At 70.0% G+C, this 45,741-nt stretch carries 36 protein-coding genes and 2 pseudogenes; 19 read left to right on the forward strand and 19 right to left on the reverse strand.

The window, feature by feature from the left end; all coding sequences use genetic code 11:
- The 6 genes and pseudogenes from ABT254_RS44875 to ABT254_RS44900 all read left to right on the forward strand — a co-directional run.
- Positions 1–189, forward strand: a pseudogene (locus ABT254_RS44875) (L-rhamnose isomerase); the annotation flags it as partial.
- Positions 190–331: 142 nt separating this feature from the next.
- Positions 332–2,371 (forward strand): bifunctional aldolase/short-chain dehydrogenase, encoded by a 2,040-nt coding sequence (locus ABT254_RS44880; protein WP_351483501.1) that lies wholly within the window; start codon positions 332–334, stop codon positions 2,369–2,371.
- Positions 2,372–2,379: 8 nt separating this feature from the next.
- Positions 2,380–3,816, forward strand: coding sequence for a rhamnulokinase (locus ABT254_RS44885; RefSeq protein ID WP_502972149.1), 1,437 nt, complete (start codon positions 2,380–2,382; stop codon positions 3,814–3,816).
- A 70-nt stretch (positions 3,817–3,886) separates the two neighbouring features.
- On the forward strand, positions 3,887–4,642 hold the full coding sequence (locus tag ABT254_RS44890; protein ID WP_351483502.1) for a (Fe-S)-binding protein: 756 nt from the start codon (positions 3,887–3,889) through the stop codon (positions 4,640–4,642).
- Positions 4,639–6,117, forward strand: a complete 1,479-nt coding sequence (locus ABT254_RS44895; protein ID WP_351483503.1) for a LutB/LldF family L-lactate oxidation iron-sulfur protein — start codon at positions 4,639–4,641, stop codon at positions 6,115–6,117. The genes ABT254_RS44890 and ABT254_RS44895 overlap by 4 nt, the downstream gene beginning before the upstream one ends.
- Positions 6,114–6,782 (forward strand): LutC/YkgG family protein, encoded by a 669-nt coding sequence (locus tag ABT254_RS44900; protein WP_351483504.1) that lies wholly within the window; start codon positions 6,114–6,116, stop codon positions 6,780–6,782. The genes ABT254_RS44895 and ABT254_RS44900 overlap by 4 nt, the downstream gene beginning before the upstream one ends.
- 125 nt (positions 6,783–6,907) lie before the next feature.
- Here ABT254_RS44900 and ABT254_RS44905 read toward each other — a convergent pair whose 3' ends face one another.
- Entirely contained in the window at positions 6,908–7,951 is a 1,044-nt protein-coding gene (locus ABT254_RS44905) for a sigma-70 family RNA polymerase sigma factor (protein WP_351483505.1), read from the reverse strand.
- A gap of 182 nt (positions 7,952–8,133) precedes the next feature.
- Here ABT254_RS44905 and ABT254_RS44910 point away from each other — a divergent pair, with 182 nt between their 5' ends.
- The gene (locus tag ABT254_RS44910) at positions 8,134–8,433 is read left to right on the forward strand and encodes a YciI family protein (RefSeq protein WP_351483506.1); all 300 of its coding nucleotides are present in this window, start codon (positions 8,134–8,136) and stop codon (positions 8,431–8,433) included.
- The gene (locus ABT254_RS44915; protein WP_351483507.1) at positions 8,430–9,923 is read left to right on the forward strand and encodes an MFS transporter; all 1,494 of its coding nucleotides are present in this window, start codon (positions 8,430–8,432) and stop codon (positions 9,921–9,923) included. Before ABT254_RS44910 ends, ABT254_RS44915 begins: the two co-directional genes overlap by 4 nt.
- Before the next feature lie 75 nt (positions 9,924–9,998).
- On the opposite strand, the gene ABT254_RS44920 is transcribed toward ABT254_RS44915, so the two are convergent.
- Positions 9,999–10,595, reverse strand: a complete 597-nt coding sequence (locus ABT254_RS44920) for a hypothetical protein (protein WP_351483508.1) — start codon at positions 10,593–10,595, stop codon at positions 9,999–10,001.
- Between the two features lie 157 nt (positions 10,596–10,752).
- On the opposite strand from ABT254_RS44920, the gene ABT254_RS44925 reads away from it, so the two are divergent.
- Entirely contained in the window at positions 10,753–11,610 is an 858-nt protein-coding gene (locus ABT254_RS44925) for an AAA family ATPase (protein WP_351483535.1), read from the forward strand.
- Positions 11,607–12,962, forward strand: a complete 1,356-nt coding sequence (locus ABT254_RS44930; RefSeq protein ID WP_351483509.1) for a vWA domain-containing protein — start codon at positions 11,607–11,609, stop codon at positions 12,960–12,962. The genes ABT254_RS44925 and ABT254_RS44930 overlap by 4 nt, the downstream gene beginning before the upstream one ends.
- Positions 12,963–12,965: 3 nt before the next feature.
- Here the strand turns inward: ABT254_RS44930 and ABT254_RS44935 are convergent, their stop codons facing one another.
- On the reverse strand, positions 12,966–13,325 hold the full coding sequence (locus tag ABT254_RS44935; RefSeq protein ID WP_351483510.1) for a cupin domain-containing protein: 360 nt from the start codon (positions 13,323–13,325) through the stop codon (positions 12,966–12,968).
- Between the two features lie 170 nt (positions 13,326–13,495).
- Between ABT254_RS44935 and ABT254_RS44940 the strand changes: the two genes are divergently transcribed.
- Positions 13,496–13,891 carry a nuclear transport factor 2 family protein gene (locus ABT254_RS44940; protein WP_099934630.1) on the forward strand — a complete coding sequence of 132 codons (396 nt, stop codon included), beginning with the start codon at positions 13,496–13,498 and terminating at the stop codon, positions 13,889–13,891.
- Here the strand turns inward: ABT254_RS44940 and ABT254_RS44945 are convergent.
- From ABT254_RS44945 to ABT254_RS44955, 3 genes are read right to left on the reverse strand one after another with little or no spacing between them, the layout of a single operon-like run.
- The gene (locus tag ABT254_RS44945; RefSeq protein ID WP_351483511.1) at positions 13,886–14,869 is read right to left on the reverse strand and encodes a threo-3-hydroxy-L-aspartate ammonia-lyase; all 984 of its coding nucleotides are present in this window, start codon (positions 14,867–14,869) and stop codon (positions 13,886–13,888) included. The genes ABT254_RS44940 and ABT254_RS44945 overlap by 6 nt on opposite strands.
- Positions 14,866–15,555, reverse strand: a complete 690-nt coding sequence (locus ABT254_RS44950; RefSeq protein WP_351483512.1) for a helix-turn-helix transcriptional regulator — start codon at positions 15,553–15,555, stop codon at positions 14,866–14,868. The genes ABT254_RS44945 and ABT254_RS44950 overlap by 4 nt, the downstream gene beginning before the upstream one ends.
- Before the next feature lie 5 nt (positions 15,556–15,560).
- The gene (locus ABT254_RS44955; RefSeq protein WP_351483513.1) at positions 15,561–16,928 is read right to left on the reverse strand and encodes a competence protein CoiA family protein; all 1,368 of its coding nucleotides are present in this window, start codon (positions 16,926–16,928) and stop codon (positions 15,561–15,563) included.
- Between the two features lie 210 nt (positions 16,929–17,138).
- Here ABT254_RS44955 and lat point away from each other — a divergent pair, with 210 nt between their 5' ends.
- The 4 genes from lat to ABT254_RS44975 all read left to right on the forward strand — a co-directional run bounded on the left by lat (position 17,139) and on the right by ABT254_RS44975 (position 24,191).
- On the forward strand, positions 17,139–18,479 hold the full coding sequence (gene lat / locus ABT254_RS44960) for an L-lysine 6-transaminase (protein ID WP_351483514.1): 1,341 nt from the start codon (positions 17,139–17,141) through the stop codon (positions 18,477–18,479).
- 47 nt (positions 18,480–18,526) lie between these two features.
- Complete coding sequence (locus ABT254_RS44965) at positions 18,527–20,080, forward strand: aldehyde dehydrogenase family protein (RefSeq protein WP_351483515.1); 1,554 nt, start codon at positions 18,527–18,529, stop codon at positions 20,078–20,080.
- Positions 20,077–22,242, forward strand: coding sequence for a thiamine pyrophosphate-dependent enzyme (locus ABT254_RS44970; RefSeq protein WP_351483516.1), 2,166 nt, complete (start codon positions 20,077–20,079; stop codon positions 22,240–22,242). The genes ABT254_RS44965 and ABT254_RS44970 overlap by 4 nt, the downstream gene beginning before the upstream one ends.
- 287 nt (positions 22,243–22,529) lie before the next feature.
- Positions 22,530–24,191: an alkaline phosphatase family protein gene (locus ABT254_RS44975; RefSeq protein ID WP_351483517.1), complete on the forward strand. Its 1,662-nt coding sequence runs from the start codon at positions 22,530–22,532 to the stop codon at positions 24,189–24,191.
- A 35-nt stretch (positions 24,192–24,226) separates the two neighbouring features.
- On the opposite strand, the gene ABT254_RS44980 is transcribed toward ABT254_RS44975, so the two are convergent.
- Positions 24,227–26,170, reverse strand: a complete 1,944-nt coding sequence (locus ABT254_RS44980; protein WP_351483518.1) for an RICIN domain-containing protein — start codon at positions 26,168–26,170, stop codon at positions 24,227–24,229.
- 491 nt (positions 26,171–26,661) lie between these two features.
- On the opposite strand from ABT254_RS44980, the gene ABT254_RS44985 reads away from it, so the two are divergent.
- Both ABT254_RS44985 and ABT254_RS44990 read left to right on the forward strand, forming a co-directional pair.
- Entirely contained in the window at positions 26,662–29,355 is a 2,694-nt protein-coding gene (locus tag ABT254_RS44985; RefSeq protein WP_351483519.1) for an RICIN domain-containing protein, read from the forward strand.
- A gap of 157 nt (positions 29,356–29,512) precedes the next feature.
- Positions 29,513–30,733 carry a metallophosphoesterase gene (locus ABT254_RS44990; protein ID WP_351483520.1) on the forward strand — a complete coding sequence of 407 codons (1,221 nt, stop codon included), beginning with the start codon at positions 29,513–29,515 and terminating at the stop codon, positions 30,731–30,733.
- A 170-nt stretch (positions 30,734–30,903) separates the two neighbouring features.
- Here the strand turns inward: ABT254_RS44990 and ABT254_RS44995 are convergent, their stop codons facing one another.
- Genes ABT254_RS44995 through ABT254_RS45015 form a run of 5 tightly spaced genes read right to left on the reverse strand, consistent with a single transcriptional unit; the run spans position 30,904 to position 36,923 of the window.
- Positions 30,904–31,248 (reverse strand): DoxX family protein, encoded by a 345-nt coding sequence (locus ABT254_RS44995; RefSeq protein WP_351483521.1) that lies wholly within the window; start codon positions 31,246–31,248, stop codon positions 30,904–30,906.
- Positions 31,245–33,209: an acetoacetate--CoA ligase gene (locus ABT254_RS45000; protein ID WP_351483522.1), complete on the reverse strand. Its 1,965-nt coding sequence runs from the start codon at positions 33,207–33,209 to the stop codon at positions 31,245–31,247. The genes ABT254_RS44995 and ABT254_RS45000 overlap by 4 nt, the downstream gene beginning before the upstream one ends.
- Positions 33,206–34,786, reverse strand: coding sequence for a bifunctional 3-(3-hydroxy-phenyl)propionate/3-hydroxycinnamic acid hydroxylase MhpA (gene mhpA / locus ABT254_RS45005; protein WP_351483523.1), 1,581 nt, complete (start codon positions 34,784–34,786; stop codon positions 33,206–33,208). The genes ABT254_RS45000 and mhpA overlap by 4 nt, the downstream gene beginning before the upstream one ends.
- A gap of 19 nt (positions 34,787–34,805) precedes the next feature.
- Positions 34,806–35,744 (reverse strand): fumarylacetoacetate hydrolase family protein, encoded by a 939-nt coding sequence (locus ABT254_RS45010; RefSeq protein WP_351483524.1) that lies wholly within the window; start codon positions 35,742–35,744, stop codon positions 34,806–34,808.
- 36 nt (positions 35,745–35,780) lie between these two features.
- Positions 35,781–36,923: a VOC family protein gene (locus tag ABT254_RS45015; protein WP_351483525.1), complete on the reverse strand. Its 1,143-nt coding sequence runs from the start codon at positions 36,921–36,923 to the stop codon at positions 35,781–35,783.
- A gap of 135 nt (positions 36,924–37,058) precedes the next feature.
- Between ABT254_RS45015 and ABT254_RS45020 the strand changes: the two genes are divergently transcribed.
- Positions 37,059–37,694 (forward strand): TetR/AcrR family transcriptional regulator, encoded by a 636-nt coding sequence (locus tag ABT254_RS45020; protein ID WP_351483526.1) that lies wholly within the window; start codon positions 37,059–37,061, stop codon positions 37,692–37,694.
- Positions 37,695–37,696: 2 nt separating this feature from the next.
- Here ABT254_RS45020 and ABT254_RS45025 read toward each other — a convergent pair whose 3' ends face one another.
- The gene (locus tag ABT254_RS45025) at positions 37,697–38,467 is read right to left on the reverse strand and encodes an LmeA family phospholipid-binding protein (RefSeq protein ID WP_351483527.1); all 771 of its coding nucleotides are present in this window, start codon (positions 38,465–38,467) and stop codon (positions 37,697–37,699) included.
- Positions 38,468–38,502: 35 nt separating this feature from the next.
- Positions 38,503–39,141, reverse strand: coding sequence for a TetR/AcrR family transcriptional regulator (locus ABT254_RS45030; protein WP_351483528.1), 639 nt, complete (start codon positions 39,139–39,141; stop codon positions 38,503–38,505).
- A gap of 187 nt (positions 39,142–39,328) precedes the next feature.
- On the opposite strand from ABT254_RS45030, the gene ABT254_RS45035 reads away from it, so the two are divergent.
- Positions 39,329–40,942 carry an MFS transporter gene (locus ABT254_RS45035; protein ID WP_351483529.1) on the forward strand — a complete coding sequence of 538 codons (1,614 nt, stop codon included), beginning with the start codon at positions 39,329–39,331 and terminating at the stop codon, positions 40,940–40,942.
- Positions 40,943–41,302: 360 nt separating this feature from the next.
- Here the strand turns inward: ABT254_RS45035 and ABT254_RS45040 are convergent, their stop codons facing one another.
- The 5 genes and pseudogenes from ABT254_RS45040 to ABT254_RS45060 all read right to left on the reverse strand — a co-directional run.
- Positions 41,303–41,929, reverse strand: a complete 627-nt coding sequence (locus ABT254_RS45040; protein WP_351483530.1) for a TetR family transcriptional regulator — start codon at positions 41,927–41,929, stop codon at positions 41,303–41,305.
- A gap of 102 nt (positions 41,930–42,031) precedes the next feature.
- A complete protein-coding gene (locus ABT254_RS45045) occupies positions 42,032–43,120 on the reverse strand; it encodes a catalase family protein (protein ID WP_351483531.1) in 1,089 nt (362 codons plus the stop codon).
- A 27-nt stretch (positions 43,121–43,147) separates the two neighbouring features.
- Complete coding sequence (locus ABT254_RS45050; RefSeq protein ID WP_351483532.1) at positions 43,148–44,488, reverse strand: Dyp-type peroxidase; 1,341 nt, start codon at positions 44,486–44,488, stop codon at positions 43,148–43,150.
- Positions 44,489–44,501: 13 nt separating this feature from the next.
- The gene (locus ABT254_RS45055) at positions 44,502–45,110 is read right to left on the reverse strand and encodes a hypothetical protein (protein WP_351483533.1); all 609 of its coding nucleotides are present in this window, start codon (positions 45,108–45,110) and stop codon (positions 44,502–44,504) included.
- A 244-nt stretch (positions 45,111–45,354) separates the two neighbouring features.
- Positions 45,355–45,519: pseudogene (locus ABT254_RS45060) on the reverse strand (pirin family protein); the annotation flags it as partial.
- Positions 45,520–45,741 lie beyond the last annotated feature (222 nt).

The following is a 45,741-nucleotide window of genomic DNA, read 5'->3' on the forward strand; positions in this document are numbered from 1 at the left end:
GGTGACGTCCTCGAAGCCAACGCCGTGCTGATGGACGCCTACAACACCGACGTCCGGCCGCTGCTCGCCGAGGTCCGCCAGGAGATGGGGCTCGATGCCGACCCGATCGGCGCCTACCGCCGCTCCGGATGGGCCGAGAAAATCGTCGAAGAACGGGTCGGCGGACAACAAGCTGGATGGGGAGCCTGAACGCTGCCACTCGTCCGCCTGAACTTGTTGTTCGCAGGCTGCGGGCCCGGATGCGGCTGGTCGCGCCCGCCCGGCGGAGCCGCACATCGATACAGCCCCGCGCCCCTAACGGGGCACGTAACTTTCGAAGGACTGAATGGACATGGCATCCCACCCCGAAGCCGCCGCTCTGCTGGCCCGGTCCCATCGGCTCGGTGCTGATCCCCGTAATACCAACTACGCCGGCGGCAACACTTCCGCGAAGGGCACCGACACCGACCCTGTCACCGGTGGTGACGTCGAGTTGATGTGGGTCAAGGGATCCGGTGGTGATCTCGGCACGCTCACCGAGGCCGGGCTCGCCGCGTTGCGGCTGGATCGGTTGCGGGCCTTGCGGGGGGTCTATCCGGGTGTCGAGCGTGAGGACGAAATGGTCGCCGCGTTCGACTACTGCCTGCACGGGAAGGGGGGTGCCGCGCCCTCCATCGACACCGCGATGCACGGTCTGGTGGACGCCGCGCACGTCGATCATCTGCACCCCGATTCCGGGATCGCGCTGGCCTGCGCGGCCGACGGAGAGAAGCTGACCGCCGAGTGTTTCGGCGACACGGTGGTGTGGGTGCCGTGGCGGCGGCCCGGGTTTCAGCTGGGGCTGGACATCGCGGCGGTCAAGGAGGCCAACCCGCAGGCCATCGGGTGCATCCTCGGCGGGCACGGGATCACCGCCTGGGGCGAGACCTCTGAGGAGTGCGAGCGGAACTCGCTGCACATCATCCGCACCGCCGAGGCGTTCCTCGCCGAGCGGGGAAAGGACGAGCCGTTCGGGCCGGTGATCGCGGGTTACGAAGCGCTGCCCGAGGCCGAGCGGCGGGAGCGGGCGGCGGCGTTGGCGCCGTATGTGCGGGCCGTTGCCTCTCAGGACAAGCCGCAGGTCGGGCACTTCAACGACTCCGATGTCGTGCTGGAGTTCCTGGAGCGGGCCGAGCATCCGCGGCTCGCCGCGCTCGGGACCTCCTGCCCGGACCACTTCCTGCGGACGAAGGTACGGCCGCTGGTGCTCGACCTGCCGCCGTCCGCTCCCGTGGAGGAGGCGATCGCGCGGCTGAAGGAGCTGCACGCCGAGTACCGCGAGGAATACGCCGCCTACTACCAGCGGCACGCGCTGCCCGGCTCCCCCGCGATGCGCGGCGCCGACCCGGCGATCGTGCTGGTTCCGGGTGTGGGCATGTTCAGCTTCGGCAAGGACAAGCAGACCGCGCGGGTGGCCGGCGAGTTCTATGTCAACGCCATCAACGTGATGCGCGGGGCCGAGGCCGTGTCGTCGTATGCGCCGATCGAGGAGTCGGAGAAGTTCCGCATCGAGTACTGGGCGTTGGAGGAGGCCAAGCTCCAGCGGATGCCGAAGCCCAAGCCGCTGGCGACGCGGGTCGCGCTCGTGACAGGAGCGGGCAGCGGTATCGGCAGGGCCATCGCGGAGCGGCTGGTCGCTGAGGGCGCGTGTGTCGTCGTCGCCGATCTCAACGCGGAGAACGCGGCCGCTGTGGCCGAGGAGTTGGGTGGTTCGGACAAGGCCGTCGCCGTGACGGTGGACGTGACGGACGAGGAGCAGATCGTGGCGGCCTTCAAGGCGGCCGTGCTCGCCTTCGGCGGGGTCGATCTGGTGGTCAACAACGCCGGGATCTCCATCTCGAAGCCGTTGTTGGAGACTTCGGCGCGCGACTGGGACCTGCAGCACGACATCATGGCCCGTGGGTCCTTCCTCGTGTCGCGGGAGGCGGCCCGGGTGATAATCGCGCAGGAGCTGGGCGGCGACATCGTGTACATCGCCTCCAAGAACGCCGTCTTCGCCGGGCCCAACAACATCGCCTACTCGGCCACCAAGGCCGACCAGGCTCATCAAGTACGGCTGTTGGCCGCCGAGTTGGGCGAGCACGGCATCCGCGTCAACGGGGTCAACCCGGACGGTGTGGTGCGCGGTTCCGGGATCTTCGCGGGCGGCTGGGGCGCACAGCGGGCGGCCGTGTACGGGGTGCCGGAGGAGAAGCTGGGCGAGTTCTACGCGCAGCGGACCATCCTCAAGCGTGAGGTCCTGCCGGAGCATGTCGCGAACGCCGTGTTCGCGCTGACCGGCGGGGAGCTGACCCACACCACGGGGCTGCACGTCCCGGTCGACGCCGGCGTCGCGGCCGCCTTCCTGCGGTGAGCGCGCTCGTGAAGTCGTACGCCGCGGTCGACCTCGGCGCGTCCAGCGGGCGTGTCATGGTCGGCCGCGTCGGCCCCGACAGCCTGGAGCTGACCGAGACGCACCGCTTCCCCAACCGGCCCGTACGGGTGCCCGAGGGGTTGCGGTGGGACATCCTCTCCCTGTACGGGGGTGTTCTGGACGGGCTGCGGGCCGCCGGGCAGGTCGATTCCGTCGGCATCGACAGCTGGGCCGTGGACTACGGGCTGCTGGACGCGGACGGGGCGCTGCTCGGCAATCCCGTGCACTACCGGGACTCCCGCACCGAAGGAGTCGCGGAGAAGGTGTGGGCGAGCGTGCCCGCCGAGCAGCTGTATGCGGCGACGGGGTTGCAGTACGCGCCCTTCAACACCCTGTATCAGTTGGTCGCGGCCAAGGAGTCGGCGCAACTCGCCCATGCCGAGCGGCTGTTGCTCATCCCGGACCTGATGTCGTACTGGCTCACCGGCGAGCAGGGCACCGAGCTCACCAACGCCTCGACGACCCAGCTGATCGATCCCCGGACGCGCGAGTGGTCGTCCGAGGTCGCCTCACGCGTGGGGGTCGACCTGGGGTTGTTCGCGCCGCTGCGGCAGCCTGGCGATCCGGCGGGTGTGCTGCGGCCGGAGGTGCTGGAGGAGACCGGGCTGAGGGGTCCGGTGCCGGTGACGGCGGTCGGCTCGCACGACACCGCGTCCGCGGTGGCCGCCGTACCGGCCGACGGCGAACGGTTCGCCTACATCTGCACCGGGACCTGGTCGCTGGCCGGTCTCGAGCTGGGCGCGCCCGTGCTGAGCGAGGAGAGCCGGGCCGCCAACTTCACCAATGAGCTGGGGCTGGACGGCACGGTCCGCTATCTGCGCAACATCATGGGGTTGTGGCTGCTCCAGGAGTGCGTACGGGCCTGGGGCGAACCGGAGCTGGGCGAGCTGCTGCTGGAGGCGGCCAAGGTGCCGGCGCTGCGGTCGGTGGTGGATGCGGGCGATGCGGCGTTCCTGGCGCCGGGGCGGATGCCGGAGCGGATCGCCGAGGCGTGCCGTGTCTCGCGGCAGCCGGTGCCCGGATCCCCCGCGGAGATCACGCGCTGCATCCTCGACTCACTGGCCCTGGCCCACCGCCGGGCGATCGAGGACGCCCAGAGGCTGGCCTCGCATCCGGTCGACGTCGTGCACGTCGTCGGCGGCGGTACCCGCAACGCCCTGCTGTGCCAGCTGACCGCCGACGCGTGCGGGCTGCCCGTGGTGGCGGGTCCGACGGAGGCGGCGGCACTGGGGAACGTGCTGGTCCAGGCCCGGGCGCACGGGCTGGTCGGCGACCTCGCGAGCGGCCGGCGCCTGCTCACCCGCACCCAGCCGCTGACCCGCTACGAGCCGCGCGGCGACACCGCCCGGTGGCGTGAGGCGCAGGCCCGGCTCACCGGAAGGTGACGGGGTCTCCCCCACGTAGCGTCCCCCGGCTACCCTTCACTCATCCGATGATCGATCACAAGGAGCCGCGATGCGTGTCGCCCTGTTCCTGACCTGCGTCAACGACACGCTCTATCCGGAGACCGGGCGCGCCGTGGTGAAAGTGCTGACCAGGCTGGGCGTTGAGGTCGACTTCCCGATGGCCCAGACCTGCTGCGGGCAGGCGCACTACAACACCGGGTACCGGCATGAGGCGGAGCCGCTGGCCCGGCATTTCTCCGATGTCTTCGGGGAGTACGAGGCGATCGTGACGCCGTCCGGGTCGTGCGGGGCCATGGTGCGGGAGCTGTATCCGCGGATGGGTGAGCGGGCGCGGGCCGAGGGGCGCGGTGACACCCTCGCGGCGACATTGGCTCCCGTCGTCCCGAAGACGTACGAGCTCACCGAGTTCCTGGTGGACGTGCTCGGGGTGACCGACGTCGGCGCGCACTACCCGCACCGGGTGACCTACCACCCGACCTGTCACGGACTGCGCGGCCTGGGGCTCGGCGACCGCCCGCGCCGGCTGCTCCAGGCCGTGAAGGGACTGGAGCTGGTCGAGCTGCCGGGTGCCGAGGAGTGCTGCGGCTTCGGCGGCACCTTCGCCCTGAAGAACTCCGACGTCTCGGCGGCGATGGGCACGGACAAGGTGCGCAACGCCGAGTCGACCGGCGCGGAGGTGCTGTGCGCGGCCGACAACTCCTGCCTGATGCACATCGGCGGGACGATGACGCGGCTCAGCAGCGGCATGCGGCCGATGCACATCGCGGAGATCCTGGCGAGCACGGAGGAGGAGCCGGCCGTATGAGCGGGACGTTCGTAGGGATGCCGGCCTTCCCGAAGGCCGCGCACGAGGCGGTGAACAATCCGACGCTGCGCGGCAATCTGCGGCACGCCACCCACACCATCCGCGCCAAGCGGGCCAAGGCCGTCGCGGAGGTGTCGGACTGGGCGGCGCTGCGGGAGGCGGGCAAGCGGATCAAGGACCATACGCTGCGTCATCTCGACCGGTATCTGGAGCAGTTGGAGGAGTCGGTCACGGCCGCGGGCGGCATCGTGCACTGGGCCGCCGACGCCGACGAGGCCAACCGGATCGTGGCCGACCTGGTGAAGGCGACCGGAGAGAGGGAGGTCGTCAAGGTCAAGTCGATGGCCACGCAGGAGATCGGCCTCAACGAAGCGCTCGAGGCCGAGGGCATCCGCGCCTACGAGACCGACCTCGCCGAACTCATCGTGCAGTTGGGCAAGGACAGGCCCTCGCACATCCTGGTCCCGGCGATCCACCGCAACCGTGGCGAGATCCGGGACATCTTCGAGCGTGAGATGAGCGAGTGGGGCCGTCCGGCCCCCGAGGGCCTGACCGACACGCCCGCCGAACTCGCCGAGGCCGCCCGCCTCCATCTGCGGGAGAAGTTCCTGCGCGCCAAGGTCGGCATCTCCGGCGCCAACTTCATGGTCGCCGAGACCGGCACGCTGGTGGTCGTCGAGTCCGAGGGCAACGGACGGATGTGCCTGACCCTGCCCGAGACGCTGATCTCGGTCGTCGGCATCGAGAAGATCGTGCCGACCTGGCAGGACCTGGAGGTGTTCCTGCAGACCCTCCCCCGCTCCTCTACCGCCGAGCGCATGAACCCCTACACCTCGACATGGACCGGCACCACGGATGACGACGGACCGCGCACCTTCCACTTGGTGCTGCTCGACAACGGCCGCACCGACACCCTCGCCGACGAGGTCGGCCGCCAGGCGCTGCGCTGCATCCGCTGCTCGGCGTGTCTGAACGTCTGCCCGGTCTACGAGCGGGCGGGCGGCCACGCCTACGGCTCCGTCTATCCCGGCCCGATCGGCGCCATCCTCAGCCCCCAACTCCGGGGTACCGCAAGCGAGATCGACGCCTCCCTGCCGTACGCCTCGTCGCTGTGCGGTGCCTGCTACGAGGTGTGCCCGGTCGCCATCGACATCCCGGAGGTCCTGGTCCATCTGCGGGAACGGGTCGTGGAGGGCGGGCAGGTGACCCGCGAGGGCAACAAGGTGGTGCTGCAGCCCGCGAAGGGGCACGCAGCCGAGCGGGCGGCGATGCGCGCGGCCCGCTGGGCGTTCACGCACCCGGGCGCCCTGCGCACCGGCCAGCGGCTCGCCTCCCGCACCCGCCGCATCCACCCCCGGACGCTGCCCGGTCCGGGCAAGGCGTGGAGCGGCAGCCGGGATCTGCCGGCGGTGCCCGCGGAACCGTTCCGCGACTGGTGGCAGCGTACGAACGGCGGAAAGGACGGCGCGAAGTGAGCAGCAGGGAACGGATCCTGGGCCGGGTACGGCGCGCACTCGCGGACGTACCGCAGGACGACCGGCCGTACGAGCAGGCCGTTTCGCGCGACTATCTGCGGGAGCACGGGGCGCGGAGTGCCGAGCAGACGGTGGATCTGCTGGCCGAGAATCTGGCGGACTACCGGGCGATCGTGCACCGCTGCACAGGGGCCGAGCTGGCGGCGGTGATCGGCCGGTTGCTCGCCGAGCGGGGTTCGAAGACGGTACTGGTGCCGTCCGGGCTGGACGAGGAGTGGCTCGCGGGGACGGACGCCGAGCGGGTGCCGGATCGCGGCGAGAGCACACCCCACGAGCTGGACCAGGTCGAGAGCGTGGTCACCGGCTGCGCGGTCGCCATCGCCGAGACCGGCACCATCATCCTGGACGGCAGCCCCGACCAGGGCCGCCGCCGCGTCACCCTCGTCCCCGACCACCACATCTGTGTCGTGCGCGTCCCGGAGCAGGTCGTCTCGTCCGTGCCCCAGGCCCTCGAACGCCTCGACCCGACCCGCCCGTTGACCTGGATCTCCGGCCCCTCGGCCACCAGCGACATCGAGCTGGACCGGGTCGAGGGGGTGCACGGTCCGCGCACTCTGGAGGTGGTGCTGGTGAGCGGTGGGGCGGGCGCCGACGTCCATTCGTAGTCTCCGTACCGTCGGCGAGCGCGCAGGGGCGGCGACAGGACGACTGCCATGCGGCGCCGGGCGGCGGCTGCCGTTCCGGCACCTCCGTCTTCGGGCGCCGGACAACAGGGGGCGCCCGAAGTCTGTCAATCCGTTTCGGGGAGGGTCCGGGGCAGTCCGAAGCGTGTCATGACGTCGGTGCTGAAGCTGGTGATGGCTGTGATGTGGTCGACGGCGGTGGTGAGGACCAGGAGGCAGTAGGCGCGGTAGACACCGGTGTGCGGGTCCGCCAGGTACATACCGAAGGCCGGCTGGCCGTTGGCGCGGGTGGGGACCGCGCGGTAGGCGCGGCCGGGGCGGAAGGTGACGGCGGCCAGGATGCGCTGGGCTGTTTCGATGCCGCGGTACTCCAGCATGGCCGGGGGCATGGAGAGTCTCACGTCGGTGACGAGCAGTTCGATCAGGGCGTCCAGGTCGGCGCGTTCCATGGCGTCGGTGAACCGGGCGACGAGCCGCTGTTCGGCGGCGGTGTCGGATCGGGACGCAGAGCCGAGACCGACGTTGTCGCGGCCGCTGGGGTCGGCGAGGTGGTTGTCGACGGTGGCGCGGGCGCGTTTCAGGGCGCTGCTCACGGCTTCCTGGGTGGTGCCGAGCATCTGGGCGACTTCGGCTGCGTGGTAACCCAGGACGTCGCGGAGGACGAGGGCGGCGCGTTGGCGTGGTGGCAGCAGTTGCAGGGCGGTGACGAAGGCCAACGAGATGGCCTCGGTGGTCTCGTAGCGGGCCTCCGGTCCGGGGTGGCGGTCGACGAGGTGGTCGAGCAGGACGTCGGGGTAGGGCTCCAGCCAGGCCGGGGCGTCGCCGGTGCCGGTGGGTTCGGGCAGGTCGGTCTCGGGCAGCGGGGCAGCGATGCGGGGGCGCCTGCCATTGGCGCGCAGCATGCTCAGGCACCGATTGGTCGCGATCTTGTAGAGCCAGGTCCGGAGCGAGGACCGCTCGCCGAACTCGCCGAGGTTACGCCAGGCGGACACGAGGGTCTCCTGGAGCGCGTCCTCGGCGTCCTGCAACGATCCCAGGATGCGGTAGCAGTGCACCTGCAGCTCGTGGGAGTGGCCCTGTACCAGGTCGCGGAACGCCTGGTGGTCGCCTGCCCGGGCCCGAGCGATCAGGTCCGTCGTGTCCCTCTCCATCGGCATGCATCCTCGCTCTTCTTCCGTCGGCTGCGTTCGGCTCGCTCAACGATGAAGACGCCATCGGTCCGGCGAATTGGGCGGTGGCGCGCCGACCAATTTCGGGCGGGCGCCGACGTCTACCCGGTTGGAGGCGGTCCCGGTCGGGGACGCGCCCCGGACCCAGAACAGGACCACAGATCATGGCCAAGTACGTTTTCTCCTTCCGTGTGCCCTCCGGCTACAAGCCCCACGCCGGGACGCCGGCCGAGTGGCAGGCCTGGTTCGGCGGGCTGGGATCGGCCCTGGTGGACATCGGCAACGCGGTGACCGATTACGCCTCGCTCGGCGAGGTCGGCGGCAGCGATTCCCGGATGGTCGCCTACTCGGTGGTGTCCGCCGAGGACATGGACCGCGCACTGGCGCTGGCCAAGGACTGCCCGGTGCTGCGGGCCGGCGGCGGGGTCGAGGTCGGCCCCGTGATGGAAGCCGCCGGGTCGTGAGCGACGCCATGACCGCATCGACGGCACCGCCGCGGGGGTCGTTCCTGGCGACCGGGCGCGGCAAGGTCACACTGGCGCTGCTGTGCGCGGTGACGTTCCTGGACGTCATGGACGGCGCGATCGTGAACGTCGCGCTGCCCACCATCCGTACGCATCTGGGGTTCTCGGTGCAGAACCTGCAGTGGGTGGTCAGCGGCTATCTGATCACCTACGGCGGGTTCCTGCTGCTGGGCGGTCGGGCCGGGGACCTGCTGGGGCGGCGGCGGATGCTGATCGCCGGGACCGCGCTGTTCGCGGCCTCCTCGCTGGCCTGCGGGTTGGCCGAGAACCAGGGTGTGCTGGTCGGCGCCCGGATCGCCCAGGGCTTCGGGGCGGCGATGATGTCCCCGGCCGCGCTGTCCCTCGTGACCACCTCCTTCCAGGGCTCCGACCGGCACAAGGCGCTGGGCGTGTGGGCCGGGATCAGCGGGATGGCCTCGGCGGCCGGCCTGCTCTTCGGCGGGCTGCTCACCGAGGACTTCGGCTGGCGGTGGGTGTTCTTCGTGAACCTCCCGCTGTGCGCGCTGGTGCTGTTCGGGGCGTTCCGGATCCTGAAGGCCGACCACGGCCGGTCCGTGCCGGGCGGTTTCGACGTGGTCGGCGCGGTGCTGGTCACCGCCGGCATGCTGCTGCTGATCTTCACGCTGGTGAAGGCGCCGGACGAGGGCTGGGGTGCGGGCCGCACCGTCGGCGGGCTGGCCGCCTCGGCGTTGCTGATGGCCGCCTTCGTGGTCAACGAGCAGCGGCGCGCCCATCCGCTGGTCCCGCTGTCGATCTTCCGGATCAGGGGCCTGGCCGCGGCAGATGCCACCCAGGTGATCGCGTGGGCCGGGTTCTACTCGATGTTCTTCTTCGTCACTCTGTACATGCAGAACGTCCTGGGCTACTCCCAGCTGCGGTCCGGGCTCTCGTATGTACCGGTGAGCGTCGGCATCGGGTTCGGGTCGACGGTGGCCACGAAGATGTTCGTCCGGACCGGTACCCGTCCGATCATCGTCTCCGGTGCGCTGCTCGCCGCCGGTGGCATCCTGTGGCTGTCCCGCATCCCGGTGGAGGGCACCTATCTCGGCAACCTGCTCGCCCCGCTGGTCCTCATGGGAGTCGGGCTGGGGCTGTTGTACGCCGGTGTCCAGACGGCCGCGAACGCGGGCGTTCCGGAGGATCGGGCCGGATTGGCCGCGGCCCTGATCACCACTTCCTTCCAGCTCGGGTCAGCGCTCGGCCTGGCGGTGTTCAGCGGGATCGCGACCAGCCGCACCAGCCACCTGCTGGCCGCCCACACCCCGCCCCCGGACGCACTCACCGCGGGATTCCAGCGGGCCCTGCTCGTCAGCGCCCTCTGTCTCCTGGCGGCCGGAGCGATCGGGCTGCGTGCCTCCAACACCCGCGGCGAACCCGCCGCCACGCCAGAAACGCAACAAGACCCAAAGCCCTCCTACGACCCTGCATGACCCGACACAACGAAATCCCGGGATGGTGTTCAACGCCGTCCCGGGATTGTCTTCACCCTCATCGCCGGGTCCGTGTCAGCAGTAGACGATCGGGCAGCCGCGGCGCAGCGAGTGCTGGGCGGCCCGCACATACAGCGCCACGTAGAACGCGGTGTCCAGGTCCTCGCTCCAGGGGCCGGGTCGTGCGGCGGCCAGGTCCTTCGCCGGTCCGTCCAGGAACCACGTGGTCAGGTCCAGGTTGTCGTTGGTCGCCGGTATCTCGTCCACCGGGAGTTCGACGGCCCTCGCCAGCCGCTCGGCGAGGCGGAGCACCTGAGGGGCGCCGGCGACCATCGTCTCGTCCGTGTAGGCGGAGTTGACGGGGAGCCAGATCTCCTCGTCGAGGGAGAGTGGCACCAGCAGGGTCCAGCCGCAGAGCAGCTCCTCCTCGGCCCGTGACAGATGCGAGCGGCACAGCGCGCTGAAGCGGTCCATGGGAGGCACCAGCTTCTCCTCGAACGACATCCCCGAGCCGCGCACGAAGTCCGCCTCCTCGGGAACCGAGGTGTACGGCGGCAGACCGCGCCGTCTCAGCTCCTCGTCGAGCGCGGAGGCGACGGCTCCTCGGCCGCCTTCCTCCGCGTCGTCGTTGAACCACTCCTGCGCACCGACACTGACCAGGTAGATCCCCATGCCCGAAACGTACAAGGCACCACTGACAACGGGCTTCCACCTCGCTGACCTGTGCTTTTCCGGCTCGGCGGCCGCCCCCCGCATTTTGCGTGACAGAGGGGGTGAACAAGCGCTTAGATAGTAGTTCCGACCCCATGCCGAGCTGGAGGCCCCGTTGCTGTTCTCATCCGTCGACGACGTCTCCGCGCGTTTGGCCGCCACCGGCTATCTCGCCTCACCCGCGGTCGCCACGACCGTCTTCCTCGCCGACCGTCTGGGCAAGCCGCTGCTGGTGGAGGGCCCCGCCGGGGTCGGCAAGACGGAGCTCGCCAAGGCCGTGGCCGAGGTGGCGGGCGCCCGGCTGGTCCGGCTGCAGTGCTACGAGGGCGTCGACGAGTCCCGGGCGCTGTACGAGTGGAACCACGCCAAGCAGCTGCTGCGGATCAGCGCGGGCCGCGACGAGACCTGGGACGAGACCCGCACGGACATCTTCAGCGAGGAGTTCCTGCTCACCCGCCCCCTGCTCACCGCCATCCGCGGCGACGACCCCAAGGTGCTGCTGATCGACGAGACCGACAAGGCGGACGTCGAGGTGGAGGGCCTGCTCCTGGAGGTGCTGAGCGACTTCCAGGTCACGGTTCCCGAGCTGGGCACCATCACCGCGACCCGCCGCCCCTTCGTCGTCCTGACCTCGAACGCGAGCCGCGAGCTGTCCGAGGCCCTGCGCCGTCGCTGTCTGTTCCTGCACATCGGCTTCCCCGAGCAGGAGCTGGAGCGACGGATCGTCCGGCTGAAGGTGCCCGGCCTGGACGAGGCACTGGCCGGCTCGGTGGTGCGGGTGGTCGGTGCGCTGCGCGCGATGGACCTGCGCAAGGTGCCCTCGGTCGCCGAGACGATCGACTGGGCGCGCACTCTCCTCGCACTCGGCGCCGACACCCTCGACGAGAACGTCGTACGCGACAGCCTCGGCGTCCTGCTCAAGCACCAGGACGATGTCCTCAAGGCGGCCGCCAAGCTGGACCTGGACGCCATATGACCGCCCCCGGAGTGGCGGAGCGCCTCACCTCGCTGGTCGGGGCGCTGCGCGCGCACGGCATGCGGATCGGCACGGGTGAGACCGTGGACGCGGCGCAGGCGGTGGCGGCACTGGGCCTGGCGGACCGTGAGCTGCTGCGGGAGGGGCTGGCCGCGACGCTGCTGCACGGCACGGTGCAGCGGCAGGTGTTCGACCCGGTCTTCGACCTGTACTTCCCGCGGGGCGTCGGCGCGCCGGAGACTCAGGCCGCGGACCGGGACGATCTGCGGGAACGGCTCGCCGCCGCACTCGCCGCGGGCGACGTCGTCCTGATGGGGCAGCTGGCGGCGGAGGCGGTCGACGGCTTCGGCGGTTACGGTGCGTCACCGGGGTCGCAGGGCTGGTCGTCGTATCAGGCGCTCGACCGACTCCGCCCGCAGACCCTGCTCGCCCGCGTCCGCGAGAACGTCCAGGCGCGCAACGGCAGTTCCGGGTTCGCCGACAGGCTGCTCGACGACGAGATCCGGCGGCGCATCGAGACCTTCCGCAGACAGGTGGCCGTGGAGGCGCGGCGCCGGATCGCCGAGCAGCGCGACCGGGACGAGCTCGCCCGGCGCGCGGTGGCCACCACGCCCGACCGGGTCGACTTCCTGTACGCCGGGAAGCTCCAGCTCGCCGAGTTGCGCAGGACGGTTCAGCCGCTGGCCCGCAAGCTGGCCACCCGGCTCGCGGCCCGCCGGCGCCGCGCCTCCCGCGGCAGCATCGATCTGCGGCGCACCCTGCGCGGTTCCCTGTCCACGGGCGGGGTGCCGATGAAGCCGGTGCTGCGCAGGCGCCGTCCGGTACGGCCCGAACTGGTGCTGCTGTGCGATGTGTCGGGGTCGGTGTCCGGGTTCTCGGACTTCACGATGCTGCTGGTGCAGGCGCTGCACGACCAGTTCAGCAAGGTGCGGGTGTTCGCCTTCGTCAACCGGCTGGACGAGGTGACCCGGCTGCTCGAGCACGGTGCGGCCGACCCGGAGGGGCTGGGCGCCCGTATCCGGGCGGAGGCGACGCTCACGGGCTGGCACGGCAGCAGCGACTACGGCGTCGCACTGGGCGAGTTCGCGGAGCGCTACGGCGAGGCGGTGGGCCCGCGCACGACGGTGTTCGTGCTGGGCGACGCCCGTACGAACATGAGCGACCCGAACCTGTCCGCGGTGCGGCAGGTGGCCGAGCGGGCCCGCCGCGTCTACTGGTTGAATCCGGAGCCGCACGCCCAGTGGGGCACGGGCGACTCCGCCGCACCGGAGTACGCCGAGTTGGTGGAGATGCACGAGTGCCGCAACGCCCGGCAGCTGGGCGCGCTCATCGCGCGCCTGCTGCCGGTGTGACTGCTAGCCCTTCTTCGCGTACTCCGTCGCCATCTGGCCGGCGAAGTCGTACACGACGCACGGTTCGTCGCTGACCACCCAGGCGTCGTGGCCCGGCGACACCACGAACACGTCGCCCGGTCCGACCTCCTGCTCGGCGCCGTCGTCCATGCGCAGCCGCATGCGTCCGGAAACGCAGTACCCGTTGTGATGGACCTGGCAGCTCTTGGTCCCGGCGATGGGTGCCACGGACTCCGACCACTTCCAGCCCGGTTCGAAGGTCCCCACCGCGAAGTCGAGTCCGGTCATATGGACGGCTTCGAGGTGTCCGCGCGGGAAATCGCGCCGCTCGTCGGGCTTCTCGACGGCCTTGATCTCAAGCATGACGGCTCCCTTCCTTGCGAGCCCCGCCCACCCCACCATCGTCCGCCGGTCCAGCCATGACCGCCATCCAGGATGCGGAGAAACCATCGATGAGCGGACAACGCGGTCGAACGAGCGGAGAATGGTGCGAGGCCGCTTTCGCCGTACCACCCAGAAAGGTGGCGATCACCGTGGCTGAACACCCCCACGCACAACTCGTCCGCACCGGCTACGAGGCCTTCTCGCGCGGCGACATGGACACCCTGCGCTCGATGATGACGGGCGACGCCACGCACCATGTTCCCGGAAGTCACATGCTGTCCGGCGACTGCAAGGGAATCGACGCGGTCCTGGACTACTACCGCCGGCTCTACGAGGAGACGGGCGGCACGTTCAAGGTCGAGCTGCGCAACGTCCTGGTGGACGGCCGCGGCCACGCGGTGTCCATGCACCACTTCACCGCCCAGCGCGGCGACAAGCGGATCGACGAGGACGGAGCCATCGTCTTCCGGATCGTCGGGGACAAGATCACCGATCTCGACGAGTGTCTCGCGGACATCGACAAGGCCAACGAGTTCTGGTCATGACGCCGGCGCCCGGCCGCACAGCCGGGCGAAGCGGTCCGCGTCCACGTTTCCGCCGGAGACGATGACGCCGACACGGCGCGGAAGGGAGCCCGCACGCCCGGCGAGCAGGGCGGCGATCGGTGTGGCCCCACTGGGCTCGACGACGATCTTCAGCCGCTCGAAGGCGAACCGCATGGCCTCGCGGATCTCGTCGTCGGAGACGAGGGCGATGCCGTCGACGAGCCGCCGGTTGACGGAGAAGGTCAGCTCGCCAGGCGTGTCCAGGGCCTGCCCGTCGGCGATGGTGCGCGGCACGGGGATGGTGACGCGCCGGCCCGCCTCCAGGGACCGCTTGGTGTCGTCCCCGGCCTCCGGTTCGACGCCGAGCACCCGGACCCCGGGGTGCAGCCCCTTGGCCGCGGTGGCGGACCCGGCGATCAGCCCGCCGCCGCCGACGGGCACCATCAGGGCGTCCAACTCCCCTGTTTCCTCGAGGAGTTCGAGGGCGGCCGTGCCCTGCCCTGCCATCACGTGCGGGTGCTCGTAGGGCGGGATGAGGGTGAGGCCCCGCTCGGCGGCCAGGGCCTGGCCGACGGCGACGCGGTCCTCGGTGTAGCGGTCGTACGTCACGATCTCGGCGCCGTAGCCGAGGGTCGCCTCCACCTTGGAGCGCGGGGCGTCCTCGGGCATGACGATGACGGCGGTGCTGCCCAGTTCGCGGGCGGCGAGGGCGACGGCCTGGGCGTGGTTGCCGGAGGAGTAGGCGGCGATGCCGCGGGCCAGCTGCTCGGGGGTGAGCCGGGAGGCCGCGTTGTAGGCGCCGCGGAACTTGAAGGCGCCGACGCGCTGGAAGTTCTCGCACTTGAGGAAGACCTCGGCGCCGACGAGCTCGTCGAGGGTGCGCGAGCGCAGTACGGGGGTGCGGTGGGCGACGCCCTTGAGCCGGTCGGCGGCGTCGCGGACGGTGTCGAGGGTGACCGGCGGGGTGGTGGTCGTCACGCGTGTCCTCCAGCGGGGGTCGGGTCGGTGGTGGCTCGGGCCTGGGCGAGGTAGCTGTAGGCGGAGGCGCGGGAGATACCGAGCCGGGCGGCGACCTGCTCGATCGCGCGGCGTACGGCGAACACGCCGTGTTCGTCGAGTCTGCGGAACAGGTCGAGGCGCTCGGCGCGCCCCAGTGCGGCCCAGCTCGACTTCTGTCCGAGCCGGTGGGCGTCGAGGATGGCGTCCACCACGGATTCGATGTCGTTGCCGAAGGCCGTGACCGGCGGCTCGGCGGCCCCCGCGCCGAGGCCGGCGAGTGCGCCGAGCAGGGCGTGGGCCTCGTGCACCGCGCTGATGTCCACGTTGACGCACAGCGCGCCGAACACTGCTCCTGTGGAGTCGCGCAGCACCATCGTGGACGACTTGACCAGCTTTCCGGTCGCGGTGCGGGTGACGTAGTTCAGGTCGTCGGTCGCCTCGTCGCCGCGCGCGCGCACCTTCATGCCGATCTCGCTCATCGCCCCGCCGACGGCCCGGCCGGTCACCTCGCCGGCGACGGCGACGACCGACTTCTCCGGCTGCCGGTAGTCGTGCAGGACCACCTCGCACATCGGGCCGAACGTCGCCGCGATTCCGTCGACGACCGGTGCGAGGGCCGCGAGGATCGCATCCCGCTCGGCGTCGTGGTCGTGTTCGTCAACCATGCCGCCTAGACTACTGGTCCATCCTCTGGACGAAAAGTCCAGGATCCCGTGTCGTGGGTCGCGGCGTGCGTCAGTGCCTCCCGTGCGGCATGACGGTCGCCGACCGTCTCCCACCAGGGGTGCGTGTGCATCTCCTCGGCGAGACGCCGGCAGCGCTCGCGGGCGTCCGCGAGGCGTTCCCGCTGCTCGCCGGTGATCTCGGCACGCCCGGCCGCTATGTCCGCGCCGCTGGGCAGGCGCGCGGCGATGTCCGCACAGTGCTCCAGGGCCCGGGTGAAGGTCCGGCGGGCGGCCACCAGATCGCCGGGTATGACGAACTCGCCCACGGTGAAGGGCCGCGAGAATTCGGACGACCCCGGTTCGGTGTGCCACAGCGAGGCGTCGATGGGCCGTTCGTCGTCACGCGCCCGGGTGAGCTCGCTGCGAAGCCCTCCCTCCAGGCGGTCACCGGCCTCCCACGCGCCGGCCCGAGGGGTGGGCACGAGACCCGTTGCGCCCGCACGGGGCGCCGCCGCCTGGCCGGGCAGGGGTTCGGGGCGGCCTTCGAGGAACTCGTCCTTGTCCGTGGGGGTGACCCACATGTGCCAGCCGCGCCGACCTGCCGGGTGGGGCAGGTAGAGCGAGACGAGCTCGCCCGTGGCCGTACGCCGGATGACGTCGTCGTAGTAGAGGCCGCGCACCGGTTCCCACAGCGCGTGCCGCCCGCCGCACCGTCCGGCGCCCTGCTGCGGGCACGGCACCGGATTGCTCCAGTCGCAGCGGGACATGTGCAGTTGCTTGACGCCGCCGCGCACCGGCAGGGCCGCACGGTCGGTCACATCCCGCCAGCTCTGCACGTTCAGCCGGGCCCAGGGGGCGCGGTCGATGGGGATCGCGTTCTCGTTGTTGACGAGCCACAGCGGGGTGAGGCCGTCCCGGAACGCGCTGCGGGTGCGCTCGTCGACGGAACCGCCGGCTATGGCCGCAAGCTGTATTTCGTAGGCGAGCCGGTGACTGTCGCCGCCTTCCACGGTCACGTCCGTGCGCCTCTTTCCGCTCTCGGCCCCCTCCTCCGTGACCCGGAACCCCTCCCCCGCCGCGACCTTGACGGTGTATTCCCTCAGCGCCTTGTGGAGATCGCTTTCGGCCTTCGTCTCGGGGCGTTCCCCCTTGGCCACGTGCATGGCGTGCGGGCGGCCGTTGACCTTGCGGATCGCCATGAAGCCGGGGCAGATGAACCCCTCCTCCTCATGGGCTTCCAGGCAGTACAGAAGGTCCGGCTGGTAATTGCCGTAGATCTCGTCGAGCAGCCGCGGGTATTCGGGGTGCCCGAGGTCCGCCTCGGTCAGATCGAGCGTGATGCCGAGGCCCCTGTGCCAGACGCAGTAGGTCATATGGCGAGAGTAGGACGCACCACTGACAATCGGCCTAAGTCATGATCGGTAACGCCGGAGGAGTCGCCGGACGTGCCGACACGGGCGGCGTTCACATCTACTCGTGAACGAAATCTTGCGGCTGTCTCAGCCACACACCTAAGATAATTTCGTTACTCCTCGTGACTGACGAAACATCTCCTGTTCGCGGCTATCGAGAGTAGGTGCCCCATGACGGTTGCTGCTGCGTCGACGATCCATCCGGGCGAGGTGCACGAAAGACTCGGCCGTCATGTGCTCACCGACGGTTTCAAGCTGGTGCTCGACCCACTCGCCAGTCGCGGCTCGTGGATCGTCGACGCACGCACCAGTGAGAAGTTCCTCGACCTCTACTCGTTCTTCGCCTCGGCTCCGCTGGGCCTCAACGCGCCGGGCATCGTGGACGATCCGGAGTTCATGACCCTGCTTGCGCAGGTGGCGGCCAACAAGCCCGCCAACCCCGACATGTACACCACGCACTACGCCGAGTTCGTCGAGACGTTCGCCCGGGTGCTGGGCGACCCGGAGCTGCCCAGGCTGTTCTTCGTCGAAGGCGGCGCACTCGCCGTCGAGAACGCGCTGAAGACGGCGTTCGACTGGAAGAGCCGCCGCAACGAGGCCGCGGGCCGCTCCCCCGAGCTCGGCACCAAGGTGCTCCACCTCAGCCGCGCCTTCCACGGCCGCAGCGGTTACACCCTTTCGCTCACCAACACCGAGCCCAACAAGACGGCCCGCTTCCCGCAGTTCGACTGGCCGCGCATCGACGTACCCGCGATGCGCTTCCCCCTCGAACGCCACCTCGCCGAGGTGGAGGAGGCCGAGCAGAGGGCCCTCGCCCAGGCGCGGCGGGCGTTCGAAGCCCACCCGCACGACGTCGCCTGCTTCATCGCCGAACCGATCCAGGGCGAGGGCGGCGACAACCACATGCGGCCCGAGTTCCTGCGGGCGATGCAGGCGCTCTGCCACGAGTACGACGCGCTGTTCGTGCTCGACGAGGTGCAGACCGGTGTGGGCATCACCGGCACCACCTGGGCCTACCAGCAACTCGGCCTGGAGCCGGACATCGTGGCCTTCGCCAAGAAGGTCCAGCTCGGCGGCATCATGGCCGGCCGCCGGGTCGACCAGGTCCCCGACAACGTCCTGCGGGTCTCCGGGCGGATCAACTCCACCTGGGGAGGCGGGCTGGTGGACATGGTGCGCGCCCGGCGCATCATGGAGATCATCGAGCGGGACGATCTGGTGGCCCATGCCGCCGCCGTGGGATCGTGGTTCCTGGCCGAACTGCGTGATCTGGAGGTCCGGCACGTGGCGGTGGCGTCCAACGCGCGGGGGCGCGGGCTGATGACCGCCATCGACCTGCCGGACAGCGGCGTCCGTGACGAGGCGGTACGCCGGTTGCGCACCGAGGAGCAGGTGATCGCATTGCCATGCGGTGAGCGTTCGATGCGCTTCCGTCCCGCCCTGTCCATCACCCAGGACGAGCTCGGCCTCGCCCTGCGTGCACTCGACCGGGTCCTTGCCGGCCTGCACTGACCCGCCCTGCGGACACCGCCTCACCCCAGCGGACAAGGAGCAATGTCATGGCCCGTTCCGTCGCCTCGATCGTTGCCGGCCACCCGGTCGCCGGCGCTCCCGGCGGGACCCTCCAACGCCCCAATCCCGGCCGTACCGCCGAGCTGGTCACCGAGATCTCGCTCGGGGACGCCTCGACGTTCGTCGAGGCCGCCAAGGCCGCGAAGGCGGCGCAGCGATCCTGGGCCGACGTCCCGGCGCCGGTGCGCGGATCCGCGATCGGGAAGATCGGCCGGCTCGTCGAGGCCAACAAGGACCGGCTCGCCCGCATCGTGACCGAAGAGATCGGCAAACCGCTCGCGGAGGCGCTCGGCGAGGTGCAGGAGATCATCGACACCTGCGACTTCTTCCTCGGCGAGGGCCGCCGGCTGTACGGGCAGACGGTGCCCTCGGAGATGCCCGACAAGCAGCTGTTCACCTTCCGCAACCCCGTCGGCGCGGTCGCGGTGATCACCGCGGGCAACTTCCCGGTGGCCGTACCGGCCTGGTACCTCGTGCCGGCCCTCGTGACCGGCAACACCGTGGTGTGGAAGCCCGCCGAGTACGCCGCCGCGAGCGCCAAGGCCCTCTTCGATCTGTTCGTGCACGGCGGCGGCCTGCCCGACGGCGTGCTCAACCTCGTACTCGCCGACGGGGAGCAGACGTACGCCGGTCTGGAGGCCTCCCTGGACGCCGGGCTGGTCGACAAGGTCGGCTTCACCGGGTCGACGCTGGTCGGGCAGAAGATCGGCGCCCTGTGCGGAAGCCACCTGCAGACCCCGTGTCTGGAGCTGGGCGGCAAGAACCCTCAGGTCGTCACCCCGAGCGCCGACCTCGACCTGGCGGTGGAGGGCGCGCTGTTCTCCGGATTCGGTACCGCGGGGCAGCGCTGCACCTCGCTCGGGACGCTCGTCGTGCACGAGTCCGTGCACGAGGACTTCCTCGCCCGTTTCGACGCCGCGAGCCGCGCGGCCCGGATCGGCGACGCCTTCGAGGACGTCCTGTACGGCCCGATGCTCGACGAGCGGTTCGCGCAGCGCTACGAGACCTTCCTCGGCTGGATCAAGGACCACCACCGCACCTACGGCTCCGACGGCATCGGCCGGATCACGGCCGACAATCCGCGCAAGGGCTTCGTAGGAGAGCCGGAAGCCGGCATGTTCTACCACCCGGTGATCGTCGACGGGGTGCGCCGCGACGACGACCTGTTCCTCAACGAGACCTTCGGCCCCATCGTCGGAGTGACGACTTACCGGACCTTCGACGAGGCCCTCGACCTGGCCAACGCCCACGGCTACGGGCTGTCCGCCGCGATCTACACCACCGACCCGCACGAGGTGTGGACGTTTCGCCGCGGCATCTCCGCGGGCATGGTCAGCGTCAACAACACCACCTCCGGAGCCGAGGCGCACCTGCCGTTCGGCGGCAACGGCAAGTCGGGCAACGGCTCTCGCCAGTCGGGGCAGTGGGTGCTCGACCAGTTCACCCGGTGGCAGTCGATGAACTGGGACCACTCCGGCCGGCTGCAGAAGGCGCAGATGGACGTGGCCGCGCTCGAACCCGACATGGCGTTCCGTCTGTGAGCGGCGTCGAGGACCTGGACCGGCACTTCCGCGAGGCGGTGGCCGGTCTGCGGCCTGCCGCCCAGGCGTCGAGCTCGCTGGACACCCGTACCGCACTGGACCTGTTCGACGCCCAGCTGGAGAGCCGGCACACCGACGCCGCAGCGCGCTGGATGCAGCAGCAGGGCCGCGGCTACTACACCATCGGATCGAGCGGGCACGAGGGCAACGCCGCGCTCGCCCTCGCGCTGCGGCCCACCGACCCGGCGTTGCTGCACTACCGCTCCGGTGCCTTCTACTGCGCACGCGCAAGGCAGGCCGGCGGCGTCGACGCGGTCAGCGACATGCTGCTGGGGGTGGCCGCCGGGGCCGAGGAACCGATCGCCGGCGGACGGCACAAGGTGTACGGGCGCCGCGAACTGGCCGTCGTCCCGCAGACGTCGACCATCGCCTCCCACCTGCCGCGGGCCGTCGGAGTGGCGTGGAGCATCGCCCGCGCCAGGCGGCTCGGGACCGAGTGCGCCTGGCCCTCCGACGCCGTCGTGTGCTGTTCCTTCGGTGACGCCTCGGTCAACCACTCCACGGCGGCGGGCGCCATCAACAGCGCCTGCCACGCCGCCTATCAGGGCCTGCCGATGCCCATCCTGTTCGTCTGCGAGGACAACGGCCTGGGCATCAGCGTGCCGACCCCGCCCGACTGGGTGCGGCGCGCCTACGGCGACCGGCCCGCCCTCGCCTACTTCGCCGCGGACGGCTGCGATCCGCAGGCCGCCTACGACACCGCCCGCGAGGCGGTGGCCCATGTACGCAAGCACCGCCGACCCGCCTTCCTGCACCTGTCGATGGTGCGCTTCCTCGGCCATGCGGGCTCGGACGCCGAAGCCGCCTACCGGATGCCCTCCGACGTCGCCGCGGACCTGCGACGCGACCCGCTGCTGGCCACCGCCCGCCTGCTCACCACGACGGGCGTCCGCACCCCGCAGGAAATTCTCGACCGGTACGACGAGGTGGGCGGACGGGTGTTCGCCGTCGCCAAGGAGGCCCTGGAAAGCGAGCCCCTCGGCACCGCCGCACAGATCGCCGCCCCCCTCGCCCCCCGCCGCGCCGATCTCGTGGCGACTGCGGCACGCCGTACGAGCGAAACGTCCGCGGCGCCCGTCGGCGAGCCCGTCACGGTCGCCCAGGCCATCACCCACACACTCGCCGACCTGCTCGGCAGCCACCCGGAGATGGTCGTCTTCGGCGAGGACGTCGGCCGCAAGGGCGGGGTCTACGGACTGACCAGGGGCCTTCAGCGGCGGTTCGGCACCGCCCGGGTCTTCGACACGCTCCTCGACGAGCAGGCCATCCTCGGGCTCGCGCTGGGCGCGGGCCTTTCCGGGCTGCTGCCGGTGGCGGAGATCCAGTATCTGGCTTACCTGCACAATGCCGAGGACCAACTGCGCGGCGAGGCAGCCACGTTGCAGTTCTTCTCCCAGGGGCAGTACCGCAACCCCCTCGTGGTGCGCATCGCCGGCTACGGCTACCAGCGCGGGTTCGGCGGCCACTTCCACAACGACAACGCGGTGGGTGTGCTGCGTGACATTCCCGGCCTGGTCATCGCCTCCCCCTCCCGCCCCGACGATGCCGCCGCGATGCTGCGCACCTGCGTGGCGGCGGCAAAAGTGGACGGCACGATCAGCGCCTTCCTCGAACCGATCGCGCTCTACCACACCCGGGATCTCCACTCGGACGGTGACAACGCCTGGCTCACGGCCTACCCACCGCCAGCCGAGCACGTACCGATCGGCCGGGCCCGCACCTATGGCACAGGCACGGATCTGACCCTCGTGACCTTCGGCAACGGTCTGCGCATCTCGCTGCGGACCGCCCGCCGGCTGGAGCAGCAGGGCATCAACTGCCGGGTCGTCGACCTGCGCTGGCTGGCCCCCCTGCCCGTCGACGACCTGCTGCGCGAAGCCCGGGCGACGGGCCGCGTCCTCGTGGTCGACGAGACCCGCCGTACCGGAGGCGTGTCGGAGGGAGTCGTCACCGCCCTGGTCGACGCCGGATTCACCGGCGCCGTCCGACGGGTCACCAGCCTCGACAGCTTCGTCCCCCTGGGCCAGGCGGCGCAGTTGGTGCTCGTGTCGGAGGACGACGTGGAGCGGGCCGCGGGCGAGTTGCTCACACAGGGGCGCTGAGGCCAGACACACCCCCGAGAGGAAGGCCCGTCGGCCGTAAGGGAGTTGTCCGGGATCCGGTGGGAGGCGGTCGGCCACCTGGTGTGCCGGTGACGGCGGTCGCCTCCGATGACGGCGCCTTCGCCGAGTGCGGCCGCAGCCCGACGGCAGCGGGCCTCTTTGCGTGCGCCGATGCGTTTCTTGGGCAGGACCCGGTGCGTACGTCCGCTCCCGTACACGTTCTGCCCTTCCCATGTCGTTGCACGGTTCGCCGCCGCCCCCCCGCGCCGTACAACCAAGGAGCACCGTTGTTCCGACGTCCAGTCCGTCCCGTCGCCGCGGCCGCAGCCGCGCTCGCCGCCGCGGGTGCCCTCACCGCCACGGCCATCACACCCGCCGCGGCACATGCTCCCGCGCAGGCACCCGCTCGCGCCCGGCACGTCCTGCTGCTGTCCGTCGACGGCCTGCACCAGTCCGACCTGGCCTGGTACATCGACCGCCACCCCGACTCGGCGCTCGCCCGACTCGCCCGCGGCGGTGTCGAGTACACGCACGCGAGAACCACCGTCCCCTCCGACTCGTTCCCCGGCATGGTCGGCCAGCTCACCGGCGGCGACCCGGGCACCACGGGCGTCTACTACGACGACACCTACGACACCACGCTCCTCCCGGCCGGCACGACCGCCTGCGCGGGCACCGAGCCGGGTGCCGAGGTCGACCTCACCGAGGACCTCGACAAGAACAAGGACTCCCTCGACGCCGGCCAGGGCCTTACGGGTCTGCCCGGCAGCATCCTGAAGATGACGGGAGACGCCGCGAGCCTCATCGACCCGTCGAAGCTGCCGGTCGACCCGAAGACCTGCAAGCCGCTCTACCCGCACGGCTACCTGAAGGTGAACACGGTCTTCGACGTGGCCCGCAAGGCAGGGCTGCGCACCGCGTGGTCCGACAAGCACGTCGCCTACGACATCCTCAACGGCCCGAGCGGCAACGGCATCCAGGACCTGTTCGCCCCGGAGATCAACAGCCAGGCCATCGGCTACCCCGCCGGCAAGGACTGGACGAAGGACAACGCGGCGACCGAACAGTACGACGGCTACAAGGTGCGGGCCGTGCTGAACGAGATCGACGGCTACGACCACGGCCGCACCCACCGGGTCGGCACACCCGCGGTCTTCGGCATGAACTTCCAGTCGGTGTCGACCGCCCAGAAGCTGCCCTCCTCCGACGGGCTGACGGGCGGCTACCAGGCCAAGGGCGTTCCCGGGCCACTGCTCGCCAAGAACCTCGACTTCGTCGACCAGCAGGTCGCGGTGTTCCTCGCCGAACTCCACGAGCAGCACCTGGACCAGAGCACGACGGTCGTCCTCTCGGCCAAGCACGGCCAGTCACCGACCGACCCGACGGCGCTGACCCGCATCGACGACGGTGCCCTCCTGGACGGGCTCGACGCCGCGTGGAAGGCCGCCCACCCGGGCGCCGGCGACCTGGTCGCGCACGCCGTGGACGACGACGCGATGCTCCTCTGGCTCACCGACCGCTCCAAGGCCGCCACCGACTTCGCCAAGACGTACCTGCTCGCCCAGTCCGGCACCGGCACCGGCATCGACGGCGCGGCCAAGCCCTTCACGTCATCCGGCCTGAAGACCCTGTACGCGGGTGCTGATGCGGCCCGCTACTTCCACGTCCGCCCGGGCGACTCACGCGTGCCCGACCTGTTCGGCATCACCCGGCACGGCGTCGTCTACACCGGCGGCAAGAGCAAGATCGCCGAGCACGGGGGCGCCCACGCCGACGACCTCGACGTCCCGCTCGTCGTCTCCGGCGCCGCCACCCCGCACGGGGTGCGGGTCGGCGACGCGGTGCGGACCACGCAGATCGCCCCGACGATCCTGCGGCTCCTGGGCCTCAACTCCCAGTCCCTGGACGCCGTACGCGTCGAGCACACGCGGGCGCTCCCCCTGCGCTGACAGGTATTCGGGAGCCGCGGATCGCGCGCCCGGCCCTACGAGGGGATGATCTGCCACTGCTGCTGGGAGACGGCGGTGTAGGCCCACTGGTTGATGGCGGCTCCGTCGGCGGCGGAGCCGCTGTCGACGTTGAGCGACAGGCCGCTGAGCCGGTTGGTGAGGAGGTAGTAGCCGTCGCCGGTGGGGGTGATGGCCCAGTGCTGCTGGGGCGCGTTGGCGTCGCCCCAGATGTCGGCGCCACCGCCGTTCACACGGGAGAGCCCGCCGATTTCCATGAGTGTGCCGCTGTTGACGTTGCGGATCTTGTAGTAGCCGGAGTCGGCCCGGGCTATCGTCCACTTCTGGTTGGCGTGGTTCAACCAGGGCCACTGCACGATGGCCGTGTTGTTGGCGGTCTTGGCACCCGAGACGTCGGCGACCTTGCCGCTGTGGCGGGCGACGAGGCGGTACACGGTGCCGTCGCCGGGAAAAAGCGTGGAGACCAGGGTCGGTGTCGCGGTGCGGCCGCCGATGCGCAGGTTGCCGATGTTGGCGTAGCCGCCGGTGGCGGCGGTGACCCGGACACGGACGAAGGCGGCGTTGACGGCAGGCCATTCGACGACTTTGGTGGTGCGGTCGCCGGCCCAGGAGGCCGTCGCGACCTGGGTGAAGGTGGTGCCGTCGGTGCTGGTGGAGATGGTGCAGGCGGTGATGTCACCGTCGGTGGTGTTGGTGCGGTTCCACTGCTTGGGCAGGTACTCCAGGGTGGAGATGTTGCTCCACACACCGCCGAGGTCGACGGTGATGGTCTGGGGCAGTGGGAGGCTCCAGGTGGACCAGCAGGTCTCGAAGCCCTTGTCGCTGAGCCCGTCGATGGCGTTCATGGGGCCTTCGCCGGTGTGGTAGTCGGTGGCGTAGGCGGCCACGGGGGTGACCGGGTGTTCGGCGCGCAGCATCTGGGCGGGCAGGGGCGGCCGGGAGGTGTCGGGGCCGCGCCAGGCGGCGCCGACCTCGGAGAGCCGGTTGACGATGTTGGTGTCCAGCACACCGTTGCGGTTGGGCGGGCAGTTGAGGATGAACGAGGTGTACTTGGGCTCCAGGTCCGTCAGATGGGAGAGGATGGAGTCCCTGCTCATCGGATCGGTCGTGGGCGTCGCCGGATGCCAGAACCACCCGTTGCTGATCGTCTGGCCCTGCAGCGAGGCATAGGTGTTGCCTGCGGGTGAGGTGATGCCGAGGGGCTCCTCGAAGTAGATCGCGTCGCCGAGGAACGGCACCGACAGCCCGCCGTGGTCGATCATCACGATGTCGGGCTGCAGGGACTTCACATGTTCCCTGATGCGCTGATAGGGGACGGCCTGCTGGCCCATCTGCCAGGCGTAGCCGTCGGTGACGAACATGTCGATGGTGCCGTAGTTGGTGAGCAGTTCGGTGATCTGGTTGAGGATGTAAGTGATGTCGCCGGGCTGGACCGCCTGGTCGGCGGCGACTTTGTGGCGGGTGTCGTAAGCCTGCACGTTGTAAGTGCGGTCCCAGACGGAGAAGTACAGGCCGACCTTCAGGCCCTGGGCCCGGAAGGCGGTCACGTACTGCGCGACGACGTCGTGCCGGTAGGAACTGTTGGCGACGTTGTAGCTGTTGTGGGCACTGGGCCACAGGCAGAAGCCGTCGTGGTGCCTGGTGGTCAGGACGCCGTAGCTCATCTTCGCCGCCGCGGCGGCCGCCGCCCACTGGGCACAGTCGACCGCCGTGGGCGCGAACAGAGCCGGATCCTGGTTCGGCGCGGCCCACTCCTGGTTGGTGAACGTGCCCATGTTGAAGTGGTTGAACATGCCGAACCGCAAGTTCACCAGGTTGCTGAGACTGGTCTGCAGGTCCGCGGCGACCGCCTCAGGGAGCAGGCCGGAGACGCCGGGAACCACGGGCAGCGCGCTCGCGGCCACCGCGGCGGCCGCGGAGCCCAGCAGGGTACGTCGGGACAGGCTTCTTCCTGACGGCATAGGTGTACTCCCGGTGTCGGGGCGGCTCTGGGCTCCATGCGCTGAGTTACGGATGAAGTTCAGTGATGTAACTGCGCCGTGTCAACAGTTACGTGGATGAAAGTGCTCGGACAGAGCGTCAGAGAGACCGTTATTTCCTCTTGTTGCTGGTTCGTTCTATCGATACATGCCATGTTTCGCAGAGAAGTCGGGGCAGAGCTCAGCCGGAGCACTCAGGAGCAAAATGAGTACTACTCATTATGAGAACGATGGTTTCGCTGGAGTGGCTCGGGAGGGACTTGGTCGGCGGCCGATCGCCGCCGCCAGGCCTTCCTCACCTGCGACGTTTCCCAACCTCGGGCCGGTGGGCGCCATGCGCGACTGAGGCGTCGACGTGTCCCGCTTGTTGCGTCAGTGAAAAATAGGCGTGCCTATCGTCTTGACCGACCTGCCTCATTGCACCGATAAATGCAACTCATAAGACACGGGGTTCGAGGAGGGACACGCTACAGATGAGACCCCTACGCATCGGCGCGGGGACGGTCAAGGCGCTCGCAGCGGCTGCTGTCGTCTTCGCCGCCGTACTGCCCGCTCAACCCGCCTACGCGGCCACGACCAACTTCTACGTCGACCCGGTCAACGGCAGTGACAGCAACTCAGGAACCAGCACCGCCTCCGCCTTCAAGACCATCCAGGCTGCCAAGGCCGCGGTGCGGGCCGTGAACGCGAACATGTCCGACGACATCGTGGTGAACCTGCGCGGAGGCACCTACCCCCTCACCGCCCCGATCAGCTTCGGCACCAGTGACTCGGGCACGAACGGCCACACGGTCGTCTACCAGGCGTACAACGGCGAGACCCCGGTGATCACCGGCGGCAAGTCGATCACCGGCTGGACCGCGGCAGCGAACGGCGAGTACAAGGCGTCCGTGGGCAGCCTCAACTTCCGGCAGCTCTACGTCAACGGCGTCCGCGCCACTCGCGCCCGCTACCCCGACCTCGGCTCGGACTTCCAGCTGCAGGGCAGCGACAAGACCAACAAGCTACTGAAGGTGCTCAGTTCGCAGGTCTCCAACTGGGACCAGCTCAGCAAGGTCGAGATGATGCTGGAGACGCAGTGGGGCGAGAGCTACCTGCGGCTGAAGTCGATCAGCTCCGCGGGCGGCACCGCCAACGTGTCGATCCAGGATCACGAGGCGGGCATCCTCTTCCAGCGGCCCTTCCCGGTCCTCGCCGACGGCTCGCCGCTGCACTTCGAGAACGCCCACGAGTTCCTCAACGAACCGGGCGAGTTCTACGTCGACACGGCCGCGCAGACCGTCTACTACAAGCCCCGCCCCGGCGAGGACATGTCCACGGCCACCGTGCAGGCACCCGCGCTGCCCACGCTCTTCGACATCAAGGGCACGAGCCTCGACAGTCCCGCCCACGACCTGCGCTTCTCCGGGCTCACCTTCACCCGGACCACCTGGATGGAAGCGACGGACAACGGTTACCTCAATGGCCAGGGCGGCAACTACAACCTCTCCGCCGACAGCTCCAACCACCAGTACGTCGGCCGTCCGCCGGCCGGGGTCCAGGCCGCGGACGCCGACCGCGTCTCCTTCACCGGCAATACCTTCACGCAGATGGGCGCCAGCGCCCTGGACCTGTCGCACGGCGTGCACGACAGTACGGTGACCGGCAACCTCATCTCCGACATCGCCGGCAACGGGATCATGGTCGGCAAGTTCTCCGACCCGACCGTGGAGTACCACACCGTCTACAACCCGCCCGCCTCACCGGCCGGTGAGGACGCCCGGGAGGTGGTCAAGAACGTCACCGTGAAGAACAACCTGATCACCCGGATCGGCGAGGACTACCTGGGGACCGCGGGCATCGACGCGGGCTTCGTCAACAGCACCACCATCGACCACAACGACATCTCCGACACCCCGTGGGCCGCCATCTCGCTGGGGTGGGGCTGGCAGTCGGCGGCCAACGCCGAAGGCAACAACAGCATCAGCTACAACCGGATCGGCAACGTCATGAACCGGCTGTGCGACTCCGCCGGTATCTACCACCTCTCCAACGACCCGGGCACGGTCATCAACGGCAACTACATCCACGACCTGCTACGCACTCCGGCCGCGTGCGGCTCGGCCGTGGCCGGCATCTACACCGACGAGGGGTCCGACAACATGACCCTGTCGAACAACGTGCTGTCCCACACCGACGGATTCATCAACCAGAACCGCAACGGAACCAACGTCACGCTCACCAACAACACGACGTCCGGCGACTCGGTGATCAAAGCATCCGGTCTGGAGTCCGGCTACCAGGGGCTGGCGGCGAAGGTCAACCTCGCCTACAACAAGCCGGCGTCCGCGTCGTCGGTCTACGGCTCCAGCACGCCGGCCTCCAACGCCGTCGACAACAACGGCTCGACCGGCTGGTCGCCGACCGGCAGCGACACCTCGGCCTGGTGGCAGGTCGACCTCGGGCAGGCCTACCAGCTCGGACAGTTCTCCCTGACGACGCGCCAGGACCTCGACCAGCCCGAGACGCGCAGCCAGTTCGAGATCCGTGGCTCCAACGACCCGTCCTTCGCCACCTACACCGTGCTGGGACGCCAGGGCGCCACCACCCTGCCGCTCGCCTCGACACTCACGGGCAACATCGACGTCCGCCAGAAGTTCCGCTACCTGCGCATCGCGAAGACCGACGGCGCCTACTTCTTCATCGCCGACTTCAGTGTCCAGCAGGCCGGCGGCGCGCTGGAGGACGCGACCGGTACGCCGAACACCAACCCGTCGACGAACTACACGATCAAGAACGTCAACAGCGGCCAGCTGATGGACGTGTACCAGGCCTCCACCGCCGACGGCGGGAGCGTCGTCCAGTGGCCGAGCAACGGCGGTACCAACCAGCAGTGGAACATCGTCCCGGTCAGTGGCCAGCTCTACAAGATCGTCAACAGGAACAGCGGCAAGGTCCTCGACATCAACGGCTCCAGTCACTGGAGGGGGACCGATCTGCAGCAGTACACCTACAACGGCGGCAACAACCAGCTGTGGTACTTCGAGCCGACCAGCGGCGGGTACGTCATCCGCAACTTCGAGACCAAGCAGGCCCTGGAGGTCGGTGGCGGATCGACGGCGAACGGAGCCACCATCAGTCAGTACATGCCCCTGAACCAGTCCAACCAGGCTTGGACGATCCAGTGACAGTGTGACCCGACGCGTCGGCGAATCCGCCGCCGGAAGCGTCCGCCGCCGTCAACACCCCCCAGCCCGCCCCCAGCCGCACGACGAACCCGGTTGGGGGCGCGGCTTCAGGACGACCGGATACAGTGCGCGAGACAACAGCCTGGTTGGGGGAAGCGTGACGGACACCAGCAACACCCGGCGCGTCGGGGGTGAGGCACAGGCGCCGCGGCGGAGCCGGCTTCAGCGCCTGATGCGCTACCTCCCTCTCATCGCCCCCGTCCTGCTGTGGACCGTGCCCTGCTGGGTGCTCCTGTACACCGGGCAGCACTGGCCGCTGCCGGTCGCGCTGGTCGGCACCGCCCTGTTCGCCCTCGGCCTGACAGGTATGCCGCTCGCGATGGTGCGCGGACACGGCCGACGCCAGCAGGACCGGGCGGCGATCGTCGGTGACACCCTGCTCGGCACCAGCTGGGTGCTGTTCACCTGGTCCGTTCTGCTCGGCGTCCTCTTGCGGGCCGTCCTCACCGTGGCCGATGTCGGCGAGAGTCAGGACCGGGCCCGAATCGTCACGTGGACTGTCCTCGGCGTAACCGCCCTCCTACTCGCCTGGGGTTACGCCGAAGCCCGCCGGGTGCCCCGCGTGCGCCGACTGGACGTGCAACTCCCGCGACTGGGGGCCGGGTTGGACGGCCTCCGCGTCGTCCTCATCACCGACACCCACTACGGCCCCCTCGACCGCGCCCGCTGGTCGGCCCGGGTGTGCGAGACGGTGAACAGCCTGGAAGCCGACGTGGTCTGCCACACGGGCGACATCGCGGACGGCACGGCTGAACGCCGCCGCGCCCAAGCCGCCCCCCTCGGTACGGTGCGAGCCACCCGTGCCCGGGTCTACGTCACCGGCAACCACGAGTACTACAGCGAGGCCCAGGGCTGGGTCGACCTGATGGACGAGCTGGGCTGGGAGCCGCTGCGCAACCGCCACGTGCTGCTCGAACGCGGAGGCGACACCCTCGTGGTCGCCGGCGTGGACGACGTCACCGCCGAGTCCTCCGGCCTGCCGGGCCACCGCGCCCATCTCGCCGGAGCCTTGGACGGAGCCGACCCCGACCTCCCCGTCCTGCTCCTGGCGCACCAGCCCAAGTTCGTCCACCGGGCGGCAGCCGACGGTATCGACCTCCAGCTGTCCGGCCACACCCACGGCGGCCAGATCTGGCCCTTCCACCACCTGGTCCGCATCGACCAGCCCGTCGTCGCGGGCCTGAGCCGCCACGGCACCCGCACCCTCCTCTACACCAGCCGCGGCACCGGCTTCTGGGGCCCGCCGTTCCGCGTCTTCGCCCCCAGCGAGATCACCCTGCTCGTGCTCCGCTCCCCGCACGTGCCCACCTCTCAGTAGCACTGGGGTGGCACCCGCCCATCCGCTCGGAGCAGGCCACGAGCCGAGGGTTGCGATGTCGACGGACGCCCGGCAGGTCAGCGCACCCTCCCGCGCGGCTTCAACGGCAGCGAACGGCGTCGGGCCTGGGAGTCGGCCACGACCTGCTCGGGCCGGCCGTACAGGACGCGTCAGCCGGCGGTCATCGCCGTCGCCGCGTACGTCAAGGCGATCAGGGCCATTACGGCCGCCGGGACGGCCCGGGGCAGCGGGTCGCCGTGGCGCAGGTGGACCACCGCCGCCCCGACCATCAGCAGGGCGAGGCCTGCCGCGGCGGCCACGCCCAGCGGCATCCAGGCCAGACCCGTCAGCAGACCGGCGACCCCGGCCACCTCCAGCGCGCCGACGACGCGATAGAGCCGTACCGACATCCCGACATGGGCCGCCGCCCGGCGCATGACCGGCGCCGCGGCGAGTTTCGCCAGCCCCGACGGAAGGAAGACCAGGGACATGACGACGGTGAGCAAGGCGGTCATGAGGCGGACCTGCCTTTGTGTCGCTCGGCGCCCAGCCGGGCGTAGTGGTCGATGAGTTCGGGGCTGTCCACGGTGGCGGGGTTGACGACCTGCTCGACCGGGGCGCCCTGGAGCAGCCGCTTGACCGGGACCTCCAGCTTCTTGCCGGTGCGGGTGTGCGGGATGCCCGGTACTTCGAGGATCTCGTCGGGGACGTGGCGGGGTGAGGCGCCGGTGCGGATCGCGTCGCGGATCTTCTCGCGCAGGGCGTCGTCCAGCTCGACACCGGCTGCCGGGACAATGAACAGCGGCATCCAGTAGCCGCCGTCGGGTTCCTCCGCGCCGATGACCAGGGCTTCGGTGATCTCGGGGAGGCGTTCGACGACGTCGTGGATGTCGGCGCTGCCGAGCCGTACACCGTTGCGGTTGAGCGTGCTGTCGGAGCGGCCGTGGATGATCACCGAGCCGTGACCGGTGACCGTGATCCAGTCGCCGTGCCGCCAGACCCCGGGGTACGCCGAGAAGTAGGCGTCGCGGTAGCGGGTGCCCTCCGGGTCGTTCCAGAAGGACAGCGGCATCGAGGGCATGGGGCGCGTGACGACCAGCTCGCCGACCTGGTCGATGACGGGGAAGCCCTCGGTGTCGTACGCGGCGAGCGCCACACCCAGGTGCGGCGCGGACAACTCGCCTGCCCAGACCGGGGTGTTGGGGGCGCTGCCGGCGAAGCCGGAGACGATGTCGGTGCCGCCGCTGATGGAGGCCAGCAGGACGTGCTCGCCGACGTGCTCGCGGACCCAGGGGTAGGCGGAGGCGGGCAGGGCCGAGCCCGTGCAGCCGACGACGCGGATCGACGACAGGTCGTGGACGGACGGGTCGATGCCGAACTTGGCCATGCCCAGCAGGTATTGGGGGCTGGTGCCGAAGACGGTCACATGGTGACGGGCGGCCAGCTCCCACAGGCGGTCGGGCTTGGCGAAGGGGGCCGGGCTGCCGTCGTAGGTGCAGGTCGTGGCGCCGGTGAGGAGGGTGGAGGCGACCAGGTTCCACATCATCCAGTGGGTGGTGGTGTACCAGAGGAGGCGGTCGCCGGGGCCCAAGTCGGAGTGGAGTCCCAGGGTTTTCAGGTGCTCCAGGAGCACGCCGCCGTGGCCGTGGACGATGCCCTTGGGCAGGCCGGTGGTGCCGGAGGAGAACACGACCCACAGCGGATGGTCGAACGGGACCGGCACACAGGCGAGTTCCTCGGTACGGGTGGCCGCGTCCTCCCAGGGGACCACCAGCGACGGGTACGCCTGCGACGGCCAGGGCAGGCCCATGTGGTCCACCAGCAGGGTCGCCTTCAACGTGGGGAGGGCGTGGGCGAGTTCGAGGACGGCGTCGCGGCGGTCGTGGGTGGTGCCGTTGAAGAGGTAGCCGTCGGCGGCGATCAGCACGGTGGGTTCGAGCTGGGCGAATCGGTCGGCGGCTGCCTTGGGGGCGTAGTCCTGTCCGCACACCGACCAGATGGCGCCCAGGCTCGCGGCGGCGAGGAACGCGACGATGGCGTGCGGGGTGTTGGGCAGGTAGCCGACGACCCGGTCGCCCTTGCCGACGCCGAGGTCGCGCAGGGTGGCGGCCACGGACGCCACCAGGGCACGCAATCGGGCGCCGGTCACCTCGTATCCGGCACCGGTCTCGTCGAGGGCAATGATCGCCACGTCGTCGGCCAGGTTGCGCAGGGCATGGTGGGCGTAATTGAGGGTGGCGCCGGGGAACCAGCGGGCGCCCGGCATCCGCTCCTCGGCCAGCACCTGCTCGTAAGGGGTGTCGGCGTCGATGTCGAAGTACTCCCACACCGCACCCCAGAAGCCCTCCAGGTCGGTGACCGACCACTGATGCAGGGCGGCGTAGTCCCCCGGGTCCATGCCCTGGAGCCGGGCGAAGTCCGCGATGCGACTGGCGGCCGCCGTCTCCGGATCGGGTGTGAAGAAGGGCGTGCTCATCGCGTCGTACTCCTCAACAGGCGTTTCGGGGCGGTCAATTCGGAAGGGACGGGGCTTCGTGTGGTGTGCAGCAGGGGGGCCCAGGCGGCGGTCGACGTGAAGTCGCGGCCGCCCGAGGGGACGACGTCCATCACGACGCGGTCGGGCCGCAGCAGGACCGCGTCCGCGCGTCCGGCGCGGAGCCAGGCCGCGAGGGTGCCGTCGTCGCCTAGGTCGGCCACCGGGAGCGCGTGCACGCCGAGACCGTGCGCGAGCGCGGTCAGGGAGGGTCCGGGTTCGGAGGCGGTCAGCACGGCGAAGGAGTCGCCGAGCGCCTCGTCGAGACGGGTACGTCGTCCGGCGACGCTCACCCACGGTTGGGGGCAGTGCGTGCCTGCCAGGCCCCGGCGGACCCCGCGCCGCACCAGGGGCCCGGCGGTGAGGGGCGGGCTGAGGTCGCGGCCGGCCCGTTCGGTCAGGCCGGGTATGCGGCAGGCGGCCGACAGCACCCGGCGGCGGAGCGCGGCGGCGCCGTCCTGGCCGCCGGTCATGGCCCAGCCCATGGCGACCGCGAGGCGGACCACATGCCTTGCGTGCGGCTTGCGCTCGCTCTCGTAGGTGTCCAACAGTCGTTCGTCGCCTCCCTGTTGGAGGACACGGGCGAGTTTCCAGCTGAGGTTGTAGGCGTCCCGCAGCCCGGAGCAGAGGCCCTGTCCGATGAACGGCGGGGTGAGGTGGGCGGCGTCGCCGAGCAGGAAGACCCGTCCGCTGCGCCAGCGGTCGGCGACGCGGGCCCGGAAGGTGTACTGCGTCTCGCGGACCACCTCGAAGTCCCCGTCGTACGAGGGCGGCAGCCACGGGGCGACCAGCTCACGGACCGTCTCTTGTCCTTCCCCGAGCCGGAACTCCCAGCGGTAGCGGTTCTCGCTCACGCGCATGAAGGTGGCCGGCCGGGCCGGGTCGCAGACCTGGTCGACGCCTTCCCAGCTGCGGACGGGGCCTGTCGTGTCGACGTCGATGACCTTCCAGCGTTCCTCGAAGCGCAGGTCCTGCCATGCGCCGCCGATGGCTTCACGGGTGAGGCTGCCCGCGCCGTCGCAGCCGAGGACCGCGTCGGCCCACAGCTCGTGATCGCCGGTGTCGTCGCGGTAGGTGACACGGACGGGGCCGGTGGCGTCCGGGCCGACGCCGGTGACCTCCACGCCACCGCGCAGTTCGCACTCGGGGCGCCGGGCCAGGGCGTCGCGCAGTACGCGTTCCAGCTCGGGTTGGTCGAACATGCTGGTCTGCGGGTAGCCGTGGTGGCCGTGCTCGGTGCGCCGGAACTCGGCCATCACCCGGTGCCGGGCGTCCAGCAGCCGCAGCCCCTTCGCCGGGCGGGCGATCGCGGCGAACTCCTCCCCCACACCCGCGGCCTGCAGGATCCTGCACACCTCGTCGTCGGTGGCGACGGCACGCGGGAGCGGATAGACGTCCTGGTGGCGTTCGAGGACGACACTGCGGATTCCGCGCCGGGCCAGGAGGAGGGCGGCGGTCACGCCCACCGGCCCGGCCCCGACGATCACGACGGGCACACGTGCGGCTTCATCGACGGTCATGTGCGGCTCACCTCGGGTATTAGTTCGCGGCCGCGACGGGCGTACGCTGCTCGCCGAGGTCGATGCGGCCGTCGGGGGTCGCGATCGTCGCCGTGATCACGTCGCCCGGGCTCAGGTAGTGCGGGTTCTTCGCCTGGGACTTGAAGAAGGCCTTCCACTTCACCGCCGGCGGCAGCAGCGCGCCGATCTTCTCGACGGCCTTCGGCGGGGCCTTCAGGGCGGTGCCGCCGGGAGTACCGGTGAGCAGCAGGTCGCCGGCGTCCAGGGTCTGGAAGCGGGCCAGCAGGGTCAGCGCCCGGGCCGGGCGGACGATCATGTCGGCGAGGGTGCGGTCCTGGCGCAGCTCGCCGTTGACGCTCAACTTCAGCCGCAGGTCCAGGAGATGGGCGAAGTCCTCCGGCTCCAGCAGCGTCAGGTACGGACCGGTCGGCGTGAAGGTGGGGTACGACTTGCTCTCGTAGAACTGTGTCTTGGTCAGCTGTACCTCGCGGGCGCTGACGTCGTTGGTGATCACCAGTCCGGCGACGTACGACGGCAGGTCCCGCTCCTCGACGACGGTGCCGACGGGCAGGGGCGCGCCCATGACGAGGCCCAACTCGATCTCGTAGTCGAGGAATTTCACGTGCGACGGCCGGACGACGGTGTCGCCGGGGCCGCTGACCGAGCCGGACGCCTTGCGGAAGAACGTGGGCGGGACGTCGCCCTTGAAACCCGAATCACGGGCGTGGCTACGGTAGTTGACCATCTGGGCGACCACCCGGCAGGGCGTGGTGACCGGCGAGAGCGCGACCAGGTCGGCGACGGGCGTGCCCGGTTCACCGGAGGCGGCGGCCTCACGGACAGCGGCGCGGTCGGCGATCAGTTCGGCGGTGGTGGCGGCCTTGGTGTCGACCTGGACGGCGCGTTCGCCGAGGACGACCCACCAGCCGTCAGCGGTGCGCAGGACATTGGTGCTCATGTCAGTGCCTTTGTGAGGGGGATTCGTGTGCGGAGGTCAGGAGTTGGCGGCCTTGAGCAGGCCGAACAGTCGTGCCGGGTCCATCTCGTTGTCGCCGCGCAGGGCCTCGATGACATCGCGGAGCCGCTGCGGGGAGGGGCTCGCGCCGAGGAAGTCGCGGGTGGCCGGCGGGCCCCACTGAGCGAGACCGCTGGTCGACATGGGCGCCCAGCCGGGCTCGACGTCGCAGGAGAACAGGTCGCCGTCGGCGAAGTGCTCCAGCATGAAGTGGTCGGGGTCGCGCCAGTAGTCGAAGAGCTGGCTGCCCTGGATGTGTCGTCCGATGCCCCAACTGCGCTTGTAGCCACGCTCCTTGAGGTATTCGCCGCCGGTGGCGATGGAGTCGAGGTCGGTGACCTGGTAGGCGGAGTGGACGTAGCCCGTGCCCGGCCCCAGATGCATCGCGAGGGTGTGGTGGTCGGCCGGCACGCTGCCCAGGTCGCAGCGTATGAACGCCATCGTCGGGCCGCGGTCGCGCTGCCCGTCCAGGAACAGGAAGTCGGACACGATCATCCCGAGGGTGTCCAGGTACCAGTCCAGAGCCCGGCCGAACACCCGCGTCTCCAGCACCACGTGGCCGAGCCGCTGGATACGGGACGGCTCGCGCGGCGGCCGCTGGGTGGCGTTGGTACGCCGGTGATCCGTACCGAAGTTGAGGAGCAGCGGCTGCTGTTCGGGCAGTGCGGGGAGCTGTTCGCCGCAGTGCACGACCCGGACCGGGAAGCCCGACGGGTCGAGCAGATCGACCACCTTTCCGCCGCCGGGCACGTCGGAGTCCCGTACGGTCGATCCGGTGGCGCGGCCCAGCCGGTCCAGGTCGCCCCGCTCGGCTGCGCGAAACGCCGGACCGATGAAGCGGGACGTACGACCGCGCCGGATCACCATGCAGGGCGAGCCCGCGAAGGTGCCCCGCAGCCACAGCTCGCTCTCGGTGCGGGTGGCGACGCCGAAGCCGAAGTCGCGGGCGAAGACCTCCGCCCGGTCCAGGTCGGGCTTCTCGAACTCCAGCCAGGCCAGGTCCGCGACCTTGATCACGGGGTTCCGGGAGCGGCCGGGGTGTTCGCCGCGCAGGGCGCCCTGCTCGCTGTGGAGGTCCTGGTGGGCCGTGATGACGTCCCCGTTGACGCGTGTTCCAGACATGGTGCCCTCCGAGCAACATTGCTGTAATGAGGAAATCATCAACTGTGACAGTTCTGTCGTCAAGACGTTCGCGGCAGGAAATGATGAATTCATCAGGACTGCGATCCGCATTGGGTAACGGTTAGACTTCTGCGCATGTCTACGTCAGCCCCGCCCAGCAACCGGTTCGAGCGACGTCGCGCAGAGACCCGTGGGGCTCTCGTGCGAGCCGCCCGGCAGATCCTTGCCGAAAGCGGCGATACCAGCGCGAGTATCCAGGCGATCGCCGAGCGCGCGGACGTTGGCTTCGGCTCCTTCTACAACCACTTCGACTCCAAGGCGGAGTTGTTCGAGACGGCAGTGATCGACGCCCTCGAGGAGTTCGGACAGGAATTCGACGAGCGTCTGGCGGGGATCGACGACCCGGCGGAGCGGCTCGCGGGCGGCTTTCGGCTCAGTGCCCGCATGGCCGACTCCCACCCGGAAATGATGCAGGTCCTGCGCCGCCGTGGCCTCGCGCACATCCACTCGGGCAAGGGACTGGCCCGACGCGCCCTGCGTGATCTCCAGGTCGGCATCGCCTCCGGCCGCTTCACGCGCGTCGACCCCATCGTCGCTCTGTCCGCGCTGGGCGGAACCCTGCTGTCCCTGGTGGAACTGCGGTTCGCCCGCCCCGAGGTGGACGGCGACGAGGCCGCGGTCAACCTCGCCGAGATGGTCCTGCGGATGCTGGGTCTGCCCGCGGACGAAGCGCACGAGGTCGCCCGACGCCCCTTGCCTGACGCCCCCTGACCTCACGCGGACGACGAGTACGGGTGGAACGTGACCGAGCGGCCTGTGAAGCGGGCGTCGATTCCGTCCTCGGTGGTGGTGACCGACCGCAGCCGGAGCCCTTCGGGCACGTTCTGCAGCGGTATGGGCTTGTCCAGGGCCTTGTCGAGCAGTGATTTCAGCGGCGGGAGCAGTTCACCCTGCTCCGCGCGTACGTCCCTGAAGGCGATGCTGTTGCCGTCCGCCGCCGAGACGGCCGCGCTCACGGTCACGTCGCCGGCGAGCGGCAGGCTCGCGGTCGCGTTGACCCGGCCGGACTCGTCCCCCTGTGACACCTGCACGCCGAGCGCGTTCGACACGCCCCTGTACGACACGAACGCGGTCGCTGCGACGCTGTCCGCGTGAGCTTCGTCGGCGCTCCCTGAGGTCTTCAGCCCGTCCATCCCGACCGTCAGCCTGGTCACCGGGAGCGGCCGGGTGCTGCCGCCGGCCGGGATGTCGTGGGCGGTCAGGTCGACATGGTCCAGACTGCCCGCAGCCAGTTGGTTCAGTACGGGAAAGCCCCTGACCTGCACCGACGGCCGATCGACGGTTCCCATGCCGTCCTGGAACGCCTTGGCCGTACGGCTCTCCGCGCGAACAGCGGCGATGCGGTCGACCGCGACGCCGCCGACCAGCAGGGCCACCAGGGACGCAGCGGCGATGATCACCCGCCGTCGGCTCCGGGTCGGTGGGCTCGCATCCACGGAGCCGTCGCCGTAGTAGGGCTCCTCGTCGCGGTAGGACTGATACATCGTTCTCCTCTTCGAGTGCTGCCTGGGAAGTACGCCTACGCGGCGTCACCCGCGGGCCGGACAAGCCTGTGGACGCACGCCGCAGCGCTGTCGCCGGCCACGCCCATCGCGATCAGGGCGGCGGTCGCGGTGCCGGTGCCGTCGTCGCTCCAGGCCCCGCTGTTCACGCAGTCGAGAAGCCCCAGCAGGTGCCCCTCCAGCGCCCGGGTCAGGACGACCGGGGGGATGCCGGTCTGGAAGGCGCCCTGTTGCTGCCCCCGGCCGATGATCGCCTCCGCCATGTCCCGCGCGGGGGCCAGGACTTCGGCGAGCCGATCGGCCCCGAGGTCCTGGGGCGCGAGGCGGAGCAGGATGCGGTAGCGATCTCCGACGGGCCACACCGCGAGGACGAAGCGCGCCAGCTCCGTGACGGCGTCCGCCACCGGCGCGCGCGGGACCGCGAGCGCCTGCCGCAAGGCCCACGTGGCCTCCTCCACCAGCCCCTCCATCAGTGCGGCCCGGCCGTTGAAGTGGCCATAGACCGTACGGCGCACCACCCCTGCCGCCTCGGCGATGTCACCGAGGCTGCTGTCGGGGTCACGCCCGAGTTCCTGCCGGGCCGCTTCGAGGATGCGGGCGCGCGTGAGCAGAGTGCGTCTGCGTTCCGGGGCGGCTGTCACATGTGCGTGGATCATGTCGAACCTCCGGTTGACGGGGGAGGGCGACTCGATAGTTGCACATCCACGGGCAATAAACTAGTCTGCACATCAACGGGCAATTAGCTGCCCCTGGTGCCGGGCCCCTCTTGGCCCCGTGCGCACCGATCCCATTGATTCCGCACCCCCGAAGCCTCCGCTTCACCTCCTGCCGAGGAGCCTGACCATGCCGCTCTTTCCGAACACACCCGTCGAGAAGATGACGGAGCCCTACCACCGCCGCTGGTGGGCCCTGCTGGTCCTGTGCCTGAGCCTGCTGATCGTCGTCATGGCGAACACGTCACTGATCGTGGCCGCCCCCGACATGACCAAGGACCTGGGGCTGTCCAGCAGTGACCTGCAGTGGGTCATCGACGGCTACACCGTCCCCTACGCCGCGCTGATGCTGGTGCTGGGCGCGATAGGCGACAAGTACAGCCGCCGTGGCGCCCTCGTCCTCGGCCTGCTGATCTTCGCCGGAGGTTCGGTGATGGGCGGCCTGGTCGATGAGACGAACCTCGTCATCACCGCCCGCGCGATCATGGGCGTCGGTGCCGCCGTCGTCATGCCGGCCACCCTCTCGCTGCTGGTCGCGATGTTCCCGCGCGCCGAGCGCGCCAAGGCGATCACCGCCTGGTCCGCGACCTCCGGTCTCGCCATCGCCGCCGGTCCGCTGGCGGCCGGCTGGCTGCTGGAGAACCACGCCTGGGGCTCGACCTTCCTGATGAACGTCCCCCTCGCCGTCCTCGGCGTCGTCGGCGCGCTGCTGCTCGTGCCGCCGTCGAAGGCGGAGGGCATGGGCCGCATCGACTACGTCGGCGGTCTGCTGTCGATCGTGTCGGTCGGCTCCCTGGTCTACGCGACCATCGAGGGCCCGCACTTCGGCTGGGGCGCCGCCCCCATCACCGCGGCCGTCGTCGCCGGCGTGGGCCTGCTGGCCTTCGTGGCCTGGGAGTTGAAGCACCCCAACCCCATGCTGGACGTGCGCAAGTTCACCGAGCGTCCCTTCGGCGGCTCGATGCTCGCGGTGCTGTTCTTCTTCTTCGGCACCTTCGGCTCGATCTACTACTCCACCCAGTTCCTGCAGTTCGTCCTCGGCTACAACGCCCTGGAGACCGGCATCCGCCTGCTCCCCCTGGCCGGAGCCGTCTTCCTCGGCGCCGCCGTCACCGGCAGGATCGCCCCCAAGCTCGGCGTGAAGATCGTGGTCGGCACCGGCATGGTCATCGGCACCGCGGGCGTCTTCCTGCTCACCCGGATCGACGCCGGCTCCGCCTACACCGACTTCCTGGCCCCGCTGCTGCTGCTCGGCTTCGCCATCGGCCTGAGCCTGTCCCCCGCCACCGACACCATCATGGGCTCCTTCCCCGAGTCGGAGCTGGGCGTCGGCGGCGGCGCCAACGACACCGCCCTGGAACTCGGCGCCTCGCTGGGCATCGCCATCCTCGGCTCGCTGCTGGCCACCTCGTACAAGGACAAGCTGACCGACCTGGTCGGCGGCCACCTCCCGGCCGAGGCCATGAACACCGCCAAGGACTCCGTCGGCGGCGGCATCGCGGTCGCCGAACACGTCGCCAAGAACCCGCAGGGCGGCGCCGAACAGGCCCAGACCCTGCTCGGAGCGGTGCACGAGTCCTTCGCCCACGCCATCGCGCACACCAGCCTCGTCGGCGGCATCATCATGGCCGCCGGAACCCTGATCGTCATCGCCGTCCTGCCCGGCCGCAAGCACACCACCAAGCACGGCGAGGCCGATGCGGCACCGGCCACCGAGGAGCAGACCGAGACCGTGGGCGCCTGAGCCCCGTACACCGGAGGCCGGAACCTGATTCCGACCTCCTCCTGCCCCACAACGGGCTGTGCCTGAGCGGCGCACGGCCCCGGGACGGTGCCGGGAGGGGACACCCGGCACCGTCCCCCTTTTTTTCGTTGTCTCCGATCGATGCAGGTAGGTGCAAGCCTTGCGCCAGGTCCGCTTGCCGAACTACCGCATCAGCGCCGTGTACCTGTCCAGCGCTTCTCCTCCGACCTTGAACCGGCTGAAGTGAGGTGGGTCCTGCGAGCCAAGGGCTGGTGACCTGCAGCATGACGTCCAGTGGGGGCGGACACGGAAAGACCCCGGCGCTTCGCACCGGGGTCACGTCGGACTGTGGGGGCGATCTCACCCCTCGGCGGCGGCCACCTCGTCGACCACGATCTGCGCACGCTTCTCCGGCACACCGGCCGCGATGAGCGTGGTGACGGCCGCCCGGGTGCCGTCGTCCTCCAGCGCGCCGGTGTTGACCTCCTCCAGCAGGGCGACCGTCATCGCCTCCAGGCCGGCGCTCAGCACCGGGGCCGGCAGGTGGGAGTGGAAGATCCCGTCCCGTTGTCCCTGCTCCACGATGGCCGTGACCCTGACCCGGGCGGGCTCCAGGATCCCCGCGACACGGTCCATGCCGAGGTCCCGTCGGGCCAGCGCCAGGAGCATCCGGTAGCGATCGCCCACGGGCCAGAGTGACAACGTGAAGTGGGCGAGCGCCCTGTCGGCCGGCTCCGTCACGCCTGCTCCGACCGCAACGGCGGCTTGGAGCGCCTCAGCGGCCTCCTCGGCCAATGCCTCCAGGAGCGCGGCCCGCCCGGGGAAGTGCCCGAACAGCGTGCGCCGTACGACACCGGAGGCGCGGGCGAGTTCCTCCAGGGTGATGTCGGGGTTCCGGCCGAGCTCCTGGCGCGCGGTGGCGAGGATGCGCGCCCGGTTGGACCGTGCGTTGCGTCGCTGGGGCACACGGCCGACGGGCTGGGACACGAAAGGAACCTCGAAGAAGCCAGGGCGGAGAATGGACTTCTCCATTCTGGCACGCGAGTCCCGACCGACCCACGGACACATCCGGGGTCGGTCGGGACCTGGTCAGGCGGGCAGCTCCTTGATGTCGGACGGCTCCTGCGGCTCGATGCCGTTGAAGCGGTGCCGGAAGTCGCTGGAAGCGGGGTACGCGGCGCGGCGGGAGCGCATGATCGAGCCCAGCGGGCGGTGGGCCTCCAGGGCGTGCCAGGGGCTGAAGGACAGGACATCGTCGGCGTAGCGGCGGCGGGCGTCGCTGTAGGCGTCCTGGGCGGGCAGATGCAGCACGGCCACGGTCTGGTGCGGTGACAGTTCCTCGGGCCACAGGACCGAGGCGTCCTCCACCGGCATCCGGTCGATGTCCGTGCACAGCTGGGCACGGATGTCGTACTCGGCACTGTTGTCTGCGAAGAAGTCGACGACGAGGTCGCGCAGGGCGGACTCGCCGGCCTTCTTGTCGACGTGGCTGCCGGTGAGGGCCTTGACATTCGCCGAGCGGGGCGCGGCGGACATCTTGGCGACGTGGTCGCCGTAGCGCAGCGCGGCCATGGAGTGGAAGGTCTCGCCGAGGATGTGGTCGTTGGCGGCGGCCAGGGTCTCGACGGCGGGCGGAAGCGGACGTCCGACGCGGGTGAGGGCCTTGGCGGCCACTCGGGCGGCCGCGCCGGTGAGCTGGAGCTGCTGGTCACTCTGGCCGGGCTGTTTCTCCAACAGGTCCTGGAGTTTGGCGTATTCGGCGATGTTGCCGAAAGGCAGGGTGGGGTGGTTGACGAGGAGGAAGTCCTGGGTGGTGAAGCCGTCGTCGAGGGCGCGTGGCCCGGGGGCGCCGATCACCTTCATCGCGAGGCCGCGCTGGACGGGCACCTGGTCGGAGCGCAGGTCGCCGGGGGCGGAGGAGAAGCGGACGATCACCGGGTAGGTGGTCGGTTCCGCGAAGAGGCCCTGGGCGAGATGGGCGGGCAGGTCGGGTTGGATGCGCAGCTCACCGGCGAGGACGCCGTGGCTCTTGGCGTGGGCGTCGCGCAGGCCGTGGCGGTGTTTGTCGGCGACCTGCTGGTTGGCCTTGCCCATGGCTGCGACGACCTGGCGGACGAGTTCGTCCTCGTCCGGAAAGGGCTGTTCGAGGTCGGGGCTGTAGCGGACGTACGAGGTCATGGGGCGTGTCTCCGCGCGAGGTGGGGGTCAGTTGCTGCTGAGCCAGCGGATGGCGGACAGGCTGGGCATGAAGAAGTACTCGCCGCCGAGGAGGGTGTTGAAGGACTGGATGTTCTGCACACGGCGCGGCGGGGTCCCGGGCACGGTGAAGTAGGCGCCCTTGTCCTGGAGCGAGATCATCGGGTCCTTCTCCTTGCCCAGGCCCATGAAGTTGCCGGAGCCGACCCATTCGCTCTGCAGGAACTCGACGTTGTCGATGGCTCGGGCGCCGAGGGCGATGAAGTCCAGGCCGCGCGGTGTGCCGTCGTCCTTGAGGCGGTCCGGGGGCAGAGGGGTGCCGTAGGAGGTGCCACGCCGGATGATCCGGCGGATGTTGACGTCGGTGAGGACCGTCAGCTTGGTGTCGCGCGGGTTCATCCGGCGGATGTGGGAGCCGAGCGGGGTGCGCAGCCCGCGAGGGTCGGCGGAGTAGTCGAAGTCGTTGATCCGGTTCGGGTCCTCACCGATCGCGGGGGTGTCGCGGTCGGGCGAGAGGGCGAGAGGTGCGCCGCTGCGCCAGCGGCCGACCAACTTGGCTGCCAGCAGCTCGCGTTCGGCCTCGGTGGAGGCGTTGTCGTGCAGCCACTTGTTGAAGGCCGCGACGTGGGAGTGGTACTTGCGGAAGACGACGTATGTGCCGTTGCGACCCAGGACGTCCGGAGCCGGTACGGGCAGCGGCACACCGGTCTCGCTCGGGTAGCCGAGGACGAACTCACCGGCCTTGATGGGCCGTCCGTCGCCGGGCAGGGGTTCGGCGCCACTGCCCTCGACCACCGGCTGGCTGAAGCCGTCCCGGTAGCCGAAGACGTTGAAGCCGTCGGCCGCGAAGTCCTGGTGCGACAGCAGCCGGACGCCCGGGACTTCGCCCAATTCCTTTTCGTAGGCGGCGACTTCGGCCCGCCAGTCGTCCTCGCTCGCGGCGTAGACCGTGACGGCCACGTGCACGCGCGGGGTGCCGAAGGGGAACTCCCAGCGGTCCGGCGCGTTCACGCCCGTGTCCCGCAGTCGCTCGGCGCGGGCGGCCATCCCGGCGCGGAAGTTGGCCGGGAAGGACGCCAGTGAGGTCTCCGGCAGTCCCAGTGCGACCAGGCCCTGGTAGCTGAGAGCGAGGGCCAGCCAGGAGGGCTGCGGTTCGTCCCAGCGGGCCGCCGAGGTCACCCTCGGCGCCAGTCGGCGCAGCAGTTCCCTGCCCGCGGCCGGTTCGGTGATCTCCAGGATCGCGTGGGTGCCGAAGTAGGGCTCGGGCCGGGCCCGCAGCAGGGTCGCCTGGATGTCGTCGAGATCCAGGGTGGGCGGGCGGCGCAGCCGCCGGAACAGCGGGGAAGGCATGGTGTGCCTGCCTTCAGTTGAGGTCCGACAGGAAACGCTGCACGGCGGCCTCCTGCCGCTTGAGCCGGTGGCCCTCCGCGACGGTGAGGGTGGGGTGGGCGACGAACCACGCCTCCGCCGGGATCTGGTACTTCACGATGAAGTCCTTCACGTCCGGCGAGGTGATGCCGGGCCACCCCTCGACGTTGCTGAACAGGTAGTCCATGAACTCGGGGATCTTGGTGGCGAAGTCGTCGATGTAGGGGTCCCACTCGCCGTCGAAGGCGGTGGCGAACAGCAGCTTCGTGTCGTTGTCGAGGAACACGAACCGCATGTTGTGCAGGGTGCCGACCTGGCCCGCGCCCGCCAGGTTCCCGCCGACCAGGCCGAAGAACTTCCGCAGCCGCGCTGCGCCGTTCGGCTTCAGCGGCAGGATCGTCGTCAGCTCGGACACCTCACCGCTCTTGGCGCCGATCCGGCCGGCGGTGGTGACGGCGTGTTCGGCCATCTCCTCCTTGTCGGCGAGGATCTCGGCGGCCTTGAGCTTGAGGGCGATCTTGGCGTCCGACAGTGCGGTCTCGACCTTCTCGCGGACCGCATCGGGGAACTGCTGGAACTTGGCGTGCAGGTCTGTCTCGCTCATGGCGCCTCTCTTTGGGCGTGGGCGGCAAGACGTCGCATACCGCCACAAATAGTCCATCGCAGGGTGGCGTACAAGCGGGACGAAACCCACTCTCTGACCACCTCCGCATAACTGATTACATCATCAGTTTGCAGGGCCGGCTTGTCAATGTCAGCCACGCTGTGGAATCGCCGAGTGGAAGACGGTGAGAATTACCCGACCGCCTTCCGCCTCGCAGCCACCAACGCTTACGCGTTTCAGCAGGTCAGCGCACTCTCCCCCGCGGCTTCAACGGCACCGGCGGCAGTTCCGGAGCAGGCAGCGGCGCCCCGTCGTACCCCTTCACCTCACCGAAGCGCGACCCTTCCATCCAGTCCCGGCGGGCTTGCACGATCTCTTCCTGGGAGCGTCCGATCCAGTTCCAGAACATAGCGGGTCCTGTGCGCATTAGCGCAGGTCAGCGGCGTTCCGGACCGCCGACGGTTAGCAAACTGTCAGCATCGGTCTCGGAGGAGTCAGCAACCGTGAGTTCCACTGCCCTGGTTCGTGGGATGGGGTCGTTTTTCAAGGAGTGTGAGCATCCGCGGTCGCGGTGGTCGAAGTGTCCTCACCCTTACAAGATCCGCTACCGGTCGGCGGCGGGAAAGCAGGT

Source organism: Streptomyces sp. NPDC001137, assembly GCF_040298885.1.
Classification (GTDB): Bacteria; Actinomycetota; Actinomycetes; order Streptomycetales; family Streptomycetaceae; genus Streptomyces.

Excerpts from the sequence above, each read along its gene's own strand:
- ABT254_RS45010 (WP_351483524.1), bottom strand. The coding sequence starts at position 35,744 with ATGAGCACCAATGTCCTGCGCACCGCTGACGGCTGGTGGGTCGTCCTC.
- mhpA (WP_351483523.1), bottom strand. The coding sequence starts at position 34,786 with ATGACCGTCGATGAAGCCGCACGTGTGCCCGTCGTGATCGTCGGGGCC.
- ABT254_RS44950 (WP_351483512.1), bottom strand. The coding sequence starts at position 15,555 with ATGGTTGACGAACACGACCACGACGCCGAGCGGGATGCGATCCTCGCG.
- ABT254_RS44890 (WP_351483502.1), top strand. The coding sequence starts at position 3,887 with ATGCGTGTCGCCCTGTTCCTGACCTGCGTCAACGACACGCTCTATCCG.
- ABT254_RS45025 (WP_351483527.1), bottom strand. The coding sequence starts at position 38,467 with ATGTATCAGTCCTACCGCGACGAGGAGCCCTACTACGGCGACGGCTCC.
- ABT254_RS45000 (WP_351483522.1), bottom strand. The coding sequence starts at position 33,209 with ATGAGCACGCCCTTCTTCACACCCGATCCGGAGACGGCGGCCGCCAGT.
- ABT254_RS44995 (WP_351483521.1), bottom strand. The coding sequence starts at position 31,248 with ATGACCGCCTTGCTCACCGTCGTCATGTCCCTGGTCTTCCTTCCGTCG.
- ABT254_RS45015 (WP_351483525.1), bottom strand. The coding sequence starts at position 36,923 with ATGTCTGGAACACGCGTCAACGGGGACGTCATCACGGCCCACCAGGAC.
- ABT254_RS44965 (WP_351483515.1), top strand. The coding sequence starts at position 18,527 with ATGGCCCGTTCCGTCGCCTCGATCGTTGCCGGCCACCCGGTCGCCGGC.
- ABT254_RS45020 (WP_351483526.1), top strand. The coding sequence starts at position 37,059 with ATGTCTACGTCAGCCCCGCCCAGCAACCGGTTCGAGCGACGTCGCGCA.
- ABT254_RS44880 (WP_351483501.1), top strand. The coding sequence starts at position 332 with ATGGCATCCCACCCCGAAGCCGCCGCTCTGCTGGCCCGGTCCCATCGG.
- ABT254_RS44955 (WP_351483513.1), bottom strand. The coding sequence starts at position 16,928 with ATGACCTACTGCGTCTGGCACAGGGGCCTCGGCATCACGCTCGATCTG.
- ABT254_RS44905 (WP_351483505.1), bottom strand. The coding sequence starts at position 7,951 with ATGGAGAGGGACACGACGGACCTGATCGCTCGGGCCCGGGCAGGCGAC.
- ABT254_RS44980 (WP_351483518.1), bottom strand. The coding sequence starts at position 26,170 with ATGCCGTCAGGAAGAAGCCTGTCCCGACGTACCCTGCTGGGCTCCGCG.
- ABT254_RS44930 (WP_351483509.1), top strand. The coding sequence starts at position 11,607 with ATGACCGCCCCCGGAGTGGCGGAGCGCCTCACCTCGCTGGTCGGGGCG.
- ABT254_RS44935 (WP_351483510.1), bottom strand. The coding sequence starts at position 13,325 with ATGCTTGAGATCAAGGCCGTCGAGAAGCCCGACGAGCGGCGCGATTTC.
- ABT254_RS45035 (WP_351483529.1), top strand. The coding sequence starts at position 39,329 with ATGCCGCTCTTTCCGAACACACCCGTCGAGAAGATGACGGAGCCCTAC.
- ABT254_RS45050 (WP_351483532.1), bottom strand. The coding sequence starts at position 44,488 with ATGCCTTCCCCGCTGTTCCGGCGGCTGCGCCGCCCGCCCACCCTGGAT.
- ABT254_RS45030 (WP_351483528.1), bottom strand. The coding sequence starts at position 39,141 with ATGATCCACGCACATGTGACAGCCGCCCCGGAACGCAGACGCACTCTG.
- lat (WP_351483514.1), top strand. The coding sequence starts at position 17,139 with ATGACGGTTGCTGCTGCGTCGACGATCCATCCGGGCGAGGTGCACGAA.
- ABT254_RS44895 (WP_351483503.1), top strand. The coding sequence starts at position 4,639 with ATGAGCGGGACGTTCGTAGGGATGCCGGCCTTCCCGAAGGCCGCGCAC.
- ABT254_RS44920 (WP_351483508.1), bottom strand. The coding sequence starts at position 10,595 with ATGGGGATCTACCTGGTCAGTGTCGGTGCGCAGGAGTGGTTCAACGAC.
- ABT254_RS44910 (WP_351483506.1), top strand. The coding sequence starts at position 8,134 with ATGGCCAAGTACGTTTTCTCCTTCCGTGTGCCCTCCGGCTACAAGCCC.
- ABT254_RS45045 (WP_351483531.1), bottom strand. The coding sequence starts at position 43,120 with ATGACCTCGTACGTCCGCTACAGCCCCGACCTCGAACAGCCCTTTCCG.
- ABT254_RS45055 (WP_351483533.1), bottom strand. The coding sequence starts at position 45,110 with ATGAGCGAGACAGACCTGCACGCCAAGTTCCAGCAGTTCCCCGATGCG.
- ABT254_RS44985 (WP_351483519.1), top strand. The coding sequence starts at position 26,662 with ATGAGACCCCTACGCATCGGCGCGGGGACGGTCAAGGCGCTCGCAGCG.